57 protein-coding genes and 2 tRNA genes (2 of these 59 running past the window's edge) are annotated in these 55,460 nt (G+C 67.8%); 37 read left to right on the forward strand and 22 right to left on the reverse strand.

Annotation, left to right across the window (positions count from 1 at the left end; all coding sequences use genetic code 11):
* Positions 1-84, reverse strand: partial view of an acyl-CoA thioesterase II gene (locus DW298_RS18140; RefSeq protein WP_136043863.1) — the 5' portion only. It extends 807 nt beyond the left edge of the window; 84 of the gene's 891 nt are visible here — the first part of the coding sequence; it begins with the start codon at positions 82-84; its stop codon lies off the left edge, out of view.
* Between the two features lie 50 nt (positions 85-134).
* Here DW298_RS18140 and DW298_RS18145 point away from each other — a divergent pair, with 50 nt between their 5' ends.
* A complete protein-coding gene (locus DW298_RS18145) occupies positions 135-800 on the forward strand; it encodes a hypothetical protein (RefSeq protein ID WP_136043864.1) in 666 nt (221 codons plus the stop codon).
* Positions 801-869: 69 nt separating this feature from the next.
* Here the strand turns inward: DW298_RS18145 and DW298_RS18150 are convergent, their stop codons facing one another.
* The 4 genes from DW298_RS18150 to pepN form a co-directional block, all read right to left on the reverse strand.
* On the reverse strand, positions 870-2,534 hold the full coding sequence (locus DW298_RS18150; RefSeq protein WP_136043865.1) for an FAD-binding dehydrogenase: 1,665 nt from the start codon (positions 2,532-2,534) through the stop codon (positions 870-872).
* Positions 2,531-2,980 (reverse strand): globin, encoded by a 450-nt coding sequence (locus tag DW298_RS18155; RefSeq protein ID WP_136043866.1) that lies wholly within the window; start codon positions 2,978-2,980, stop codon positions 2,531-2,533. Before DW298_RS18155 ends, DW298_RS18150 begins: the two co-directional genes overlap by 4 nt.
* Positions 2,977-4,050 carry a mechanosensitive ion channel domain-containing protein gene (locus DW298_RS18160; RefSeq protein WP_136043867.1) on the reverse strand — a complete coding sequence of 358 codons (1,074 nt, stop codon included), beginning with the start codon at positions 4,048-4,050 and terminating at the stop codon, positions 2,977-2,979. Before DW298_RS18160 ends, DW298_RS18155 begins: the two co-directional genes overlap by 4 nt.
* Before the next feature lie 166 nt (positions 4,051-4,216).
* Complete coding sequence (pepN, locus tag DW298_RS18165; RefSeq protein WP_136043868.1) at positions 4,217-6,769, reverse strand: aminopeptidase N; 2,553 nt, start codon at positions 6,767-6,769, stop codon at positions 4,217-4,219.
* 177 nt (positions 6,770-6,946) lie between these two features.
* Between pepN and DW298_RS18170 the strand changes: the two genes are divergently transcribed.
* The 5 genes from DW298_RS18170 to DW298_RS18190 are packed head-to-tail and all read left to right on the forward strand — an operon-like array spanning position 6,947 to position 11,832.
* A complete protein-coding gene (locus tag DW298_RS18170) occupies positions 6,947-8,131 on the forward strand; it encodes a ferrochelatase (RefSeq protein ID WP_136043869.1) in 1,185 nt (394 codons plus the stop codon).
* A gap of 38 nt (positions 8,132-8,169) precedes the next feature.
* Positions 8,170-8,655 carry a ribose-5-phosphate isomerase gene (locus tag DW298_RS18175; RefSeq protein ID WP_136043870.1) on the forward strand — a complete coding sequence of 162 codons (486 nt, stop codon included), beginning with the start codon at positions 8,170-8,172 and terminating at the stop codon, positions 8,653-8,655.
* A 1-nt stretch (position 8,656) separates the two neighbouring features.
* Positions 8,657-9,655, forward strand: a complete 999-nt coding sequence (locus DW298_RS18180; RefSeq protein ID WP_136043871.1) for a DNA-formamidopyrimidine glycosylase family protein — start codon at positions 8,657-8,659, stop codon at positions 9,653-9,655.
* 39 nt (positions 9,656-9,694) lie between these two features.
* A complete protein-coding gene (locus DW298_RS18185; protein WP_136043872.1) occupies positions 9,695-10,339 on the forward strand; it encodes an FMN-binding negative transcriptional regulator in 645 nt (214 codons plus the stop codon).
* Positions 10,336-11,832 carry an amidohydrolase family protein gene (locus DW298_RS18190; RefSeq protein WP_136043873.1) on the forward strand — a complete coding sequence of 499 codons (1,497 nt, stop codon included), beginning with the start codon at positions 10,336-10,338 and terminating at the stop codon, positions 11,830-11,832. The genes DW298_RS18185 and DW298_RS18190 overlap by 4 nt, the downstream gene beginning before the upstream one ends.
* A 75-nt stretch (positions 11,833-11,907) precedes the next feature.
* On the opposite strand, the gene DW298_RS18195 is transcribed toward DW298_RS18190, so the two are convergent.
* Positions 11,908-12,393: a DNA starvation/stationary phase protection protein gene (locus DW298_RS18195; RefSeq protein WP_136043874.1), complete on the reverse strand. Its 486-nt coding sequence runs from the start codon at positions 12,391-12,393 to the stop codon at positions 11,908-11,910.
* 130 nt (positions 12,394-12,523) lie between these two features.
* Here DW298_RS18195 and DW298_RS18200 point away from each other — a divergent pair, with 130 nt between their 5' ends.
* A complete protein-coding gene (locus DW298_RS18200; RefSeq protein ID WP_136043875.1) occupies positions 12,524-13,060 on the forward strand; it encodes a gamma carbonic anhydrase family protein in 537 nt (178 codons plus the stop codon).
* Positions 13,061-13,090: 30 nt separating this feature from the next.
* Positions 13,091-13,164 (forward strand) — tRNA-Ile (locus DW298_RS18205).
* On the opposite strand, the gene DW298_RS18210 is transcribed toward DW298_RS18205, so the two are convergent.
* The gene (locus DW298_RS18210) at positions 13,162-13,794 is read right to left on the reverse strand and encodes a helix-turn-helix domain-containing protein (RefSeq protein WP_168429603.1); all 633 of its coding nucleotides are present in this window, start codon (positions 13,792-13,794) and stop codon (positions 13,162-13,164) included. The genes DW298_RS18205 and DW298_RS18210 overlap by 3 nt on opposite strands.
* A 129-nt stretch (positions 13,795-13,923) precedes the next feature.
* Here DW298_RS18210 and DW298_RS18215 point away from each other — a divergent pair, with 129 nt between their 5' ends.
* Both DW298_RS18215 and DW298_RS18220 read left to right on the forward strand, forming a co-directional pair.
* The gene (locus tag DW298_RS18215; RefSeq protein WP_136043877.1) at positions 13,924-15,144 is read left to right on the forward strand and encodes a globin domain-containing protein; all 1,221 of its coding nucleotides are present in this window, start codon (positions 13,924-13,926) and stop codon (positions 15,142-15,144) included.
* 117 nt (positions 15,145-15,261) lie between these two features.
* Positions 15,262-15,522 carry a DUF6458 family protein gene (locus tag DW298_RS18220; RefSeq protein WP_136043878.1) on the forward strand — a complete coding sequence of 87 codons (261 nt, stop codon included), beginning with the start codon at positions 15,262-15,264 and terminating at the stop codon, positions 15,520-15,522.
* Between the two features lie 42 nt (positions 15,523-15,564).
* Here DW298_RS18220 and DW298_RS18225 read toward each other — a convergent pair whose 3' ends face one another.
* From DW298_RS18225 to DW298_RS18235, 3 genes are all read right to left on the reverse strand, one after another.
* On the reverse strand, positions 15,565-15,882 hold the full coding sequence (locus DW298_RS18225) for a hypothetical protein (protein WP_136043879.1): 318 nt from the start codon (positions 15,880-15,882) through the stop codon (positions 15,565-15,567).
* Positions 15,883-16,050: 168 nt separating this feature from the next.
* The gene (locus tag DW298_RS18230) at positions 16,051-16,965 is read right to left on the reverse strand and encodes an AraC family transcriptional regulator (RefSeq protein WP_136043880.1); all 915 of its coding nucleotides are present in this window, start codon (positions 16,963-16,965) and stop codon (positions 16,051-16,053) included.
* Between the two features lie 109 nt (positions 16,966-17,074).
* The gene (locus tag DW298_RS18235) at positions 17,075-17,800 is read right to left on the reverse strand and encodes a 3'-5' exonuclease (RefSeq protein ID WP_136043881.1); all 726 of its coding nucleotides are present in this window, start codon (positions 17,798-17,800) and stop codon (positions 17,075-17,077) included.
* Positions 17,801-17,866: 66 nt separating this feature from the next.
* Here DW298_RS18235 and DW298_RS18240 point away from each other — a divergent pair, with 66 nt between their 5' ends.
* Complete coding sequence (locus DW298_RS18240) at positions 17,867-18,766, forward strand: alpha/beta hydrolase (protein ID WP_136043882.1); 900 nt, start codon at positions 17,867-17,869, stop codon at positions 18,764-18,766.
* Here DW298_RS18240 and DW298_RS18245 read toward each other — a convergent pair.
* Positions 18,738-19,211: an Lrp/AsnC family transcriptional regulator gene (locus DW298_RS18245; RefSeq protein ID WP_136043883.1), complete on the reverse strand. Its 474-nt coding sequence runs from the start codon at positions 19,209-19,211 to the stop codon at positions 18,738-18,740. The genes DW298_RS18240 and DW298_RS18245 overlap by 29 nt on opposite strands.
* A gap of 168 nt (positions 19,212-19,379) precedes the next feature.
* Between DW298_RS18245 and pdhA the strand changes: the two genes are divergently transcribed.
* Genes pdhA through DW298_RS18260 form a run of 3 tightly spaced genes read left to right on the forward strand, consistent with a single transcriptional unit; the run spans position 19,380 to position 22,866 of the window.
* The gene (gene pdhA / locus DW298_RS18250; RefSeq protein ID WP_136043884.1) at positions 19,380-20,495 is read left to right on the forward strand and encodes a pyruvate dehydrogenase (acetyl-transferring) E1 component subunit alpha; all 1,116 of its coding nucleotides are present in this window, start codon (positions 19,380-19,382) and stop codon (positions 20,493-20,495) included.
* A gap of 2 nt (positions 20,496-20,497) precedes the next feature.
* Entirely contained in the window at positions 20,498-21,508 is a 1,011-nt protein-coding gene (locus DW298_RS18255) for an alpha-ketoacid dehydrogenase subunit beta (protein ID WP_136043885.1), read from the forward strand.
* The gene (locus DW298_RS18260) at positions 21,505-22,866 is read left to right on the forward strand and encodes a dihydrolipoamide acetyltransferase family protein (RefSeq protein WP_136043886.1); all 1,362 of its coding nucleotides are present in this window, start codon (positions 21,505-21,507) and stop codon (positions 22,864-22,866) included. Before DW298_RS18255 ends, DW298_RS18260 begins: the two co-directional genes overlap by 4 nt.
* Here the strand turns inward: DW298_RS18260 and DW298_RS18265 are convergent.
* Positions 22,859-23,467 carry a TetR/AcrR family transcriptional regulator gene (locus DW298_RS18265; RefSeq protein ID WP_136043887.1) on the reverse strand — a complete coding sequence of 203 codons (609 nt, stop codon included), beginning with the start codon at positions 23,465-23,467 and terminating at the stop codon, positions 22,859-22,861. The genes DW298_RS18260 and DW298_RS18265 overlap by 8 nt on opposite strands.
* Positions 23,468-23,578: 111 nt before the next feature.
* On the opposite strand from DW298_RS18265, the gene DW298_RS18270 reads away from it, so the two are divergent.
* The 5 genes from DW298_RS18270 to DW298_RS18290 are packed head-to-tail and all read left to right on the forward strand — an operon-like array spanning position 23,579 to position 29,509.
* The gene (locus tag DW298_RS18270; RefSeq protein ID WP_136043888.1) at positions 23,579-25,132 is read left to right on the forward strand and encodes a carboxyl transferase domain-containing protein; all 1,554 of its coding nucleotides are present in this window, start codon (positions 23,579-23,581) and stop codon (positions 25,130-25,132) included.
* Positions 25,133-25,137: 5 nt separating this feature from the next.
* Positions 25,138-27,057, forward strand: a complete 1,920-nt coding sequence (locus tag DW298_RS18275) for a biotin carboxylase N-terminal domain-containing protein (protein ID WP_136043889.1) — start codon at positions 25,138-25,140, stop codon at positions 27,055-27,057.
* Between the two features lie 2 nt (positions 27,058-27,059).
* Positions 27,060-28,208, forward strand: coding sequence for an acyl-CoA dehydrogenase family protein (locus DW298_RS18280; protein ID WP_136043890.1), 1,149 nt, complete (start codon positions 27,060-27,062; stop codon positions 28,206-28,208).
* 9 nt (positions 28,209-28,217) lie between these two features.
* Positions 28,218-28,706 (forward strand): MaoC family dehydratase, encoded by a 489-nt coding sequence (locus DW298_RS18285; protein ID WP_136043891.1) that lies wholly within the window; start codon positions 28,218-28,220, stop codon positions 28,704-28,706.
* Positions 28,703-29,509, forward strand: coding sequence for a CoA ester lyase (locus DW298_RS18290; RefSeq protein ID WP_136043892.1), 807 nt, complete (start codon positions 28,703-28,705; stop codon positions 29,507-29,509). The genes DW298_RS18285 and DW298_RS18290 overlap by 4 nt, the downstream gene beginning before the upstream one ends.
* On the opposite strand, the gene DW298_RS18295 is transcribed toward DW298_RS18290, so the two are convergent.
* Both DW298_RS18295 and DW298_RS18300 read right to left on the reverse strand, forming a co-directional pair.
* Entirely contained in the window at positions 29,510-30,097 is a 588-nt protein-coding gene (locus tag DW298_RS18295; RefSeq protein ID WP_136043893.1) for a histidine phosphatase family protein, read from the reverse strand.
* On the reverse strand, positions 30,094-30,933 hold the full coding sequence (locus DW298_RS18300; RefSeq protein WP_136043894.1) for a Sir2 family NAD-dependent protein deacetylase: 840 nt from the start codon (positions 30,931-30,933) through the stop codon (positions 30,094-30,096). The genes DW298_RS18295 and DW298_RS18300 overlap by 4 nt, the downstream gene beginning before the upstream one ends.
* Before the next feature lie 110 nt (positions 30,934-31,043).
* Between DW298_RS18300 and DW298_RS18305 the strand changes: the two genes are divergently transcribed.
* Positions 31,044-31,844 (forward strand): RNA methyltransferase, encoded by an 801-nt coding sequence (locus DW298_RS18305; RefSeq protein ID WP_136043895.1) that lies wholly within the window; start codon positions 31,044-31,046, stop codon positions 31,842-31,844.
* 7 nt (positions 31,845-31,851) lie between these two features.
* On the opposite strand, the gene DW298_RS18310 is transcribed toward DW298_RS18305, so the two are convergent.
* Positions 31,852-32,679 carry an SGNH/GDSL hydrolase family protein gene (locus tag DW298_RS18310; RefSeq protein ID WP_136043896.1) on the reverse strand — a complete coding sequence of 276 codons (828 nt, stop codon included), beginning with the start codon at positions 32,677-32,679 and terminating at the stop codon, positions 31,852-31,854.
* A gap of 147 nt (positions 32,680-32,826) precedes the next feature.
* On the opposite strand from DW298_RS18310, the gene DW298_RS18315 reads away from it, so the two are divergent.
* Positions 32,827-34,569 carry a DEAD/DEAH box helicase gene (locus tag DW298_RS18315; RefSeq protein ID WP_136043897.1) on the forward strand — a complete coding sequence of 581 codons (1,743 nt, stop codon included), beginning with the start codon at positions 32,827-32,829 and terminating at the stop codon, positions 34,567-34,569.
* Positions 34,570-34,713: 144 nt separating this feature from the next.
* Positions 34,714-35,811 carry a VIT1/CCC1 family protein gene (locus DW298_RS18320; protein WP_136043898.1) on the forward strand — a complete coding sequence of 366 codons (1,098 nt, stop codon included), beginning with the start codon at positions 34,714-34,716 and terminating at the stop codon, positions 35,809-35,811.
* A gap of 106 nt (positions 35,812-35,917) precedes the next feature.
* On the opposite strand, the gene DW298_RS18325 is transcribed toward DW298_RS18320, so the two are convergent.
* Positions 35,918-36,000: transfer RNA gene (locus DW298_RS18325), tRNA-Leu, on the reverse strand.
* 112 nt (positions 36,001-36,112) lie between these two features.
* Here DW298_RS18325 and DW298_RS18330 point away from each other — a divergent pair.
* Together DW298_RS18330 and DW298_RS18335 are read left to right on the forward strand one after the other, a co-directional pair.
* Positions 36,113-37,408: a M20/M25/M40 family metallo-hydrolase gene (locus tag DW298_RS18330; RefSeq protein ID WP_136043899.1), complete on the forward strand. Its 1,296-nt coding sequence runs from the start codon at positions 36,113-36,115 to the stop codon at positions 37,406-37,408.
* 42 nt (positions 37,409-37,450) lie between these two features.
* A complete protein-coding gene (locus tag DW298_RS18335; protein ID WP_136043900.1) occupies positions 37,451-38,275 on the forward strand; it encodes an undecaprenyl-diphosphate phosphatase in 825 nt (274 codons plus the stop codon).
* A 6-nt stretch (positions 38,276-38,281) separates the two neighbouring features.
* Here the strand turns inward: DW298_RS18335 and DW298_RS18340 are convergent, their stop codons facing one another.
* Positions 38,282-39,130, reverse strand: coding sequence for a PAC2 family protein (locus DW298_RS18340; protein ID WP_136043901.1), 849 nt, complete (start codon positions 39,128-39,130; stop codon positions 38,282-38,284).
* 90 nt (positions 39,131-39,220) lie between these two features.
* On the opposite strand from DW298_RS18340, the gene DW298_RS18345 reads away from it, so the two are divergent.
* The 9 genes from DW298_RS18345 to lnt are packed head-to-tail and all read left to right on the forward strand — an operon-like array spanning position 39,221 to position 48,962.
* Positions 39,221-39,901, forward strand: a complete 681-nt coding sequence (locus tag DW298_RS18345; RefSeq protein ID WP_275087550.1) for an HAD family phosphatase — start codon at positions 39,221-39,223, stop codon at positions 39,899-39,901.
* On the forward strand, positions 39,901-40,920 hold the full coding sequence (locus tag DW298_RS18350) for a tRNA (adenine-N1)-methyltransferase (RefSeq protein WP_136043902.1): 1,020 nt from the start codon (positions 39,901-39,903) through the stop codon (positions 40,918-40,920). The genes DW298_RS18345 and DW298_RS18350 overlap by 1 nt, the downstream gene beginning before the upstream one ends.
* A 10-nt stretch (positions 40,921-40,930) precedes the next feature.
* The gene (locus tag DW298_RS18355; protein ID WP_136043903.1) at positions 40,931-41,863 is read left to right on the forward strand and encodes a hypothetical protein; all 933 of its coding nucleotides are present in this window, start codon (positions 40,931-40,933) and stop codon (positions 41,861-41,863) included.
* Positions 41,863-42,855 (forward strand): WYL domain-containing protein, encoded by a 993-nt coding sequence (locus tag DW298_RS18360; protein WP_136043904.1) that lies wholly within the window; start codon positions 41,863-41,865, stop codon positions 42,853-42,855. Before DW298_RS18355 ends, DW298_RS18360 begins: the two co-directional genes overlap by 1 nt.
* Positions 42,852-43,847, forward strand: a complete 996-nt coding sequence (locus DW298_RS18365) for a WYL domain-containing protein (RefSeq protein ID WP_136043905.1) — start codon at positions 42,852-42,854, stop codon at positions 43,845-43,847. Before DW298_RS18360 ends, DW298_RS18365 begins: the two co-directional genes overlap by 4 nt.
* 32 nt (positions 43,848-43,879) lie before the next feature.
* On the forward strand, positions 43,880-44,116 hold the full coding sequence (tatA, locus tag DW298_RS18370; protein WP_136043906.1) for a Sec-independent protein translocase subunit TatA: 237 nt from the start codon (positions 43,880-43,882) through the stop codon (positions 44,114-44,116).
* 57 nt (positions 44,117-44,173) lie between these two features.
* The gene (gene tatC / locus DW298_RS18375; protein WP_136044047.1) at positions 44,174-44,932 is read left to right on the forward strand and encodes a twin-arginine translocase subunit TatC; all 759 of its coding nucleotides are present in this window, start codon (positions 44,174-44,176) and stop codon (positions 44,930-44,932) included.
* On the forward strand, positions 44,929-47,403 hold the full coding sequence (locus DW298_RS18380; RefSeq protein ID WP_136043907.1) for a DEAD/DEAH box helicase: 2,475 nt from the start codon (positions 44,929-44,931) through the stop codon (positions 47,401-47,403). The genes tatC and DW298_RS18380 overlap by 4 nt, the downstream gene beginning before the upstream one ends.
* A gap of 47 nt (positions 47,404-47,450) precedes the next feature.
* Complete coding sequence (gene lnt / locus DW298_RS18385; protein ID WP_240745190.1) at positions 47,451-48,962, forward strand: apolipoprotein N-acyltransferase; 1,512 nt, start codon at positions 47,451-47,453, stop codon at positions 48,960-48,962.
* On the opposite strand, the gene DW298_RS18390 is transcribed toward lnt, so the two are convergent.
* From DW298_RS18390 to DW298_RS18405, 4 genes are all read right to left on the reverse strand, one after another.
* Positions 48,937-49,320, reverse strand: a complete 384-nt coding sequence (locus tag DW298_RS18390; RefSeq protein WP_029263398.1) for an RNA polymerase-binding protein RbpA — start codon at positions 49,318-49,320, stop codon at positions 48,937-48,939. The genes lnt and DW298_RS18390 overlap by 26 nt on opposite strands.
* A gap of 124 nt (positions 49,321-49,444) precedes the next feature.
* Positions 49,445-50,221, reverse strand: a complete 777-nt coding sequence (locus DW298_RS18395) for a glycerophosphodiester phosphodiesterase family protein (RefSeq protein ID WP_136043909.1) — start codon at positions 50,219-50,221, stop codon at positions 49,445-49,447.
* A complete protein-coding gene (locus DW298_RS18400) occupies positions 50,218-51,147 on the reverse strand; it encodes an SPFH domain-containing protein (protein ID WP_136043910.1) in 930 nt (309 codons plus the stop codon). The genes DW298_RS18395 and DW298_RS18400 overlap by 4 nt, the downstream gene beginning before the upstream one ends.
* Before the next feature lie 9 nt (positions 51,148-51,156).
* Positions 51,157-51,630 (reverse strand): NfeD family protein, encoded by a 474-nt coding sequence (locus DW298_RS18405; protein ID WP_136043911.1) that lies wholly within the window; start codon positions 51,628-51,630, stop codon positions 51,157-51,159.
* A 122-nt stretch (positions 51,631-51,752) separates the two neighbouring features.
* Here DW298_RS18405 and DW298_RS18410 point away from each other — a divergent pair, with 122 nt between their 5' ends.
* On the forward strand, positions 51,753-52,517 hold the full coding sequence (locus DW298_RS18410; protein WP_136043912.1) for an SDR family oxidoreductase: 765 nt from the start codon (positions 51,753-51,755) through the stop codon (positions 52,515-52,517).
* Between the two features lie 65 nt (positions 52,518-52,582).
* On the opposite strand, the gene DW298_RS18415 is transcribed toward DW298_RS18410, so the two are convergent.
* Positions 52,583-53,179 carry a DUF308 domain-containing protein gene (locus tag DW298_RS18415; protein WP_136043913.1) on the reverse strand — a complete coding sequence of 199 codons (597 nt, stop codon included), beginning with the start codon at positions 53,177-53,179 and terminating at the stop codon, positions 52,583-52,585.
* Positions 53,180-53,361: 182 nt separating this feature from the next.
* Between DW298_RS18415 and DW298_RS18420 the strand changes: the two genes are divergently transcribed.
* The 3 genes in view from DW298_RS18420 to DW298_RS18430 are tightly spaced (at most 27 nt apart) and all read left to right on the forward strand, a layout consistent with a single transcriptional unit that may run on beyond the window.
* A complete protein-coding gene (locus tag DW298_RS18420; protein WP_205820455.1) occupies positions 53,362-53,760 on the forward strand; it encodes a helix-turn-helix transcriptional regulator in 399 nt (132 codons plus the stop codon).
* 5 nt (positions 53,761-53,765) lie between these two features.
* Complete coding sequence (locus DW298_RS18425; protein WP_136043915.1) at positions 53,766-54,176, forward strand: VOC family protein; 411 nt, start codon at positions 53,766-53,768, stop codon at positions 54,174-54,176.
* Between the two features lie 27 nt (positions 54,177-54,203).
* Positions 54,204-55,460: the 5' portion of an excinuclease ABC subunit UvrA gene (locus tag DW298_RS18430; protein WP_136043916.1), read on the forward strand. Its footprint extends 1,101 nt past the window's final position; the window shows 1,257 of its 2,358 coding nt (coding positions 1-1,257); it begins with the start codon at positions 54,204-54,206; the stop codon falls past the right edge of the window.

The raw sequence follows: 55,460 nt of genomic DNA on the forward strand, positions 1-55,460 counted from the left end.
CGTCGTGCGGGCCTGAGTCGCGTCGAGATCGAGGACCTCGAGAAGTCGCTCGACGGTCTGGATGGCGTGCTGCTCCGCGCTCATGTGTTCCTCTCCGCGACCCCGCATGCCGCACCGTTGGTAGTTTAGAACGCGTGCCGCATCACCTCCTCCTCGCCGACCCCGAGACCGCGAAGGACGTTCTGACCTTCGTCGGTCGAGCGACCAGGATCACGGACGACGGTGTGCGACTACAGGCGGCGAACGGCGTGCTCGCGCTGACCACCGCCGTGCTCGCGCCGCAGACGCTGTTCGATCAGACGCCGACCATCCTCGCGATGCGCATCGTGCATGCCGACCCCGAACTCGAATGCGATGTCGTCGTCGATCAGCTTTCGAAGACGGACGAGGCCCACCGCCTGACTCTCCCCGAAACGGGTCTCGCCCCGGCATGGGCAGGTGTCGCGCCGCCTCGGAGCGCCTGGGCGCCCGAGACGACCCTGGTCGCATCCGTGATCGCGCAGCGCGCGCAATGGGGTATCTCGGCCGTCGCGCGAGGCGCGGGACCCGGCTCGGGTGAGGAAGCGGTCCGTGCACTCCGCGCCGCGATCTGGGGTGAGCCGGATGAAGAACTCGGAGGGCTGCCCCGCGGCGTGGCGTTCGCCGCGGATGCGATGGGCTTCATCTCGGGCGAGGAGCAGGTCCGCGTTGCGCGATCCGGCAGGTGGACGCGTCTGACGTTCCGCCGCGGTCACGTGCTGGTGCGCGGTCCCGTGGCCACGGGACTGACGAGCGTGCGTACGACCGGCTCTGCCCTCTAGCCTGGGGGAGAACCCGCCGCATGGGCGCCGCGCGGTTCCCGTCGCGCTGACACCTCGTCTTCTCGAGCGTCAGCCTGCGGCTGCGGCAGCGCGACCGGCGGTTCTGCCGGAGAACAGGCATCCTCCGAGGAAGGTGCCCTCGAGCGCGCGATAGCCGTGAACACCGCCGCCGCCGAAACCACTCGCCTCGCCCGCGGCGTAGAGCCCGGGGATCGGATCGCCGGTCGCATCGAGGGCGCGGCCCTCGAGGTCGGTGTTGATGCCGCCGAGCGACTTGCGTGTGAGGACGTGGAGTTTGACCGCCACCAGTGGTCCTGCGCTCGGGTCCTGCAGACGATGCGGCGCTGCCGTGCGGATCAGCTTGTCACCCCGATAGCTGCGCATCGAACGAAGCATGCCGATCTGTGCATCCTTCGTGAAGTCATTGTCCATCTCACGGTCCCTGGCAACCACCTCGCGGCGGACGGTCTCGATGTCGAGGAACTCGCCCCCGGGGTGGCGCTGCATCTGCTCGAGCAGCGACTCGAGGTCGTTCTCGACGATGAAGTCCTCGCCCTCATCGAGAAACGACTGCACGGGTCCGGTCGGACCCTTGGCGAGCCTCGACTTCAGCAGCAGCTGGACGTCTTTGCCGGTGAGGTCAGGGTTCTGCTCGCTGCCCGAGAGCGCGAACTCCTTCTCGACGATCTGCCGCGAGGTGACGAACCAGGAGTGATCGTGGCCGGTCGTCCGGAGGTGGGCGAGCGTCCCCAACGTGTCGAAACCCGGGAACAGCGGAACCGGGAGGCGCTTGCCCGTGGCGTCCAGCCAGAGCGACGACGGCCCGGGGAGGATGCGGATGCCGTGAGACGGCCAGACCGGATCCCAGTTCGTGATGCCTTCGACGTAGTGCCACATCCGGTCTCCGTTGATGAATCGCGCGCCGGCGGCCGCACTGACGCTGTACATCGATCCGTCGACATAGGCCGGCACCCCCGTGAGCATGTGCTCGGGGGGAGTGCCGAGGCGTTCCGGCCACGCTGCACGTACGAGGTTGTGGTTCCCGCCGATGCCGCCCGAGGAGACGATGGTCGCCCCGGCCGCGATCTCGAAGTCGCCGACGATCTCGCGCGAGGAGACGGCACCACGCTGCGCGCCCGACGAGGCGAGGACGTTTCCACGCGCTCCAGTGACCGCGCCATCGGTCACCGTGAGCTCGGAGACCCGGTGTCGCGGGAGGACCGTCAGGCGTCCTTCCCGCTCGCCCTGCTCGACGGCGGCGGCGAAGGGAGCGACGATGCCCGGCCCCGTGCCCCACGTGATGTGGAATCGCGGGACCGAGTTGCCCGGTCCGATGGCGCCGTAGCCACCGCGTTCCGCCCAGCCGACGACCGGGAAGAAGCCGACGCCGCGCTCGCGCAGCCAGGAGCGCTTCTCGCCGGCGGCGAACTGCAGATAGGCCTCGGCCCAGCGCTTCGGCCATTCGTCTTCCGGCCGGTCGAAACCGGCGTTGCCGAACCAGTCCTGCGTCGCGAGCTCGAGGGAGTCCTTGATGCCGAGCCGGCGCTGCTCGGGGGAGTCCACGAAGAAGAGCCCGCCGAACGACCACCAGGCCTGACCGCCGAGGTTCGTCCGCGGCTCCTGGTCGACCAGGATGACGCGTCGGCCGGCGTCGAGAGCCTCGGCAGCGGCCACCAGCCCTGCCAGCCCCCATCCGATCACCAGGACATCCGTGGACAGGGGCTTCGTCGTCATGAGTTCTCCGTTGATTCCTGACGTGATCGGGTATCGAGCGTGGGGCGACCGCCGGGAGCGGCACCGATCCCCGAAGGCTCGAATGTGTTCACCATGGCATATGCGGCCCGCTCGAGATAGTCCCAGAGCGTCGCTTCGTGCAGAGGAGACAACTGCGCCTCGTCCACGGCGGTCCGCATGTGACGAAGCCAACGATCGCGCGCGTCCGCATCGATGTGGAAGGGCATGTGCCGCATACGGAGCCGGGGGTGCCCGCGGGTGTCGCCATACGTCGTCGGGCCGCCCCAGTACTGCTCGAGGAACATCCGGAGCCGGTCCTCGGCGGGCCCGAGGTCCTCTTCGGGGTACATCGGCTTCATCACGGGATCGAGGGCGACCTCGCGGTAGAAGACCGACACGATCTTCGCGAACGTGTCGTGTCCGCCGATCTCGTCGTAGAACGTCACTTCTGGGGACTCCCGTCGTCGTTCGGCTTCTTGCGCCGCCAGATCCCGCGATCAGGGATCACCGGCACGCCGGTCACCGCATTCGGTCGTGTCCGGGGAGGATTCGCGCCACGAACCCGACGGGCGCCGTCGAGCCCCGTCGGCACGACATCGACCATGCGCGGCACGCTGATCTCCTTCTCGAGGAGCGCGGCGCGCAGACGGCGACGCAGCTCCTGCGCCACGTCGTCCTTCGCGTTGGCGCGTGCCTTGATCACGATGCGGACGACGAGAGCATCTCCGTCGATCGACTCCAGGCCCCAGAGTTCGGGCTTCTCGATGATGCGCGTGCGCCACTTGGGATCCTTCGCCAGCCCCTGTGCGGTCTCGAGCATGATGTGCTCGACCTGCTCCAGGTCGGAGTCGGCCGGGACCCCGAGGTCGATGATCGATCGCGCCCATCCCTGAGACATGTTGCCGATGCGGGTGACCTCGCCGTTGCGCACATACCAGAGGGTGCCGTTGACGTCACGGACCTGGGTGATGCGCACGCTGACGTATTCGACGACGCCGCTCGCGAGCCCGAGGTCGACGACGTCGCCGATGCCGATCTGGTCCTCGGCCACGAGGAACATGCCGTTGAGCACGTCCTTGACGATGTTCTGGGCGCCGAAACCGAGACCGGCGCCGACCGCGGCGGTGAGGAGAGTCAAAGACCCGAGCAGGCTCTGGTCGAGAGCGTTCACGATGAGCACGATCGCGATGACGACGAGCATCACGTTGACGATGTTCTGCAGGATGGTGCCGAGCGTCCTGGTGCGCTGCACGAGTCGCATGTCTGCGAGGGGGGACCGCTCCAGCGCCTGGGTGTCGTCGACCGATGCCTTGCTCTTCGCGCTGTCGACGATGCGGTGCACGACTCGTCGGATGACGAGGCGGAGGATGAGCCCGATCACGATGCAGCTCGCGATGATGATCGCGACGGTGAGTGCCTTCATACCGGCCGCGCCCAGCCAGGTCAGCAGGTTCGTCACCCAGTCGGGAAGCTCAGCAGGGGTGGGGGGAGTGGTTGTCGTGAAGGGGAGCATCATCAGTCACGATCCTAGCGAGCGGGTCTCTGTGCAGGCTGGACGGACGTGCCGTGCCAAAACGGAGACCATCCACACCCCCTCCGGCGTGTCCGAGCAGAACACACCGAAGGCGGGGTGGATGGTCTCCGTTTCGAGAGGCGGCCGGTGGTGACGCCGGCGGCCGCGCTCAGTCCTCCGCGTCGCGTGCCTGTGCGGCGAGTGCGCGCTCGACGTCGGCCAGGTTCTCCAGGACCAGGCGTCGAAGAGCCGGTGCCGCCTCCTGGTTGGCAGCCAGCCACGCGCGCGTCGCATCGCGAAGCGCCGCGTCGGCGAGAGCGGTGGGGAACAGCCCGACGATCAGGTACTGGGCGATCTGGTAGGTGCGCGACTCCCAGACGGGAAGCAGCATGTCGAAGTAGGCGGGGACGAACTCGCCCAGCACAGCGGCACCGGCAGGGTGCGTGAAACCGAGCGCGGCGGAGCGGACGATCGTGTTGGGGGCATCGTCGCGCTCGATGAGCGAGGCCCACGCGGCCTTCTTGGAAGCCGAGTCCGGCAGCGAGGCCCGGGCCTGCGCCGCGAACTCCCCGCCCTTGGCGGTGTTGTCCGCAGCCAGGGCTGCATCGATGCTCGCCGCGTCGGTGGCGCCGATGGTGGCAAGACCGACGAGCAGCTGCCAATTCAGGTCGGCGTCGATCTCCAGGCCCGGAAGCGTGTCCTCCCCGGAGCGCAGACGGCCGACGATGCCGGCGTGCTCCTGGGTCACCAGCGCATTCGCGAAGGCGGTCACGAACTGCAGCTGGCTGTCGCTGCCCGGCTCTGCCGCCTCCGCCAGGTTCCACAGCCCATCGGCGATCTTGAGACGCGCCGCCTCGCGCTCGGCCGGAGCGACGTAGAGCGTGGCGGCCGTCCGCAGCTGAGCGAGCGTGGTGCGCACGGTCGTCGACTCGGTCTCCCGGCCGATGTTCCCCAGCACGAGGTCGATGTAGGCGGACGCTGCCGTCTCCGCATCCCGGGTCTGATCCCACGCGGCGCCCCACACCAGGGAGCGGGCGAGCGGATCGTGGATGTCGGCGAGGTGGGCGATCGCGGTGGCGAGCGACTTCTCGTCGAGGCGGATCTTCGCGTAGGCGAGGTCCTCGTCGTTGAGCAGCACGAGGTCGGGGCGGGCGATGCCCTGCAGCTCCGGCACCTCGGTGCGGTCGCCGTCGACATCCACCTCGAGGTAGTGCGTGCGCGTGAGCGCACCGTCGGTCAGCGTGTAGAAGCCGATGCCCAGTCGGTGCGGTCGGATGGTCGGGTAGTCCGCGGGGGCCGTCTGGGTGATGGCGAAGCGCGAGATCGTGCCGTCATGGTCCTCGGCGATGACCGGCTCGAGCGTGTTGACGCCCGCCGTCTCCAGCCACTTCTTCGACCAGGTGCTCAGGTCACGACCGCTGGTCGCTTCCAGCTCCGAGAGCAGATCGCTCAGCTCGGTGTTGCCCCAGGAGTGCTTCTGGAAGTACTGGGACACTCCGGCGAAGAACGCTTCGATGCCCACCCAGGCGGCGAGCTGCTTCAGGACAGATCCGCCCTTGGCATAGGTGATGCCGTCGAAGTTGACCTGCACGTCTTCCAGGTCGTTGATCTCGGCGACGATCGGGTGCGTCGAGGGAAGCTGGTCCTGCCGGTAGGCCCAGGTCTTCTCCATGGCGTTGAAGGTCGTCCACGCCTCGGTCCACTCGGTGGCTTCGGCAGTGGCGATGGTGGATGCCCACTCGGCGAACGATTCGTTCAGCCAGAGATCGTTCCACCACTTCATCGTGACGAGGTCGCCGAACCACATGTGCGCGAGCTCATGCAGGATGGTGACGACGCGGCGCTCCTTGACGGCGTCGGTCACCTTGCTGCGGAAGACATAGGTCTCGGTGAAGGTGACGGCTCCCGCATTCTCCATCGCGCCGGCGTTGAACTCGGGGACGAAGAGCTGGTCGTACTTGGCGAACGGGTACGGGACGCCGAACTTCGACTCGTAGTAGGCGAAGCCCTCGCGGGTCTTGTCGAAGATGTAGTCGGCGTCGAGGTGCTGCCACAGGCTCTTGCGGCCGTACACCCCGAGGGGGATCACGCGGCCCGAGGCGCTGGTGAGTTCGGAGAACGTGGACTCGTAGGGCCCGGCCACGAGCGCCGTGATGTACGAGGAGATGCGCGGGGTCGGCTCGAAGCCCCACGTCGCCGTCGTGTCGTCGTCGTGCACGATGGGCTCGGGCGTGGGGGAGTTGGAGATGACCTTCCACGCGGCCGGTGCCGTCACGGTGAACTGGAACGTCGCCTTGAGGTCGGGCTGCTCGAACACGGCGAACACACGACGCGAGTCCGGGACCTCGAACTGCGAGTAGAGGTAGACCTCCCCGTCGACCGGGTCGACGAATCGGTGCAGACCCTCGCCGGTGTTCGTGTAGAGGCAGTCGGCGTCGACGACCAGCACGTTCTCGGCCTGCAGCCCGCTGAGCGCGATGCGAGAGTCGGCGAAGACCTCGTTCGGGTCGAGCTGTTCGCCGTTGAGGGAGATCTCGCGCACGTCGCGGGCGATCAGGTCGATGAAGGTGAAGCTCTCCGGAGTCGCGGTGAAGCGCACCACGCTCCGGGAGCCGAAGACCTCGGCACCCTTGGTCAGATCGAGGGCGACTTCATAGGACTGAGTGTCGATGACGTCGCGGCGCTCCTGCGCTTCGATGCGGGTGAGGTTCTCTCCAGGCACAGCTTTACTCCCAGGGGTGAGGGGATGTCACCGGGGTCGGCGCAGTTGGCGCCGACGGCAACCCTGACAGCCTACGCCAGTGCGGTGGGTGTCTCCTCGCATCGAAGGGGGAGGACGGAGGGATAGAAACGGAGCGGTGGGGACCTCGATGCTCCGTCGAAGTGAAAGGATGGAGGGGTGACTGCGATCGAGCCGAATGTCGTCCCCTTTGCCTCGCCTGCTGCCGCCGGCGGTGCACCCTTCGTGACCACGCCGGTGGCCTATGACGGGATCCTCCTCGCCGGGTTCGGTGGACCAGAGGGGCAGGACGACGTCATCCCCTTCCTCCGGAATGTGACCCGCGGCCGAGGAATTCCGGATGAACGGCTCGAGGAGGTCGCGCACCACTACCGGCACTTCGGCGGTGTGAGTCCCATCAACGGACAGAACCGCGTGCTGAAGGAAGCGCTCGAGAACGCCCTCGCCGAACGCGGGATCACGCTCCCCGTGTACTGGGGCAACCGGAACTGGGCCCCTTATCTCGAAGAGGTCGTCACCGAGGCCTCGAGCAAGGGCCACAACACGCTGCTGGCGTTCGCCACCAGCGCCTACAGCTCGTTCTCCAGCTGCCGTCAGTACCGTGAGGACTTCGCCCGCATCCTCGAGGAGACGGGGCTGGGCGACACGGTGACGATCGACAAGATCCGGCCTTTCTACGATCACCCCGGCTTCGTGGAGGCCTTTGAGACCGGCGTCCGCGAGGCGGTGGAGGGTTTCCTGGCTGCTGGCATCGCAGCGGCGGACATCCAGATCCTGTTCTCCACCCACAGCATCCCGACGGCCGACGCCGAGCGCTCCGGAGCGCGAGACATCGACTGGGGCGAGGGCGGCGCATATGCGGCTCAGCATCTCGCCGTGGCCGCGTGGGTCATGGACCGCGTGCGGCAGACGGTTCCCGCAGCTGCCGACGTCTCGTGGGAGCTGGTCTACCAGTCCCGCTCGGGCCCCGCCTCGCAGCCGTGGCTCGAGCCCGATGTCTGCGACGTGATCGGCGAGCTGCCCGACCGCGGTCGCAAGGCAGTCGCGGTCGTCCCCGTCGGCTTCATGAGCGACCACATGGAGGTCTTGTGGGACCTCGACACCGAGGCGGCCGAGGCAGCGGAAGAAGCCGGACTTGCCTTCACTCGCACCCCGACCCCCGGTGTCTCTCCGGCATTCGTCGACGGCATCGTCGATCTGATCCAGGAGCGTCTTCAGGGTCGCCCCAACGAGGAGCGCGCGCATGTCACGTCGCTCCCCGGCGGCTTCGATGTCTGCCGTCCCGGATGCTGCGAGAACGTCCGCGCGGGGTTCAAGCCTGCTGCCGCGGGCATCGCCCCGTGACCTCGGACTCGACCGACGCCGCTTCTAGGATGGGAGTCATGCGCATCCACATCGCCACCGACCACGCGGGACTCGACTTCTCCACGCAGCTGCAGGATCACCTGCGTGCTGCGGGGCACGACGTGGTCGACCATGGCCCGATCGAGTACGACGCGGTCGATGACTACCCCGCGTTCTGCATCCGCGCGGCGCAGGCGGTCATCGCCGACCAGCGCGCCGGTGGCGAGGCACTCGGTGTGGTCTTCGGCGGTTCGGGGAACGGTGAGCAGATCGCAGCCAACAAGGTCGAGGGTGTGCGGGCCGCGCTGGTCTGGAATCTCTCGACGGCCGAGCTCGCCCGCGAGCACAACGATGCGAACGTCATCTCCATCGGAGCGCGGCAGCACACCTTCGACGAGGTGACGTCGTTCATCGATCGGTTCATCCAGACGCCGTTCTCGGGCGATGAGCGTCACGTGCGGAGGATCGGCCAGATCGCCGACTTCGAGCGCGACGGTTCCCTGCTCCCGGACCCGCGGGCCTGACATGCCCGAGGGCCACTCCGTCCACCGGATCGCGCGGCAGTTCGATCGCAACTTCGTCGGCAAGACGCTGAGCGCGTCCAGCCCGCAGGGACGGTTCGCCGAGGGAGCCGCCGTTCTGGACGGACGTGCGGCGGTGAGTGTGCAGGCCGTCGGCAAGCAGATGTTCCTCGAGGCGGAGGGTGACCTCTGGCTGAGAGTGCACCTGGGTCTCTACGGCGCGTGGGATTTCGCCGGGGAGATCCTCGTCGATCCGACGATCGCTTCGGCCAATGGGCGGATGGGGCAGACGAACCAGCGCGGCACCGTGATCGACGAGGAGATCCTCGATGACGCCGGTGAGAACTCCCTCGCATCCATCGGGGCGCCTCGGCGCACGCGGGTGCACGTGCGCATGTCGGAGCAGACGAAGGGCCTCGTCGATGAGGGGCTCGAATGGCCGCCGCCGGTCGTCGGACAGGTTCGTCTCCGCCTCATGACAGACATCACCGCCGCCGATCTGCGTGGCCCGACCGCCTGTGTTCTGCAGACGCCGGAGGAGATGCTGGCGACGATCGCCAAGCTCGGTCCCGACCCGCTGGTCGGCGACCCGGTCGAGAACGAGGAGCGGTTCGTCCGCGCGGTCAGGAAGAAGTCGACGGTCATCGCGCTGCTCCTGATGGACCAGTCCGTCGTCAGCGGCATCGGCAACGTCTACCGCGCCGAGATGCTCTACCGGCAGCGGTTGAACCCGCACACTCCGGGCCGAGATGTCCCGGAGGAGGTCGTGCGGGCGCTCTGGCACGATTGGGTCCGGCTTCTGGCCATCGGTGTCGAGACCGGCCAGATGATGACCATGGACGGCCTCACGGGCGCGGACTACCGTGCGGCGATGGCGAACCGCGACGACCGGCACTGGGTGTACCACCGCGCCGGTCTGCCGTGTCGTGTCTGCGGCACCGAGATCGCCCTCGAGGAGATCGGCGCCCGGAAGCTCTATTGGTGCCCGCGCTGTCAGGCGTGACCGGGATCCGTGGCATCGCATCCGTTCTAGGCTGATCGCATGCGACAGAATCCGAGCTTCACTCTCGCCGACGTGGGCGAGATCCGCCGGGTGATCGAGATGAATCCGTGGGCGACGATCATGAGTGCCGGGGACGACGGTCTCGTCGCTTCACACTACGCGGTGCTTCTGGACGAGGGACGCGACGACCTCACCATCGTCGGGCATGTCGGTCGCCCGGACGACCTCATCCACGGACTGGGGGAGCGCGAACTGCTCGTCGTGTTCCAGGGCCCCCACGGTTATGTCTCGCCCGGGTGGTACGGCGATGTCCCGGCGGTGCCGACGTGGAACTACACCGCGGTGCACCTTGCCGGCGTGCCCGAGCTCTTGACCGACGAGGAGAACCTCGTCGTGCTCGACCAGCTCGTCGCGCACTTCGAAACCCGGATGCCGGAGCCGCGACGCGTGTGGGAACGCCCGAACGATCAGGCCTACGTCCAGCGCCTCGCCTCAGGAACGGTCGGCTTCCGGTTGACCCCGACCCGCGTCGTCGCCAAGCGGAAGCTCAGCCAGAACAAACCGCCGGAGACGATCGAGACGGTGATCGCGGCCCTCTCGACCGACGGCCCCTATTCGAACCCGGCTCTCGCCGCGGAGATGCGGCGCGCTCAGGATGCGCGCAGAGAAGGACGACAGCAGTGACCGAGCGCGGAACAGCCATCGACACCATCACGGCTGCGCGGATCGCGGGCCCGGGGCGCGAGTTCCTGATGGATGAGGAGCCCGTGGACATCTTCATCGCCGACGGGCGGATCGTCGATATCGCCCCGACCGGGGCTCTGCCTGCACGCGGCGAGGTCATCGAAGCAGATGGTGCCTGGGCGGTTCCCGGGCTCTGGGACAACCATGTCCACACCGTCCAATGGGCGCTGACGTCCGAACGTGCGCCGCTCGGCCGTGCGGACTCCGCTGCTTCGGCGGCCGCGGCGATGAGCGGTGTGGCCGCGCTGCCGGATGGGCGCCGCGTCGGCACCGGTTTTCGTGACGCCCTGTGGTCGGATCGTCCATCGCTGGATCTCCTGGATGCCGCGACCGGGGACGTCCCGACTTACCTCATCAACGCCGACGTCCACAGCGTCTGGTTGAACAGCGCTGCTCTTGCTCGCGAGAGCTTCCGGAGCGACGACGGTGTGCTTCGGGAGACCGAGGCGTTCGAGATCTCGCGCCGCCTGAACGCCGTCGACGCCGCTCATGGCGACCGTGCGATGATGCGGGCAGGCGAGCAAGCCGCGGCGCGCGGCATCACCGGCCTCGTCGACTTCGACATGGCGTGGAGTGCGGAGGCCTGGCCCCGGCGTGTGCACGCCGGCTTCGCCTCGCATCGCGTCGAGTTCGCGGTGTACCCCTTCGACCTCGACAGGGCCATCGGAGAGGGGCTGCGCACAGGCGAGCTGCGGGAGATGCCCGATGTCCCGGCCGCAGGCAGGGGTCTCGTGCACGTCGGACCGCTGAAGGTCATCACCGACGGGTCGCTGGGCACACGAACTGCCGCCTGCTCGCACGCCTATCCCGGAGATCCGGGCAACTTCGGGGTGCTGACCGTCCCTTCGGACGAGCTCGTCGCCCTGCTGACCCGCGCGACCGGTGCGGGTCTGGCCGCGGCCGTGCACGCGATCGGTGACAGGGCGATCACCTCGGCTCTGGACGCCTTCGCCACCACGGGCGCCGTCGGATCTATCGAACACGTGCAACTCGTGCGGCATACTGACCTCGCACGATTCGCCCGTCTCGGCGTGATCGCCAGTGTCCAGCCGCAGCACGCGGTGGACGACCGCGATCTGGTGGACCGCCACTGGGCGGAGCAGACCGCGATCGGCTACCCGCTCGCATCGCTTCGCGACGCCGGTGCGCAGCTGCGCTTCGGATCGGACGCACCGGTCGCCGAGCTCGACCCGTGGCAGGCTATCTCCGCCGCGGTGTCGCGCACCGACGACGAGCGGGCCGCGTGGCATCCGGAAGAGCGGCTCACGCTTGACCAGGCGCTCGAGGCGAGTGTCCGTTCGTCACTGCGACCCGGCGAGCCCGCGGACATCGTCCTGTGCGGCGCGGATCCTCGAACGGCGACGGGGGAGCTGCTGCGATCGATGCCTGTCCTCTCCACGCTTCTCGCGGGGTACGTCACGCACACCGCGTGATCCCCGTAACGAACGCAAGAAGGGGCGGCCCTCGGAGAACCGAGAGCCGCCCCTTCTGAGGTCAGACGGGACCGATCAGGCTGCGATGTGCGAGACGAGGAACCAGCGGTCCTTCTCGAGGCCGCGCTGAATCTCGATCGCGACATCCTGGCTCGTCAGATCGACCTCGTCGAGTCCTTCGACGGCAGCCTTGACATCGACCAGGATCGCGTCGATGTCGGCGATCACGGCGCGGATCAGTTCGTCCGACTGAGTGAAGCCCGCGGGGACGGTGGTCGCGCCGGCCTTCTCTGCCACGGCGCTCACACGCGCATCGATCGGCAGTCCGAGGGCGACGATCCGCTCCGCGGCGGTGTCGGCGAAATCGCCCGCGTGTGCGACGACCGTGTCGAGAAGCTCATGGACGCCGACGAAGTTGGCGCCTCGGACGTGCCAGTGCGCCTGCTTGCCGTTGACGGTCAGCGCCTGGAGGCCGAGCACCACAGGGGAGAGGAACTGGGCCGCCCCTGCAGCCACGGTCGGGTCGATGGCGGTGGTGGAAACGGTCTGTGCCTTGCTCATCTTGTGCTCCTCCGGATGGATTTCTCTTACCTGTTGTAGACAACGCTACTCGGGCTCAGACATTCCGCAACCAAGCTGAGGCTGGGCTCACTTCCGCGTGATTCCGCGGTGATTCGGGTAGCCTCGCCTCATGAGCATCGCCGCCGGAGCCTCTGTCCTCGCCCTGCCGAACAGCGCACCGTCCATCGACGACACGGCGTTCGTGGCGGATGGTGCCCGCATCGTCGGGGATGTGTCACTCGCGGCAGGCGTCAGCGTCTGGTGCAACGCGGTGCTTCGAGGTGACTCTGCGGGAATCAGCATCGGATCGGACTCGAACGTCCAGGACAACGTCTCGATCCACGTGGACCCCGAGCACGGGGTGACCGTCGGCGCCCAGGTCTCGATCGGCCACAACGCGGTCGTGCACGGCTGCACGATCGGAGACGGCACGCTCGTCGGCATGGGGGCCGTGATCCTCAGCGGAGCGAAGATCGGAGCCGGGTGTCTGATCGCCGGCGGCGCGGTGGTCCTCGGCGAGGCGGACATCCCTGCGGGATCGCTGGTCGCGGGTGTTCCCGCGAAGGTGCGTCGCACGCTCGACGAGGATGAGCGGTCCGGCCTGATCGCGAACGCCGCCGTCTACCTCGCCCACTCGCGTACCCATGAGGCTGCGACGTCGGCCTGAAGGCGCTGACCGATAGGCTGAGTCAGGTACGGGGCGGTGGCCAAGCTGGTTAAGGCAGTGGGCTCATAACCCAACGATCGCGGGTTCAAGTCCCGCCCGCCCTACTTTTCGTCTGCAGTTGCCCGGGAGCCGCCTCTTGTGAGGAACAGCTGACACGCGTGGCTCGTCACGAACGGTTCGAGTCGTTCGACCTCGAGCGGGCCGTCACTGTGGCGGAGGACATCACGCACCAGCTGAGCGTGAACACCGCAGACGAGTTCCTGATCCGCGTCGAGCAGATCGTGATAGTTGCACGGCGTGAGGTCGAACCGCAGGGAGGTCTCATCGACGACGGGGTTGAGGCCCGCATCGTCGAGGTGCTCGTAGAGCACGTCGACCTGACGCAGCGCATCGGCCTCGAGGCCGAGCGGCGATTCACGCGACATCGCCCGCAGCATCCGCCCCCGCGAGACTGCTCCTTCGACTCGAGCGCGCGCCACGGAGCTCGATGCGACGTCGCGGACGGGGTGGAACACGACCGGGGGCCGGCCGCGTCTGCCGAGGACGAGAGTCTCACTGCGGATCAGCCCCTCATCTTCGAGAACCCGGAGGTGATCCCGCACCGTGTTGAGGGGAATTCCGCATTGCGAGGCGAGCTCGCCTGCTGAGCATCCCGGCGTCTGCTGGATGGCGTGGAGCAACTGGAGCCGACGGGGTTGTGTCAGCCCGCGAAAATCGTGTGCGCGGCGGGGCATGTGGCGAGAGTAGACGCGGAAGAGGTCGCGTACCTCCGGTTGGACCGGAAATAAACCGGTAGAACGGAATGCGATGTGCGCGAGGGCTCGGGATGGTGGAACCACCATGACCACGAGGGGCGGGAAGCCATGAGGCTCACAGCCGAATCCGAGAACGTCGTGCGGGCGACCGCCAGCGTCGTCGCCGAGCACGCAGACGAGATAACCACGCTCTTCTATCGCGCCATGTTCGACGCGCATCCGGAGTTGCTCCGCGTATTCAACCGGGCGAATCAGGCGATCGGAGAGCAGCCGAAGGCCCTGGCCGCATCCATCGTCGCCTTCGCAGTGCAGCTCATCGACCCTGCGGCACCCGACTTCGCCCCCGTGATGCGTCGCATCGCGCACAAGCATGTATCGCTGGGCGTCAAGGCGCGCCAGTACACGATCGTGGGGCGCCACCTCCTCGACGCGGTCGGAACAGTCCTCGGGGACGCGGTCACGCCGGAGGTGAGAGCGGCGTGGGACGAGGTCTACTGGCTCTTCGGATGCTCCCTGATCGCGGAAGAGGCGAAACTGTATGCGCTCGGCGGCACCGACTCGGAGTTCCCCTGGAGGAAGCACCGGGTGGTGGAGCGGATCGAGGAGTCCTCCGACGTCGTCTCACTCGTGCTCGCTCCCGTCTCAGGAGACGTGGGGTCATACCGGGCCGGACAGTACGTGGCCATCGCCGTCGACCTGCCGGACGGTTCGCGCCAACCGCGGCAATACACGATCTCGTCCGGGCCCCGTGGTGATTCGCTGCGCGTGACGATCAAGCGTGTGCGCGCGAACGGAGACGCCCCGGAAGGCCAGGTGTCCACGTGGTTGCATGAGAACGCGCATCCGGGACAGTTGATCGACGTGTCCCAGCCGGCCGGTGACGTCACCATCGAGGATTCCGAGCGACCGCTCGTCCTCGTGTCGGCCGGCATCGGCATCACCCCGGTCGCGGCGATCGTCGAGGACCTCTCCCGTCGTGCCCCGGCGCGCACGGTCCGACTGTTCCATGCCGATCGCTCGCATTCCAGCCATGCGCTCTACGGATCGTTGCGGAGGCAAGTGCTGGCGATGGACGACGCCCGTGCCCAGAACTGGTATCGGGAGGAGGCGGAATCCGCGCCGACGCTCCACCCCGCGCGCTCAGGCCGGATGGACCTCGCCGACGTCGACCTGCCTGACGACGCGGAGGTGTTCATGTGCGGACCGCTCGACTTCATGCGCACGTCTCGATCGACGCTTCTGGCACGCGGCGTGCCGTCGGAGCGGATCTCCTACGAGGTGTTCGGCCCGGACCTCTGGGCACAGCAGCCGAAGCCCGAAGCAGCCTGAGCCCCGACCCCGACAGCGGCCGCAGAGCGATGCGGTCGCTGTCAAGCCCCTCCCCGGACCTCGCCGTAGACGCCATTCTTCCCACGTGCGGCACCGCGCCGCAGAACGGGAGGCACCATGAGCATCGGCAGCGGAATCGCGCTCTTCGTGATCGGAGCGATCCTCGTCTTCGCGGTGAACGTCGACGTCCAATGGGTCGATCTCGACATGGTCGGCTACATCCTGATGGGCGCCGGCGTCGTCATCTTCCTCATCGGGATCGTGCTGCTCGCGCGGCGGCGCAGGACGGAGACGGTCTCGCGCACATTCGTCGATCCGGCGACGGGCGAACCGACCACTCGTCGATCCGTCAGCTCCAGCGGCGACGAAGCGGTGTGAGTCATGCGGATGGCATCCGACGATCGAGTTCGTCGGATGCCATCACTCTGCGGGGCTGCTCTCGAGATGCTCCTCGACGAGTGTGATTCCTCCGCTGGAACTCGCAGAGTGCGCGAGATCCTCGATCCACTTCCGGCTCAGATCGGGAGTCTCAGGTTCCTGGAAGACGAACCGCAGCGGAATCGACGGGTGCAGCCAGAGGGTCGAGCGTCCGGGAGCGTCACCCTCCGGGTGCCGCCAGGAGAGCGTGAAGCTCTCATTGCGTCGCAGCTTGGTGGCGATGACGACTTTCAGGTGTGCGAGGGCGCGATCGTCGATCTGGATCGGGGTCTGCGCGTCGCCGTAGTAGAGGCTCCCCATCAGCGAACGATCATCGCGATGGGATGGGGGGCAGGGATCATGCGACTCCTCGACGGCGTGGCCGCGGATGGGGGTATCCGGGTACTCGAACTCTAGTCAACGACGGCAGCACGCACCGCACTGGCGTAATGACCCGCCGCGGAATGCGAACAGAATCTTCGCCCGGTGTCACATGGAGGTCAGCGACGGCGGTGTACCGAACGCGTCTCGGTACGCCGAGGCGAAACGGGTCGGGTGGGTGAAGCCCCAGCGGCGGGCGACTTCGCCGACGGAGCGTCCTTCTCCGCTCTGCAGGTCTCTGCGGGCCCCTTCGAGTCGTGCCCGACGGAGGGCCTGGGTGGGTGTGATGTCGAGAGCGCGACGGAACGCGTACTGGAGTCCCCTCGTCGAGATGTAGGCCGCCGCTGCGACGTCGTCGACGGTGATGGGCCGGTGCGCGTTCTCGTCGATGTATGCAAGCGCCCGGCGGACCGCCACGGGCGCTCCCGCACGCTGGGCCGGGCGGCGCATCGCCTCGGTGAAGGTGTTGGGGAATGCGGAGAGCGTCATCATCAGGGCATGACGTTCGAGCTCGGCGGCGATCAGCGGGTCGGACCCGGAGAGGGCGAGTGCTTGGTCCACGTAGGCGAACATCGCCTCCCAGCGCCGTGCGTCGATGGCTGTGTGCGGGGCGAGTCCCGTCGTGCGCAGCTTCAGCGTGTCATCGCCGGTCAACTGCCGTGCCCGCGCTTCGGCTGCGGGTCGATCGAACACGAAGGCCCGGACGTCAGCGGATCGGTCCCACCTCGCCTCCACTCGGGTGCCGTCGGAGATCCACGGCGCTCCTGGGGTCAAGGTGTCGCGCGCGGACCAGACACGCGCATCCGGGGCGTCGACGCGGCACACCAGAATCTGGTCCAGCGGTTCTGCTTTCGAATGCACCTTCGCCGCGAGCCGGTAGTTCACCAGCGAGGTGCTCCCCAGTTCTTCCGAACGCCAGTCGAACCGAAAGCGGCGAGGGTCCGCATCCTGGAGCGACGAGGAGGGAACGAACTGCTGCCACGTGGACTCGACCTGCTCGATGTCGGTGGACGTGAACTGCATGGGTGCTCCTTGTTCTTCGCGTCGCGATCCCACTCGACGACGCCTTCCAGGAGCGTAGCTCAGTGAACGGTACTCCAGCTCGAAAGCCGCTGCACGGCTGGCGGCATCGTCACTCCGCACCGATTCGGCTCGATCGCACCGGCCAGCCGCCGTCGAGCGTCTCCTGCGGATCGAGACGGCCGATGCTCACGAAGTACTCGGTGAGGCTGGCCGCCTGGGAGCGCGCCCAGCCGATCTGATTCGTGTGCAGCTCCGCCGGGGTCGCGGGGAGGGTGAAACGACGAGCGAGGGCTTGCGCCACGCGGCCGGCGGCGATCGCATCCGCGGACGCCTCGTGAGCGTCTTCGAGCACGACCGCGTAGTGGGCTGCGACGACTTCGAGTGTGCGTCGCCCGCGGCGGTATCGGTCGTACGCCTTGTCGATCACGAGAGGGTCGATGACGGGGGAGGGATCGGTCAGCGGGACGATTCCGTGTCTGGCCGCCTCATGCGCCAGGAGAGAGAAGTCGTACGCGGCGTTGTAGGCGACCACGGGTACGTTCTGCTCCAGCAGTGAACGCAGGGCCGCCGTGACCTCTGCGACGACTTCCCGGGACGATCGCCCGCGCCCTCGGGCATACTCCGTGGTGATGCCGTGCACCGCCGTGGCGCCCTCCGGGATCGGTACTCCCGGATCCGCGAGCCACGAGCGTGCAGCGATCTGGCGTCCAGCGGCATCGAGGACGCCGACGTACGCGGTGACCACTCGGTCCGACTCGACATCGACGCCAGTCGTCTCCAGGTCGAACACCCCGACGCGGGTGAGCCACGCAGGAAGCGGGGGACCGGATGGCATGCCTTCACGCTATGCGCGGCCGCGGACATCCAGGGGGAGGCGCACGGCGACTCGTAGACTCGGAGCATGACCGTGCCTTCCCCCTATGCGGACCGCCTCCACCGCCTTCCCGTGCAGCGCCATGAGGTCGAGGTGCGGGGAGCGACCACGGCGTATTGGGTGTACGGCCCGGAGAAGGCCGAGACGACGGTCATCGCGGTGCACGGCTTCCGCGGCGATCATCATGGCCTCGAGCCCGTGCTGGCCTACCTCCCCGAAGTGCGTGTGATCGCGCCGGATCTTCCGGGGTTCGGGGAATCAGCACCCCTGCCCGGGCGCCGGCACGACCTGGACGAGTACGCCGGCTGGCTCAGCGACTTCGCGATGGAAGTCGCTCCCGGCGCCGTCATCCTGGGCCACTCCTTCGGGTCGATCGTGACCTCGGCGGCGGTCGCTCGAGGGCTGCGGACTCCGCGACTGATCCTGCTGAACCCGATCGGCGCTCCGGCGCTGGAAGGGCCGAAGGGCGTCATGACTCGCTTGGCCGTCTTGTACTACGCCCTCGGTGCCCGTCTTCCGGTGAGACTCGGCACCGCTCTGCTGCGCAACCGCGTCATCGTCCGCGTGATGAGCGTCACGATGGCGAAGACCAGGGATCCCGAACTCCGACGCTTCATCCACGACCAGCACGACACGTACTTCTCGCGATTCTCGGACCGAGATGTGCTCCGCGACGCCTTCGTCGCGAGTGTCTCGCACGACGTCCGGGAGTTCGCTCCCGCGATCGATGTTCCGACCCTGCTCGTCGCTGCACAGCGTGACGACATCACCCCGATCGAGGCGGAACGAAAGCTCGCGACTCTGTTCCCCGACGCGAAACTCGTGGAGATCGCCGACGTGGGGCATCTCATCCATTACGAGACGCCGGCCGAGGCCGCGGGCGCTGTGCGGCAGTTCCTCAGGATTCCCGTCGCGCGAGGCCGATGAGGCCTGCGACGCGGAACGGGATGACCTCACCCATCGCCAGCGAGGTCTCGGTGCGTTCGACGCCTTCGATCGAGAGGATGCGGGCGTCGGTGTCGAAGAGGTGACGTGCGTCCCTGCACGCGACACGAGCGAGCAGGTCGATCGAGCCGCTCAGACCGTGTGCCTGCACGACTTCGGGAATCCGAGCGAGCTCGTTGATGATGCGCGGCAGTTCGGTCTGGCGGACTCCGATGCTCACGAACGCCTGCAGGGGGAAACCCAGGACGTCCGGTGAGAAGGACCGCTCGTAGGAGAGGAAGATTCCGCTCTGCTCGAGGCGCGCCATCCGCGCCTGGATCGTATTGCGGGAAAGTCCGAGATTCTCCGCCAGGGCGACGATGGTGATCCTCGGATCGTCGGCAAGGGCAGCGAGAAGCTCGAGATCGATGCGGTCCATTCCTGGCATAGTGCCAAACCTTAGCAGGGGGCCTTCGCGTCAAATTGAGCAACATGCTCAAGCACCACGAGAATGCTTGAGCGAGGTGTTCAGCAGACGTACCCTCAGAGCATGTCGGTGATGACGCCGGCATCAGCGCGCGGAGCCTCACGAGGGCCGCCGACGAGGAGGACGACGATGTCACCGCAGATCACCCCCATCGCAGACACCGCCCAGGATCTCGAGCTCTCGGAGCGGATACTGGACCCGGACGGACACCGCGTCCCGAACCCCCGTCTGGACCCTCTGGTCGCGGACGTCGATGCCGCGCAACTGCGCTCCCTGCTCCGCGACATGATCATCCTCCGTCGTATCGATGCCGAGGGTGTCGCACTTCAGCGGCAGGGCCAGCTGGGACTCTGGGCGCCATGTCAGGGTCAGGAGGCGACGCAGATCGGTACGGCACGGGCACTCGCTCCCGAGGACTACGTGTTCCCCAGCTACCGCGAGACCGGCGTCATCTACGCCCGCGGCGCTCAGCCGGGCGACTACGTGCGCATGTGGCGCGGAGAAGAGGGTGCCGCCTACGACCCCGCGGCGCTGGGGGTCGCCCCTCTGCAGATCATCATCGGCGCACAGACGCTGCATGCGGTGGGGTACGCGCTCGGCATTCAGCGCGACGGTGCCGACGAGGTCGCGGTGACGTATTTCGGTGACGGAGCGACCAGTCAGGGCGACGTCAACGAGGCGATGATCTTCGCGGCGTCGTACCAGGCGCCCGTGGTCTTCGTGTGCCAGAACAACCATTGGGCGATCTCCGAGCCGGTCGCCGTGCAGTCGCAGTACCCGATCGCGGGCCGGGCTCCGGGTTTCGGTATTCCGAGCCTCCGTGTGGACGGCAACGACGTGCTCGCCTGCATGGCCGCCATGCGATGGGCGCTGCAGCACGCACGCTCCGGCAAGGGGCCCGCGTACATCGAAGCGGTGACCTATCGCATGGGACCGCACACGACGGCCGACGATCCGACGCGGTACCGCGACGCGGAGGAGCTCGAGTCCTGGCGTCGCCGCGACCCGATCGCACGGCTGGAGACACACCTGCGGGCGAGCGGCGAGCTCACGGACGAGCACGTGGCCGAGACACAGGCCGCCGCGGACGCGGTCGCGAAGGAGATGCGGGCTGCGTGCCTCGGAATGGTCACCCGTCCGCCGCTCGCGGTCTTCGACGGCGTCTACGCCGAACCTCACACCGGTCTCGAGCGTCAGCGCGACGAGTATGCGGCGTACCTCGCCTCCTTCGAGAGCGAGGCGTGAACATGACCGAGCTCACTCTCGGAAAGGCGCTCGGTGCGGGTCTCCGGCAAGCGATGCGCGACGATGACAAGGTGGTCCTCCTCGGCGAGGACATCGGCAAGCTGGGCGGTGTCTTCCGCATCACCGACGGACTTCTCGATGAGTTCGGCGCGGCCAGGGTGATCGACACCCCGCTCGCCGAGTCCGGCATCGTCGGCACAGCTGTGGGCCTCGCCTTCCGCGGCTATCGTCCGGTCGTCGAGATCCAGTTCGACGGCTTCGTCTACCCCGCCTTCGACCAGATCGTCGCTCAGGTGGCGAAGCTCCATTACCGGACGCAGGGGCGCGTCAAGATGCCGATCACGATTCGGATTCCCTGGGCAGGCGGCATCGGCGCTGCCGAGCATCACTCGGAATCGCCCGAGGCGTACTTCGTGCACACGGCGGGCATCCGCGTGATCGCGGTGTCGAATCCCGAAGACGCCTACCGCAGCCTGCGTCAGGCGATCGCCTCCGATGATCCCGTGGTCTTCTTCGAGCCGAAGCGGCTGTACCACCACAAGGGAGAGGTCGATCTCGAGGCGCCCCTCGCGGATGCGCCGCCGATGGGCCTGGCGCGTGTGGTGCGAACAGGGACGGACGCGACGTTGATCACGTACGGCGCGATGGTCTCCACCGCATTGCAGGCCGCGGAGGCCGCCGAAGACGAGGGCGTATCCCTGGAGGTCATCGATCTGCGGTCGCTCTCGCCCGTCGACTACGACTCGGTCGCCGCATCGGTCCGCAAGACCGGACGGGTCGTCGTCGCTCACGAGGCATCTCGCGAGGCCGGCGTCGCGGCCGAGGTGATCGCGAGCATCACGGAGCGCTGCTTCGAGTATCTCGAGTCCGCGCCACTGCGGGTCACCGGCCACGATGTGCCCTATCCGCCGGCGAAGCTCGAGAAGTATCACCTTCCGGATCTCGACCGGCTGCTTGACGCCGTCGATCGGGTGCTGGATCGGCCGAACAGTCTGACGGGAGCAGAGGCATGATCGCGGAGTTCCGACTTCCCGACCTCGGAGAGGGGCTGGCGGAGGCTGAGGTCGTGCAATGGCTGGTCGCCCCGGGGGACTCGGTCGCCCTCAATCAGACCCTGGCCGAGGTGGAGACCGCCAAAGCGGTGGTCGAACTGCCGTCGCCGTACGAAGGCACCGTGGCGACTCTGCACGCGGAAGCCGGCGAGACCGTCGCCGTGGGGGCTGCGCTGATCGACTTCGAGGTCGTCGGTGATGAGGAGACCACACCCGCGCCGATCCCGGAGGCTGCTGAGAAGGCCCAGCCGAACCTCGTGGGATACGGGGCTGCCCCCACCTCGGCCGGTCGGCCCGCCCGACGCGCGCGCCGTGCCGGAGCGACTCCGGCGAAGGTCGACACAGCCGTGCTCGTGGCCGCGCCGCACGACGCCACCCCGTCGGCCGCGGTCGAGTCCGTGGTGGAGCGACCGCGCTCCACGCCTCCCGTCCGCGCGCATGCGAAGCGTCTGGGGATCGACCTCGTCCTGGTGGCGGCAGAGGTCGGCGACCGACTCACCACGCGCGCCGATGTCGACGCGTACGCCGAGAGGGTCGGCGCTCGTGGCGCGGAATCAGATGACGCGCGCGCAGTGGCCCCGGCGGCCCCACCGCGCTTCTCGACTCACGGCGACGGGGTGCGCGAGACCCGCATACCGATCCGCGGTGTGCGCAAGCACACGGCCGCGGCGATGGTGCAGAGCGCTTTCACGGCTCCTCACGTGACGGTCTTCCACACAGTGGACGTGACGGCGACCATGGATCTGCTGGCGAGCCTGCGGGACGATCGTTCGCTCAGCGAGCATCGGATCGGGCCGCTCGCGGTCGTGGCGAAGGCGGTGTGTCTCGGGCTCGGTCGCACTCCGGGACTCAACTCCCGCTGGGATGAGGCCGCCGGCGAGATCGTCCAGCATCACTACGTCGACCTCGGGATCGCGGCCGCGACGGATCGTGGGCTCATCGTCCCGATGATCCGCGACGCGGAGCAGTTGGCACTGATCGAGCTGGCGGACGCCGTGAGGAATCTCGCCGAGGTCGCGCGCTCGGGGAAGACCTCGCCGGCCGAGCTCGCCGGAGGTACCTTCTCGATCTCGAACATCGGCGTGTTCGGTGTCGATGCCGGCACCCCGATCCTGCCGCCGGGACAGTCCGGCATCCTCGCGGTCGGTGCCGTGCGTCGTCAGCCGTGGGAGTTCCGAGGAGAGATCGCCCTCCGGCAGGTCATGACGCTCAGCCTCTCGTTCGACCACCGGCTCGTCGACGGCGCAGAAGGTGCGCGCTTCCTCAAGGATGTCGCGGACATCCTCGAGGAGCCCGGTCGGGCGATGCTGCTCAGGTAGTCGCGCGCAACGCGGCTTCCGCCATCGCGGCCAGCACGGTCGCGGTGGCGGAGTGCCGTCGTGCCGCCGCGCGTGTGCTGTGCGGCGTGGAGTTGATGAGGCCGAAGCAGGCCTGGACGCGAAGGCGCAGCTCTTCCTGATCCGCCCCGCTCTCGCCCGCCGTGTGCAGGGGAGACAGGGTGTCCACCCACAGCTCGATGTAGGCACGTTGCAGGCGGCGGACGGCGGCCCGATCCGCTTCGGACAGGTGGGCGACGTCGCGGTCCTGCACCTGGATCACCTCGGCGTTCCCGAGGGCGAAGTCGACGTGGAAGTCGATCAGTCCGCGCATCCGCTCGTCCGGAGTCGGGGTGTTCTCCACCACCTGCCGCCCGCCGCTGACCAGGTGCTCGCTCACTTCGACCAGGACGGCGCCCAGCAATGCCTGCTTGCCGGCGAAGTGTCGGTAGACGGCCGGTCCGGACACGCCGACGGCGGCACCGATGTCTTCCAGGCTCACACCGCTGTATCCGCGCGCGGCGAAGAGCCGGGCGGCGGCGTGCAGGATCGCATCGGACCGTTCGGCCTTGGCGCGGTCTCGGGCGGTGACCGGGCTTGTCATCTCAGTTAATCCTCGCTAACCTGAAGCAACGGGTTAGTGCACACTAACCGAAAATGCCTGCACCGCGCCAGGGCATCGCCCGCGCGGACGTGAGTCGAGGAGGACATCACGATGCCCGCAACGCAGGAGTCCCTCGCGCACGAGCTGCGCGAGCGTCTCACGACCGCCGCGCGAGGCGGCCCCACCGCGTCGCGCGAACGCCATGTGGCCCGCGGAAAGTTGTTGCCGCGAGACCGGGTCGCACGAGTGCTCGACGAGGGCAGCCCGTTCGTCGAGATCGCTCCGTTGGCCGCCGACGGCCTGTACGGGGGAGACGCTCCGGGAGCCGGAGTCATCGCCGGCATCGGACTCGTCCACGGCCGCCACGTCATGGTGATCTGCAACGACGCGACGGTGAAGGGCGGCACGTACTTTCCGCTCACGGTCAAGAAGCACCTGCGCGCACAGGAGATCGCGCTCGAGAACCGGCTGCCGTGCCTCTACCTGGTCGATTCAGGCGGCGCCTTCCTTCCGAAACAGGACGAGGTGTTCCCCGACCGCGACCACTTCGGACGGATCTTCTTCAACCAGGCGCGGATGTCGGCCGAGAAGATCCCGCAGCTGGCCGCAGTTCTCGGCTCCTGCACCGCGGGTGGCGCGTACGTGCCGGCCATGAGCGACGAGACGGTCATCGTGCGCGGCCAGGGAACCATCTTCCTCGGCGGGCCGCCCCTGGTGAAGGCGGCGATCGGCGAGATCGTGACCGCCGAAGAGCTGGGCGGCGGAGAGCTGCATGCACGGCGGAGCGGTGTGGTCGACCATCTCGCGGAGGACGATGAGCACGCGCTCGAGATCCTGCGCGACATCGTCGCCACACTTCCGCCGCCGGCGGCCCCGGCGTGGGAGGTCGCGAGGACGCGACCGCCCTCCGAGACGACGTCGCTCTACGATGCGGTTCCGGTCGACGTGAACGCGTCATACGACGTGCACGAGGTCATCTCGCGTCTCGTCGACGGCGACACGTTCTTCGAGTTCAAACCGGAGTACGGCGCGACCCTGGTCACGGGGTTCGCCCGCCTGCACGGGCATCCCGTCGGCATCGTCGCGAACAACGGGGTCCTGTTCAGCGAATCCGCGCTCAAGGGCGCGCATTTCATCGAGCTGTGCGATCAGCGCGGCATCCCCCTGCTGTTCCTGCAGAACATCACCGGCTTCATGGTGGGGTCGGACGCCGAAGCGGGCGGGATCGCGAAGGACGGGGCCAAGATGGTCACCGCGGTCGCGACGACGAGGGTGCCCAAGCTGACGGTCATTATCGGCGGCTCCTTCGGAGCAGGAAACTACTCCATGTGCGGGCGCGCCTACTCGCCGCGGTTCCTGTGGACCTGGCCCGCGAGTCGCATCTCCGTGATGGGCGGCGCGCAAGCCGCATCCGTGCTCGCCACGGTGAAGGAGGACCAGCTGTCCGCACGCGGCGAGTCGTGGAGCGCCGAGGAGCGAGGCGAGTTCGAAGCGCCGATCCGCGAGCAGTACGAGCACCAGGGCGAGCCTTACTACGCCACAGCACGGCTGTGGGACGACGGCATCGTCGACCCCGCGCAGACCCGCGATCTGCTGGGGCTGGCGCTCGACGTCGTCGCCCGCAGTCCGCTGCCCGAACCGCGCTTCGGCGTCTTCCGGATGTGAGTGCCATGTCGTCACCGACCGTTTCCTTCCAGACCGTCCTCGTCGCGAATCGCGGCGAGATCGCGCGTCGCGTCATCCGCACGCTGCGCACCCTCGGAATCCGCAGCGTCGCCGTATACAGCGATGCGGACGTATCCGCTCCCCACGTGCGCGAGGCGGATGTCGCGGTGCGGATCGGTCCCGCTCCTGCGGTCGAGTCGTACCTGGACATCGATGCCGTGATCGCCGCCGCCCGGGCCGCGGGCGCGCAGGCGATCCACCCCGGATACGGGTTCCTGTCCGAGAGCGTCGGTCTCGCCGAGGCCTGCGCCGAGAGCGGCATCGTCTTCATCGGTCCGTCCGTCGACGCCCTGCAGATCATGGGGGACAAGGCGCGTGCTCGTGAGCATGTGCTGCGCTACGGGGTTCCCGTCGTCCCCGGCTTCGACGCCAAAGGGCTGTCCGATCTCGAGATCGCCGAGGAGGCTGATCGGGTGGGGTACCCGCTCCTCGTCAAGCCGAGCGCCGGCGGTGGCGGAAAGGGCATGGAGGTCGTCGCGGACGCCTCGGGTCTCCGGGCCGCACTCGCGTCGGCGCGTCGGGTCGCGGCATCCGCGTTCGGGGATGATTCCCTGATCCTCGAGCGGCTCATCCGCCGCCCCCGTCACATCGAGGTGCAGGTGTTCGGCGATGCGCACGGGACGGTCGTCGCCCTCGGCGAGCGCGAGTGCACCCTGCAGCGTCGTCATCAGAAGGTCATCGAGGAGGCACCGTCCGCGGGGATCCCCGCGCATACCCGCGAGCGCCTGCTGTCCGCCGCGGTGCTCGCCGCCGAGAGCGTCGAGTACGTCGGCGCCGGCACCGTGGAGTTCCTCATCGACGCCGATGCGCCCGACGAGGTCTTCTTCATCGAGATGAACACACGCCTTCAGGTGGAGCATCCCGTCACAGAGGAGGTCACCGGGCTCGATCTGGTCGCGCTGCAGCTGCGCGTGGCCGCGGGGCTCCCCGTGGACGTCACGCCGCGACTGCGGGGGCACGCGGTCGAAGCGCGCGTGTACGCCGAGTCACCCGAACGCGGCTTCCTGCCCTCGACGGGCACGATCCTCCTGTTCGATCCGCCGCCCGGCGTGCGCGTGGATTCCGCCGTCGAGACGGGGAGCGAGGTGACCGGGTTCTACGACCCGATGATCGCGAAGGTGATCGCCTTCGCTGATGATCGTGAAACCGCACTCGCCCGGCTCGACGAGGCTCTCGCCCGCACGGTGGTTCTGGGCGTCGAGACGAACATCGCCTTCCTCCGCACGCTCTGCTGCGACCCCCGGGTCGTCGCGGGCGACCTCGACACGGGCCTCATCGAAACGCTGCTGCCGCTCGCCGTCGTACGCCCCTCACCGGCACAGCTCGCGGCTGCGGCCGATGCCGTCGAGGTGCCGAGCGAGCCGAGACGCACGAGCGATCTGTGGCGCGAGCTTCCGGGCTGGCGGCTCGGGGCCGAGAACGCGGCTCCAGGAGACTTCGTCGCACTCACGGACGACGACGAGATGGTGGAGGCGCAATCGGCTCCCGGCGCGACTGCCCGGCATCCCCTGCGTGCCGCAGTGGACGCCGACGGGGCGGTGTGGGTCTCCGAGGAGGGCCGCACCGTCCGACTCCGCCCCATCGACCGGCGGCAGCGGATGCGGCGGCGGCTCGCCGCTCACGAGGCGGGGTCGGCGACGACCGAACCCGAGGGACGCGCGCCCATGCCGGGCAGCGTCGTCGCCGTGCTGGTCGCGGACGGGGATCCGGTCGCGGCCGGCGACCCGCTCGTCGCGATCGAGGCGATGAAGATGGAGCACCAGGTGCTGGCACCGTGCGATGGCGTGGTGCATCTGCTGGTTGCAGTGGGAGACCAGGTACGGCGTGACCAACCGGTCGCCCGCGTGACGACGGAGGAGAGCTGAACATGGAAGACCTGACCGAGGAGGAGCGCGAGCTCGCGTCGATGGTGCGCGAGTTCGCCGACACGGTGGTCGCGCCGCAATCGTACGAGGCCGACCGCACGCACACGCTGTCGATGGACGTCGTCTCGCAGATGGGTGATCTCGGCCTGTTCGGCCTGCCGTTCCCCGAGGAGTACGGCGGTCAGGGCGGCGACTACATGGCGCTCGGCATTGCGATCGAGGCGCTGGGGCGGGTGGACCAGTCGATCGCGATCACGCTCGAGGCCGGAGTGAGCCTCGGCGCCATGCCGATCTACCGTTTCGGTACCGAGGAGCAGCGCCAGGAGCTGCTTCCCGATCTGCTGGCGGGGCAAGCGCTGGCGGGCTTCGGCCTCACCGAGCCGGAAGCCGGCAGCGACGCGGGGGCGACCAGGACCACCGCGCGTCTGGAGGGCGATGAGTGGGTCATCGACGGCTCCAAGCAGTTCATCACCAACTCGGGAACCCCGATCACCCGCTTCGTCACGGTCACCGCGGTGACCGGGAACGAGAACGGTCGCAAGGAGATCTCCACGATCATCGTCCCGAACGGCACACCCGGGTTCACAGTCGAAGCTCCGTACGACAAGGTCGGGTGGAATGCGTCGGACACCCACCCGCTGACCTTCGACGGAGCGCGGGTTCCGGCATCGAACCTGCTGGGGGAGCGGGGGAGCGGCTTCCGCAGTTTCCTCAGCATCCTCGACGAGGGCCGTATCGCGATCGCCGCACTCTCCACCGGCGCGGCCGAGGGCTGCCTGGAGGCCGCCGTCGAGTACGCGAAGAGCCGGACGATCTTCGGCGCTGCGCTGAGCACGCGCCAGAACGCGCAGTTCACCCTGGCCCGCATGCGGGCGCGGGTGCACACCGCGCGGCTCGCCTGGCATCACGCGGCGCGGCTGCGGGATGTCGGGAAGCCGTTCGCGGAGGCGGCGGCGATCGCCAAGCTCGTCGGTGGGGAGGCCGCGATGGACAACGCCAGGGATGCCACCCAGATCTTCGGCGGAAACGGGTTCATGAACGAGTTCCCGGTCGCCCGCCACTATCGCGATTCGAAGATCCTCGAGATCGGCGAGGGCACGACCGAGGTGCAGCTGCTGGTCATCGCCCGCGGACTCGGACTCGCCGGGTAGCGTGGCGATATGACCACGCATGACATCCTCCAGAGGGGGCTGTACTACGAGGAGTTCGTCGTCGATGCCCGTTATCTGCACCGACCGGGGCGCACGGCGACAGAAGCCGACAACGTGCTCTTCACCACGCTCACGATGAACACGCAGGCGCTGCACCTCGACGCGGCATTCGCGGATGCGCAGGATCCGTTCCGCGCGCGACTCATGAACTCGATGTGGACGCTGTCGACGATGGTCGGCGCCTCGGTCGCGCAACTGACCCAGGGCACGCTCGTCGCGCAGCTCGGGTTCGGCGACATCGTCTTCCCGCACCCGCTCTTCGCCGGTGACACGCTCTATACCGAGAGCGTCATCGTCGAAAAGCGGATGTCGTCCTCACGCCCCGGCCAGGGCATCGTCAAGATCGCCCACACCGGACGCAATCAGGACGGCACCGTCGTGGCGACAGCGGTGCGGTCCGTTCTCGTCCACTGCCTCCCGGAAGGACTCGCGAAGTGACTTTCGATCTCGGGCCGGCGCTTCTGTTCTGCCCTGCGGACCGACCGGAGCGCTTCCGGAAGGCGCTGGAACGGGCGGACGCGATCATCCTCGATCTCGAAGATGCCGTCCTGCCGGAGGAGAAGGCTGCGGCACGCCGCAACGTGATCGACGCGGACATCGATGCCGCACGGGTCGTCGTGCGCGTGAACGCACCGGGAACCGAAGCGTTCACGGCCGATCTCGACGCACTCGCCGCGACGGACTTCCGCACGGTGATGGTGGCGAAGACGGAGAGTGCCGAGAGCCTCGATGCGTTCGATGAGCGGTACTCGCTGATCGCGCTGTGCGAGACCGCGCGCGGCATCCATGCCGCCGATCGGATCGCCGCGCACCCCCGGGTGACCGCGATGATGTGGGGCGCGGAGGACCTCGCGGCCTCCCTCGGCGGAACTTCGTCGAGGAATGCGGAAGGCGGCTATCGGGATATCGCCCGCTATGCCCGCGCTCGTGTCCTCCTCGAGTCCGGCGCTCAGGGCAAGGCGGCCATCGATGCCGTGCACATCGACATCGATGACGCCGAGGGGCTCCAGCGCGAGGCGATGGACGCCGTCGCATCGGGGTTCCATGCCACGGCCTGCATCCATCCGAACCAGGTGGCGCCGATCCGGGCCGCCTATCGTCCGGACGACGACACGGTGGCTTGGGCACGCGCGGTGCTCGGGGCTGCGGCGACGGAGCGCGGCGTGTTCCGTTTCGAGGGACGAATGATCGACGAACCCGTGCTCCGGCACGCGCGATCGGTCGTCTCGAGAGTCAGCTGATCAGACGACCTGTGACTCTTCGAGGAGTCGCAGGTATCCGGGTGCCGCCACGAAGCGGTGCGCGGACCCGTTGCGCAGGACCTCACCGTCGCGGGGAAGCGTACCGCCCGAGACATGATCGATCACAGCTCGGATCACGCCACCGTGCGCCACCACGAGCACCGATTCCGCCTGTGGGGCCGAGCGGCGTCGTGCTTCACGGGCGATCGCGTGGAGCGCCGTGATGGCACGTTCGCCGACCTGCTCCAGCGACTCCGCACCCGGGACCTCGGCGTGCCAGTCGCCGTATGTGGAGATGTAGTCCTCGACGAGCATGCCCTCGCCGTCACCGAACTCGCGTTCCCGGATGTCAGGGACCACGCCGACGACTTCGAGCCCGAGTCTGCCGGCGATGATCTCCGCCGTCTCCTTGGCGCGCAGCAGCGGGCTGGTGTAGACGGCGTGGTGCGTGCTCGAGGCAAGGCGCTCTGCTGCCCTTCGCGCGTCTTCTCGCCCGGTCTCGTTCAGCGGGATGTCGGTCGATCCCTGGATTCGTCGAGCGAGGTTCCAATCGGTCTGGCCGTGGCGGATGAGGGTGAGGTGGGTCACGAGAGCAGTTCCTGGAGTGCGGGGAGCACGTCGCTGGTGCCTGCGGCGATGGTGACATCGGCCCAGGGGTCCGCACGCGTCGGCTCGCGGTTGACGATGATCAGAGGGATGTTGCGGCGTCTGGCGCGCTCGACCAGGCGCACGCCGGAGTTCACGACGAGGGAGGAGCCGGCAACGATGAGGGCGGAGCTGGAGCGCAGCAGCGATTCCGCCGCACGGAATCGGTCCAGGGGGACGTACTCGCCGAAGAAGACGACGTCGGGTTTCAGCATGCCGCCGCACACGGTGCACTCGGGCACGATGAACCCTTCGGTGGATTCGGGGAGGACGTCGCCGTCCGGGGCGAGTGCCACGTTCTCCGGGATGGTGATCCAGGGGTTCCGCTCCTCGATCTGCACTGCGATGTCGCGGCGGTCGAAGACCTGCCCGCACTGCAGGCAGAACACGCGACGCATCGTGCCGTGCACTTCGATCACGTGCGAGCTCCCGGCCCGCAGATGAAGCCCGTCGACGTTCTGGGTGATGACGCCCGACACCTTTCCGGCGGCCTCGAGCTGCGCGAGCGCGAGGTGTCCCGCGTTGGGTTCGGCCCGCGCGAACGCGCGCCAGCCGAGGTGGCCGCCGACCCAGTAGCGTCGTCGTGCCGCCTCGTCGCCGAGGTAAGTCTGGATCGTCATCGGGTCGCTGCGGGTTCTGGCACCTTCGCCGCGGTAGGCGGGTATCCCCGAATCGGTGGAGATGCCGGCGCCGGTCAAGAGGGCGATGCGCCTGTCGCGCAGCAGCTCGGCGGCGTGGGCGATGGTGGCCGACAGCTCGGCGGTGTTCGAGACGCTCACAGGACCTCCTCGAGCAGTCTACGGCGTGGGGGTGGGACCGGGCCCCCGCGCAGCCCCTTGCAGGGCGTGGTCGTCGTTGAGGCAGGTGCGAGCAATGGCAGAGTGGATGCATGCGACTGGTGCCTGTGACCGAAGCCGACGATCCGCGCCTCGATGACTATCGCGGGCTCACCGACACGGCGCTGCGCACAGTCCGGGAACCGGCGGGCGGGCTGTACATCGCGGAGTCGACGAAGGTCATCGCCCGTGCGGTGGCAGCCGGGCACCGTCCGCGTTCCGTGCTGGTGCAGGAGCGCCGTGTGGACGACATCCGCGGGATCGTCGGCGAATTCGAGGTCCCGGTGTACGTCGTCCCCGATGATGTGGCCGAGGCGGTGACGGGTTTCGCCGTGCACCGCGGCACGATCGCGTCGATGCATCGGCCGGAGCTGCCGACGGTTCGACAAGTGATCGAGGGCGCCTCCGTGGTGCTGATCCTCGAGAACATCGGCGATCACACCAACGTCGGTGCCGCGTTCCGTGCGGCGGCGGGCCTCGGCGCGGATGCCGTGCTGGTGTCGCCGGGCGGCGCCGACCCGCTCTACCGGCGCAGCGTTCGAGTCAGCATGGGAACCGTGTTCCAGGTGCCATGGACCCGCATCACCGACTGGGATGAGGCCGTCGCAGACCTCCATGCCGCGCGCTTCGACATCGCGGCGCTGGCTCTGCGCGACGACGCCGTGTCACTCGATGCCTATGTGGCCGACCGCCCCGAGCGCGTCGCACTCGTCATGGGCTCGGAGGGCGACGGACTCTCCCGCACGGTGATGGACCGCGCCGACACGATCGTCACGATTCCGATGTCCGGCGGTGTCGACTCCCTCAACGTCGCCTCCGCCGCCGCCGTCGCGTTGTGGGCGGTGAAGGTCTGACCCGTGGTCAGTCGCGCTCCGGGAAGATGACAGGGGAGGGCTCGGGACGCTTCGCGGCCACGTTGTCGCCCGACGACTGGTGGCGCAGCCGACGCAGAACCCAGGGCATCAGGTGCTCGCGCGCCCACCCGAGGTCCTCGCTCCGCGCCTCGCGCCAGGTCCGCAGCGGGTAGGGCTCCGGTTGCATGGCCTCGAGGTCGTTCGGCACGTTCAGTGCACGGAGCACCATGCGCGCGACCTCGTGGTGGCCGAGCGCGTTGTAGTGCAGCCGGTCGTCGTCGAAGAACCGCATGTCCTGGACGACCTTCAGGGCCCACTGGTCCGCGACGATGCAGTCGTGGCGCTCGGCGATCGCGCGGATGTTCTCGTTGTAGATCGCGACCTTCCCGCGGAAGGCACGGAACACCGGCGTGAAACCCGTGTCGATGCCGGTGAACAGGAGGACGGCCGCTCCGGTCGATGACAGGCGCGCCACGGCATCCTCCAGCTGACTCGCGATGGCGTCGGGGTCGGTGCCCGGGCGGATCACATCGTTTCCGCCGGCGCAGATCGAGACGAGGTCGGGACGCAGTTCGACGGCCGGTTCGATCTGATCGGCGACGATCTGCGCGATGAGCTTGCCGCGGACGGCGAGGTTGGCGTAGGCGAAGTCGTCGACCTGGGCGGCGAGCACCTCCGCGACCCGATCGGCCCAGCCGCGGTGGCTGCCCGGGTGCGCCGGATCCGGGTCTCCGATGCCCTCCGTGAACGAGTCTCCGACGGCGACGAAACGTCGCCACGGGTGGGCGGTCTCGTTGGGGATGTACGGGGTCCGAGTCGAATCCTGGTCGGTCATCCAGCTCTCCTTCGCGAACGTCTGCGAGGCGGCGATGGCCGCAGCGCAGTGATCGAGCCTACCCGCAGGTGGGGTCCCGGGGGAGGGGCACGCGCGAGAAGCGCCGTACGTGCGACAGTGTCCGCAGCACCGATTATCGTGGAGTCGATGCTCTCTCCGTCCTTTCCCCAGCGTGCCCCTTGGGGAACCGCAAGCAAGCTGCGCGCCTGGCAACAGGAGGCGCTGGAACAGTACTTCGAAGCCGATCAGCGGGACTTCCTCGTCGCTGCGACACCCGGCGCAGGCAAGACCACCTTCGCCCTCACCCTCGCCGTGGAGCTCATGCGCATCGGCGAAGTGAACCGCATCATCGTGGTGGCGCCGACCGAGCACCTCAAGACGCAGTGGGCGGATGCTGCGGCGCGCGTGCACATCCGGCTCGACCCGCGATTCCGCAACAGCGACTGGGCGCCCGCACGTCACTATCACGGTGCCGTCGTCACCTACGCGCAGGTCGCCGCGAAGTCGTCGGTGCATCGGCATCTGACGGAAGACGCCAAGACACTCGTGGTTCTCGATGAGGTCCATCACGGTGGGGACGCGCTGAGCTGGGGCGACGCCATCCGCGACGCCTATGGCCCCGCGAAACGCCGACTGCTGCTCTCCGGAACGCCGTTCCGCAGCGACACGGCCCCGATCCCGTTCGTCGAGTACCACCCCGACGAATCCGGTGCTCGCGTCTCGCGCACCGACTACAACTACGGCTACGGTCGTGCCCTCGCCGACGGGGTCGTTCGCCCCGTGCTCTTCCACATGTACGCGGGCAAGATGCGCTGGCGCACCACCACCGGCGACGAACTCGAGACGCACCTGGGTCAGGACAACACGAAAGACGTGACGTCGCAGGCCTGGCGCACCGCGCTCGATCCCGAAGGCGAGTGGATGCCGGCCGTGCTGTCGGCCGCCGATCGCCGTCTGACCGAGATCCGCCACCACGTTCCGGATGCCGGCGGCCTCGTGCTCGCCACCGATCAGACCGTTGCGCGCGCGTACGCGAAGATCCTGCACAGCATCACGGGGCAGCAGCCGACGATCGTGCTCTCCGACGACGCGACCGCCTCGGAGCGCATCGAGAAGTTCAGCGCGAACGACTCCCGGTGGATGGTCGCGGTCCGCATGGTGTCCGAGGGGGTCGACGTGCCGCGTCTCGCCGTCGGCGTCTACGCGACATCGTCGTCGACCCCGCTCTTCTTCGCACAGGCGATCGGTCGATTCGTGCGGGCCCGTCGTCGGGGCGAGGCCGCCAGCGTGTTCCTGCCTCAGGTCCCCGTGCTCATGGGCCTGGCGAACGAGATGGACAAGCAGCGCGACCATGCGCTCGACCGGCAGTCGAAGGAAGAGGACGGACTCGACGACTCCCTGCTCGAGAGCGCCAACCGCGAAGAGGAGACCTCGGATGCGCTGACGCAGGAGTTCAGCTATCAGGCACTCTCCTCGGTCGCGCACTTCGACCGCGTCGTCTTCGAGGGCCAGGAGTTCGGGCAACTGGCCGAGCCCGGAACCCCCGAAGAGGAGGAGTTCATCGGTTTTCCGGGCCTCCTCGAGCCCGAGCACGTGCACGAGCTGCTCATGCAGCGCCAGTCGCGACAGTCCCGGCTGCGAGAGGCGCGCGAAGCCTCCACCGGGCCGACCGAGACGACGACGCTTCCTCCGCCCCTGCACCGCACGCTCAAGGAGCAGCGGCAGCTCCTGAACAGTCTGGTCGGCCTCTATGCCCGGCAGAAGGGTGAGCCGCATGGCGCCGTACACGCAGAGCTCCGGCGCATCTGCGGGGGACCGGCTGTGGCGCAGGCGACCGTGACGCAGCTGCAGTCGCGTATCGAGGTCCTGCGTAAGCGCGTACGCTCCTGAGCGATCGTTCGCGGTCCCGCTCGTCGGCGGTGCTTCGGATCCCCGAAATGCTGTCAATCCGCGTCTGAGCGAGGTCTCGTCGAGCCGCCGCGGCTAGCGTTGAACGGTTGCCCGCGCATCGGGCACCGTACACCTGGAGGATCCATGACAGCGCCCGCTGCTGCCGACCCGACCCCCGCCGATCGCCGGCGCTGGGCTCGCTATCTCGTGGAGGAGCGCGCCGAGGGCGCGGTCTATCAGAAGCTCGCGGCACGCCGCACGGGGGAGGAGCGGGATATCCTCCTGAGGCTCGCCGATGCCGAGCGCCGCCATGAGCAGCACTGGCTCGACCTTCTGGGCACGGAGCCTGCACGGCTGCCGCGTGCCGGCGTCCGCTCCCGGCTGCTCGGGTGGATGGCGGGCCGCTTCGGGTCCATCTTCGTGCTCGCGCTCGCGCAGAGCGCCGAGGCGCGTTCGCCCTACGACTCCGAGCAGTACGCGACCCCGGCGATGCGTGCCGACGAGAAGGTGCACTACGAGGTCGTCCGCGGACTCGCGGCGCGCGGGCGGAGACGCCTCTCCGGGTCCTTCCGCGCCGCGGTCTTCGGTGCCAACGACGGTCTCGTGAGCAACCTCGCGCTGGTGCTCGGCATCGGTGCGACCGGGGTCAGTTCCGGATTCGTCCTCTTCAGCGGGATCGCAGGGCTGTTGGCCGGCGCGCTGTCGATGGGGGCCGGGGAGTTCGTGTCGGTGCGTTCGCAGCGTGAGCTGCTGGCCGCGACGGAGGCGAATGAGGACGCTCATGCCGCAGCCGGTGACCTCGACATCGACGAGAACGAACTCGCGCTCGTGTACCGGGCGCGCGGCATGGACCAGGAGGAATCGCTGTCGCGCGCGCGACGCATCGTCTCGGCAGCGCAGGCGGGCGTCAGTCGTGCGGCGACCGGCCCTGTGAACATCCAGGCCGGAGACGATCACGAGATCGTCGGAAGCGACTGGACAGCGGCGATCTCGAGCTTTCTTCTGTTCGCCTCTGGAGCGGTCATCCCGGTCCTGCCCTGGATCTTCGGCCTCCAGGGCGCCACGGCGATCATCGTCGCCCTGGTCCTGGTCGGCATCGCACTGTTGAGCACCGGGGCGATGGTCGGCGTGCTCTCGGGCGGCCCGCCTCTGCGCCGAGCTCTCCGCCAACTCGCGATCGGTTTCGGTGCCGCAGCGATCACCTACGTCCTGGGCCTGGTCTTCGGCGTCGGCGCGGTCTGAGTCTGGAGCGCACACCACGGGGCCGGCCGACGATCCGGCCCCGTGGGGTTGCCCCATGCAGCGAAGAAGGCCCCGGATCCATGGATCCGGGGCCTTCTTCTTCTTGTGCGCGGAGGGGGACTTGAACCCCCACGCCCTTACGGGCACTACGACCTCAACGTAGCGCGTCTACCATTCCGCCACCCGCGCAGGTTTTGGATGATCGTTGCCGACCGAAGAATGACATTACCACGTTCCCCGCGGCCTCTCGAACCGAGCGGTACGCCCGGGCGTGGCTCGCCGTTTCGATAGCCTTGAGCACATGACCGATCCCTCTCTTCCCGAGGTCGTGCGCATCGCGAGCGACCTCATCCGCTTCGACACATCCAACTTCGGTGGAGGGAATGCGAAGGGCGAGCGCGAGGCCGCGGAGTACGTGGGCGCCTACCTCGAGAGGCTCGGACTGGAGGTCGAGTACTACGAGCCGATCGAGCGCCGCACCAACGTGATGGCTCGTGTTCCGGGCCGTGATCGGAGCAAACCGGCACTCGTCGTGCACGGACACCTCGACGTCGTGCCGGCGATGGCGGACGACTGGAGCGTCGACCCGTTCGCCGGTGTCGTCCAGGACGGGATGCTGTGGGGGCGCGGCGCCGTGGACATGAAGAACATGAACGCGATGATCCTCACCTCCGTCGCGGAGATCCTCCGGGCGGGCGAGCAGCCGGAGCGTGACCTGATCCTGGCGTTCTTCGCCGATGAGGAGAACGGCGGTGTCGAGGGTTCGGCGCTCGTCGTGCAGAATCGCCCGGAGTGGTTCGCGGGGGCCACAGCCGCGATCAGCGAGGTCGGAGGTTACTCGATCACCGTGGATGACCGGCGCGCTTACCTGCTGCAGGTCGGCGAGAAGGCGCTGATCTGGATCCGCCTGGTGGCGAAGGGGCGTGCGGGTCACGGCAGCCGCCTGCACGACGACAATGCCGTGACGAAGCTCTCAGAGGCCGTCGCAGCGATCGGACGCACGCGCTGGCCGATCCGTCTCACGCCGACGACCACGGCACTGTTGGAGGGCCTGAGCGCGCTCAGCGGGCGCAGCGCGGACGATCCCGATGCCCTCGCCGCCGCCGCGGGGCCCGCCGAGGCCTTCCTGCGGTCCTCGTTCCGAACGACGACGAACCCCACCGCCCTCACCGCCGGCTACAAGCACAACGTGATCCCAGAGCGTGCCGAGGCGCTCATCGACGTGCGGGTCATCCCGGGCACCGAAGACGATGTCCTGGCCGAGCTCCAGCAGATCGTGGGCGATGAGATCGTCATCGAGACGGTCGTCCGCGACATCGGGATGGAAACGCCGTTCGAGGGTGAGCTCGTGGAAGCGATGGTCGCCAGCATCGGCCGTCACGACCCCGGGGTTCCCGTGATCCCGTACCTGCTGGGCGCCGGCACAGACAACAAAGCGCTGGCCTTCCTGGGCATCACCGGCTACGGGTTCGCCCCGTTGAAGCTCCCCGCCGAACTGGACTTCACAGGAATGTTCCACGGAGTAGATGAGCGCGTCCCCGTAGAATCGCTTGTCTTCGGCCAGCGCGTGCTGGCCGATCTGCTGCGCACGTACTGAGCGCCGCCCGCTCCGTGCCCTCACAACACCGAAAGCCTCTTCATGCACCTGCTCGAAGCACTGATCCTGGGCGTCGTCCAGGGACTCACCGAGTTCCTCCCCATCTCCTCCAGCGCCCACCTGCGCATCCTCGGAACGTTCCTCCCGTCGGGAGAAGACCCCGGGGCGGCATTCACCGCGATCACGCAGATCGGCACCGAGGCGGCGGTGGTCGTCTTCTTCTGGCGTGACATCGTGCGCATCATCGGCCAGTGGTTCCGCTCGCTCGTCGGCAAAGCCCCCCGCAACGACCCCGATGCGCGGATGGGCTGGATGATCATCATCGGCAGCATCCCGATCGTGGTGCTCGGGCTGCTCTTCCAGGACCAGATCGAGACCGTGCTCCGCTCGATGTGGATCGTCGCGATCATGCTCATCGTCTTCGGCATCCTGCTCGGTGTCGCCGACTACGTGGGGGCGAAGCGCCGCAAGCTCGACGATCTGACCTATCCGCACGGCGTCGCCTTCGGTTTCGCGCAGGCGCTGGCGTTGATTCCCGGGGTCTCCCGATCCGGCGGCACGATCACGATGGGTCTGTTCCTCGGCTATGAGCGCGCCGCTGCTGCGCGCTACGCCTTCCTGCTCGCGATCCCCGCCGTGTTCGGCAGCGGCTTCTACCAGGTCTTCAAGAGCTGGGACGAGCCGTCGTTCTTCTCGTTCGGCGACACTCTCGCAGCGACCGGCATCGCGTTCGTCGTGGCGCTCGGCGTCATCGCGTTCTTCATGAACTGGATCTCGAAGCGCAGCTTCCTGCCGTTCGTCATCTACCGGATCCTGCTCGGCACGGTGCTCCTGGTCCTGCTCGGCACCGGTGTGATCGCGGCCTGACCCGGCTCAGCGTTTGCGATCTCCCGGGCCGTCGTCGCGGCGGCGGAGATACCGTTCGAACGCCTGCGCGATCGCATCGCCCGACGCCTCGGGGGAATCCCACGTGTCGCGCGTGCGCTCGAGCTGACGGATGTACTCGGCCATGTCTTCGTCTTCCGACGCGGCCGCGTCGATCGAAGCCTCCCAGGTGGCGGCCTCTGTGCGCAGCGTCTGGCGGTCCACGTCGGCGCCGGTCAGTTCCTCGAGCCGGTCGAGCAGTGCGAGAGTCACCTTCGGCGATGGCGTGGCGGACGCGACGTAGTGCGGCACGCTGGCCCACAGGCTGGCGGTGGGGATCCCTGCGTTCTCGGCGAAGTGCTCGATCACGGACAGGATGCCGACGGGCCCCTCGTAGAGCGAGCGCTCGAGGTCGTGTGCTTCCCGCACCTGCTCGTTCTGGCTGGAGGCGAAGATCGAGATCGGCCGCGTGTGCGGGACGTCCGAGAGCATCGCGCCGAGGGTGACGAGTCCGGTGATGTCATCGCGCAGAGCCACGTCGATGAACTCCGAGGCGAACGCCTGCCAGGTGCGGGCGGGTTCGGCGCCCGTGAGCAGCCAGAACTCGGGTCCTGGCCCCGGGTCGCGCGGGCGCCAGAGGCCCGCTTCCGGCCACGTCAGCTGACGGCGGCCCTCGGCATCCATCCGACTCGACGGGCGCGTGTACTGGTAGTCGAAGAAGAGTTCGGGATCGACGGAATGCACGAGGTCGTACTCCGACGACGCCCGCAGCGCCTCGATTGCGCCGCTCGCCGCTTCACCCGCATCGTTCCAGCCGTCGAAGGCGGCGATGACGATGCGCTGACCGAGAACATCCATCGAGGGCTCCCTTCGAGATCGTGGACGATATCCCTCCAGGCTAGTCCGCGACGGCGGGATGCGGGCGGCACCCCGGCTAGCATGGGTTCAGTGAGCAGAAAGCCCAGCGCGGTCCTGTGGGACATGGATGGAACACTCGTCGACACCGAACCGTATTGGATGGCGGCCGAGACGGCACTGGTCGAATCCTTCGGCGGATCGTGGAGCCACGAGGATGCGCTGCAGCTCGTCGGAAGCGGATTGCTCGACAGCGCGGTGATCCTGCAGGGCGCCGGTGTCGCGATGGAAGCGGAGGCGATCGTCGACCACCTCACCGATGCCGTTCAGGAATCGCTCCGCAGCCAGGGCGTCCCGTTCCGGCCAGGCGCCCGCGAACTCCTCCGAAACCTCCGAGAGGCCGGCATCCCGACGGGTCTCGTCACGATGTCGCTGCGGAGGATGGCGCTGAGCGTCGTCGATCTGATCGAGTTCGACGCGTTCGACATCGTCGTCGCCGGGGATGATGTCGACAACCCGAAGCCGCATCCGGAGCCCTATCTGCAGGCGGCGGCACTCCTCGACGTCGACATCGCCGACGTCATCGTCATCGAGGATTCGCCGACGGGCGTCCGCGCCGGCCTCGCGTCGGGCGCGCTGACTCTCGCCGTTCCGCACATCGTGCCGCTCGACCATCTGGGCGCCCACGAGCTGTGGCCGACCCTCGCCGGCAGGAACGCCGGTGACCTCACCGACCTCTTCGACAGCATCAACGTCGCGACGGGAGCATCCTGATGACCGATAGCCGCGTTCCGAGGCCGAGTGGTCCGTTCCGTCCGGGCGATCGCGTGCAGCTGACCGGCCCCAAGGGCCGCCTGCACACGGTGACGCTTCGCGAAGACGGAGAACTGCACACGCACCAGGGCGTGCTGCGCCATCGTGACCTGATCGGCCTTCCCGACGGCTCCGTCGTGGCCAACAGCTCCGGCCACGACTACCTGGCTCTCCGCCCGCTGCTGAGGGACTTCGCGATGTCGATGCCGCGGGGCGCGGCGATCGTGTATCCGAAGGACGCGGCGCAGATCGTGATGCAGGCCGACATCTTCCCCGGGGCGACAGTGGTCGAGGCCGGAGTCGGCTCCGGCGCGCTCTCCCTCTCCCTCCTGCGGGCCGTCGGCCCGGCGGGCAACCTGATCTCGTTCGAGCGACGCGAGGACTTCGCCGATGTGGCTCGCGGCAACGTCGAGACGTTCTTCGGCGAGCACCCCGACACCTGGCGCGTCGTCGTGGGCGACCTCGTCGAATCGCTCCCGAGCGAGGTGCAGGCGGGCACCGTCGATCGTGTGGTGCTGGACATGCTCGCTCCCTGGGAGTGCATGGACGCTGTCGCCGATGCGCTCACCCCCGGCGGCGTGGTCCTCTGCTACGTGGCCACCGCGACGCAGCTCTCCCGCGTGGCGGAGTACATCCGCGGTACCGGACTCTTCACCGATCCCGATGCCTCCGAGACGATGGTCCGGGGCTGGCATGTCGAGGGGCTCGCCGTGCGCCCCGACCACCGCATGGTCGCGCACACCGGGTTCCTGCTGACGGCGCGGCGGCTCGCGCCCGGGGCCATCGCGCCTTCGGTCAAGCGGCGTGCCTCCAAGAGCAGCTACGGCGACGAGGATGTCGAGGCGTGGACCCCCGGAGCCGTCGGCGATCGCGAGATCAGCGACAAGAACCTGCGCAAGCGCGCGAGAGAGGCCGAGAAGGCCGCCGAAGGGGCGCGCCTTGCTGCGGCCTCGCGCGATTCCGGGCACGCGACGGAATAGACTGGAGCGCGTGCGTAAAACGTCCGCCGTTCTGGCCTCCCTCAGCCTTGCCGTCCTCGCTCTGACCGGCTGCACCGCCGTGGCGCCCGAGAGCGACGCCGCCTGCGATCGCGGGGCCGGGTCGACCGATATCCGCGACGCGGTGACCGTCGAGGGCGACGTAGGGTCGACTCCGGATGTCAGCGTCTTCAGCCCGCTGCACCTCACGAAGACGGCGTTCGCCGACGCGACGGTGGGCGATGGTCGGAAGATCCTCGACAACTCGCAGGCACTCGTGGTGGAGCTCTCGATCTTCAGCGGTGAGACCGGCAAGCAGGTCTACGCGACTTCCTACGACGAGTCCAAGGGGCAGGTCTCCACGGCCGATTACTGGGCGACGCAGTCGCCCGGACTCGAGTCGGTGTTCTCGTGCGCGACCGCGGGGTCCCGGATCATCGCGGCCCTCACCCCGGAAGACTTCGGCGCCAACAACCTCCAGGGCTTCGGTCTCGAGGCCGACGACAACGCGGTGTTCGTCATCGACGTGGTCGATGTCTTCCTCTCCCGCGCCGAGGGTTCCCTCCAGTTCAACGATGCGAAGGGTATGCCGACGGTGGTGCGCGCCCCCGATGGCACGCCCGGGGTCATCATTCCCGACAGCGCTGCACCGACGGAGCAGGTGGTGCAGACCCTCATCAAGGGTGATGGTGAAGAGGTCGAAGCGGGCCAGATCCCCCTTCTGAACGTGATGGCCGTGGGCTGGGACGACAAGAAGGTCATCAACAGCACCTGGGGCCAGGGACCGACGGGCGATCTCTCGACCTCGGCTCCGACCGTTGCGGAGGCTCTCGTCGGCAAGACCGTGGGCTCGCAGATCCTCGTCGTGACTCCCGCCGGTGACGGCGGCCCTGCCGTCGCCTACGTGGTCGACATCCTGGGCGCAGTCACGGCGCCGACGCAGTGATGGCCAGCCGGATCCCCGCGGAGGAGCGCCTGACGAATCTCGTCGTGGCGCTGATGGCCACGGAGATCGGGCTGACCAAGCAGCAGATTCTCGACAACGTCTCGGGGTATCGGCAGCGGGCGGACGCGGGCACCCGATCCGACGCGCTCGAGAAGATGTTCGAGCGCGACAAGGACGAGCTGCGCACCCTCGGCGTGCCGATCGAGACGATCGGGGATGCCGCCGATCCGAATGACCTCAGAGAAGCTCGTTACCGTATTCCGCAGGCGGAATACGACTTGCCCAGCGACATCGAGTTCTCCGCCGCCGAACTCGCGGTGTTGCGGCTCGCGGGCAGCGTGTGGAGTGCGGAGTCCGTCTCGGGCGACGCGCAGTCGGGGGTTCGGAAGATCCGTGCGCTGGGGATCGATGGCGACGAGCCGATCATCGGATTCGCTCCGCGGATCACCGCCCGCGACGCCGCTTTCGCACCTCTCCAGGACGCGATCGAGAGGAGTCGCGTCGTCACCTTCGACTACTTGAAGCCGGGCGAGGACGCACCACGGCGACGAAGGATCCGCCCGTTGGCGCTGGTCGACTACGAGGCCCGATGGCATGTGTTCGGCATCGATGTGGATGTCGAGGAGGACCGCACGTTCCTGCTCAGCCGGATCGTGGGCGCCGTCGAGGTGAGCACGACGACCTTCGACTCCGCGCTCCGAGACGGAGCGGGGGAGCGGGCCCTTGCCGGTCTGGAGCGAGTCGCTGCTGCGAACTCCGCACTGCTGGAAGTGACGCCCGGCACCGAAGCTGCGCTGCGGCTCGGACGACGTGCGACAGCTGCGCCGCAGGGGATCCATGTGCCATTCGTGGACCTGCACATCTTCGCCGACGAGCTCGCCTCCTACGGACCGGAGGTCCGGGTGGTCGAACCGGCCGCGCTGCGCGACGCGGTCATCGACCGGCTCCGGGCGGTCGTCGACGCGCACACAGATCGGGCGGAGGCATCATGAGTGCGAAGTCCAAGCCGCTCCTCGCGGCCGATCGTGTCCGTCTCTACCTCACTCTCGTGCCGTACCTGCTCGAGCACGGTCAGGTTTCTCTGGCCGAGGCTGCTGAGGAGTTCGGCGTGACGCCGCAGGAGATGCGCGGGATGGTCGAGAAGCTGACCGTGATCGGGCTCCCCGGGGAGTCCGGCTACTGGCAGCAGCCGCAGGAGATGTTCGACATCAACTGGGACCTGCTCGACCTCGAAGACGTCATCGAGATCACGAACGACGTGGCCCTGCGTCGAGTCCCACGCTTCACCGCGCGAGAGGCGGCAGCGTTGCTCGCCGGACTGCAGATGGTCGCAGCAGTGCCGGCGGTCTCCGACTCGGGCCTCGTCGCCGGCCTCATCTCCAAGCTGTCCCGCGGCGCAGCCGACGCGCCCGCCGAGGTCGTCGTCGCCCCGAGCGCCGTCGACGAGGTCCGTGAAGCGGTCGCGCGAGGCCTGCACGACGGCGTCGCGATCGCCTTCACCTATCAGGCCCCGGATGCCGCGCCGACGACCAGAACGGTCGATCCGATGCAGATCCTCATCACCAACGGCCAGTGGTACCTGCAGGGCTGGTGCCACATGCGGCAGGCGATGCGGACGTTCCACCTCGACCGCGTCAGCGCGCCGACCCTCACCGAGATTCCGATCGCCCACGGCGGCGAACACGTCCCTGAGGCGTTCGCCGGTCTCGACGACGAGCGCGAAGTCACCGTGCGCGTGCCGGAGCGGCTCGCGCCCCTGTTGAGCGGCTTCGTTCCCACCGGGCAGCCCGATGTGGTCGACGGCGCGGTGACCACCACGCTGCACCTCGCCGATCCTCGTGGCGTCAAGCGGCTCGCCGGGCGATTCGGCGGCGCGATGGAGGTGCTGGAGCCGGGGATCGCCCGATCCGCGACCAAGGATTGGGCCGCGTCGGGACTCGCGCTGTATCGCCGACCCGATATATCTCAGAGATCTGTAGACTGAACCGAACGCTCATCGACGACGGGAATCCTGACATGTTCGCTGGAATGCAAGGCTGGCACCTCCTCATCGTGCTCGCCGTGATCCTCCTTCTGTTCGGTGCCGCCAAGCTGCCGGCTCTGGCGAAGAGCATGGGCCAGTCCGCCCGCGTCTTCAAGGGTGAGATGAAGGCGATGAAGGACGACGATGCGTCTCGCGCCGACTCGACCGTCGCCGAACCCACGTCGGTCAAGGACTCGGGCGCAGACCCTGAGACTCCGCCTCGCGCCTGACCGGCCGTGGCAGCCATCGAACCGACCGTGATGCCGAAGGCGGATCGGGATCGGCGGATGTCGCTCGGCGCGCATCTCGTCGAACTGCGCAAGCGTCTGATGTACGCAGCGCTCGCTCTGGTCGTGGGCATGGTCGTGGCGTTCATCGTCGCCGACCCGGTCATCCACTTCATCACGGAGCCCATCCGCATCATCACCGAGAAGCGCGGTGATGACTTCAGTGCGCTCAACTTCGGCACGGTGACCGCCGCGTTCGACATGCGGATGCGGATCGCTTTCTCCATCGGCCTGTTCATCTCGGCGCCAGTCTGGCTATGGCAGGTCTGGGCGTTCATCATGCCCGGCCTGACCCGCAAGGAGATCAGGTACACCGTCGGTTTCGTCGTCGCCGCAGTCCCTCTGTTCTTCGCCGGTTGCTATCTGGGCGTCATGATCATGCCGCACGTGATCGAGCTGATGTGGAGCTTCACGCCGGACGGCGCGACCAACTTCTACTACGCGCAGGAGTACTACGACTTCGTCTTCAAGCTGATGATCGTCATCGGTGTCTCGTTCGTGCTGCCGGTGTTCCTCGTCGCGCTGAACCTCGCCGGCGTCATGTCGGGCAGGGCGATCCTCAAGGGGTGGCGCATCGCGATCATCATCGCGACGGTGTTCGCGGCGCTCGCGACCCCGGCCGCCGACGTGGTCAGCATGCTGATGCTCGCCGGCATCCTGATCGTCCTGTTCTTCGCCGCCGCCGGCCTCTCCCTGCTGTTCGACCGACGCAAGCGCAAGCGCGACGAGGCGACCGGGCTGTTGCCGGACCCGGCATGAGCTCGCCCTCCGACCGGTACGCGCAGGCGCAGCAGGCAGCGGAGCACCCGGAGTCCTCAGCATTCGCCGCACTGCAGAAGTTTCAGCTCGATCCGTTCCAGGTCGCGGGATGCCACGCGCTGGAGAACGGCCGCAGCGTGCTGGTGGCGGCGCCGACGGGGGCAGGGAAGACCATCGTCGGCGAGTTCGCGATCCATCTCGCGATGCGGACGCCGAACGATAAGGCGTTCTACACCACGCCGATGAAGGCGCTCTCGAACCAGAAGTTCCGCGAGCTGGTCGAGGTGTACGGAGCAGATCAGGTGGGTCTGCTCACGGGCGACACCAACATCAACGGCAATGCGCGCATCGTGGTCATGACCACCGAGGTGCTGCGGAACATGATCTACGCCGACTCCGCCGCGCTCAACGATCTGCGCTACGTGATCATGGATGAGGTCCACTACCTCGCGGACCGTTTCCGGGGTGCCGTGTGGGAAGAGGTCATCATCCACCTGCCTCAGCGGGTGCGGCTGGTCTCGCTGAGCGCCACGGTCTCCAACGCCGAGGAGTTCGGCGACTGGCTCGACACGGTGCGGGGTGACACCGACGTCATCGTCTCCGAGATCCGGCCGGTGCCGCTGGAGCAGCACGTCCTCGTCCGCGATGATCTTCTCCCTCTGTTCGACGATCGCGCGGGTATCGCGACCGCGCAGGTGAACCAGGAGTTGATGCGGATCCGTTCGTCGACCGGGTCGAACTACGACAACAACCGGCAGGCGCAGTCGTATCGCAGCGATCGTCACGCCGGGCGTCAGGCGAAGCGCCCGCCGCGCGGCGGTCGACGACCCGTCCGCGCCTCCAACGCCCGCCGGATCGAGCGGATGGATCGCCCCGAGGTCGTGCATCTCCTCGAGCGGGCGAACCTCCTCCCAGCGATCTTCTTCATCTTCAGCCGCGTGGGGTGCGACGCCGCGGTGCAGCAGGTACGGCGCTCCGGCCTTCGGCTGACCTCCCCCGAGGAGCGGGCGGAGATTCGCTCCCTCGTAGAGGACCGGACGCGCACCCTCCAGGACGAGGACCTCGACGTGCTCGGCTACTGGGAGTGGCTCGACAACCTCGAGCGCGGCGTCGCCTCGCACCACGCGGGTCTGCTGCCGGCGTTCAAGGAGGTCGTCGAAGAGCTGTACCGACGCAAGCTCATCAAGGTCGTCTTCGCGACGGAGACTCTGGCCCTCGGCATCAACATGCCCGCCCGCACGGTCGTTCTCGAGAAGATGGAGAAGTTCAACGGCGAGGCCAGGGTCGCGATCACCTCGGGGGAGTACACCCAGCTCACCGGCCGCGCCGGCAGACGCGGCATCGACGTCGAGGGTCACGCGGTCGTGCAGTGGACCGAGGGGATGGACCCGCAGGCCGTCGCCGCGCTGGCGTCTCGACGCACCTATCCACTGAATTCGAGTTTCCGGCCCACCTACAACATGGCCGTGAATCTGATCGACATGTTCGGCAAGGCCAGGGCCCGACAGATCCTCGAGTCGTCCTTCGCACAGTTCCAGGCCGATCGCTCGGTCGTCGGGCTGGCGCGCCAGGTGCGTGAGGCCGAGGAGTCGCTGGCGGGCTACCTGAGTTCGATGACCTGCGAGCACGGGGATTTCGCCGAGTACGCCGCGATTCGCCGGGAACTCAGCGATCTCGAGAAGAAGAATCGCCAGGACTCCCAGGCGCCGCGGGCGTCGCGCGACAAGCGGATGAAGCGCATCCAGACCCTGCGCACGCAGATGCAGCGCCACCCGTGCCATCGCTGCCCCGATCGGGAAGCGCACGCGCGCTGGGCGGAACGCTACTGGAAGCTCAAGCGACAGACCGACCGGATCCGGCGCCAGATCGAGACTCGTACCGGGACGGTGGCGCGCGTTTTCGACCGTGTCGTCGAGGTGCTGGAGACACTCGACTATCTGACGGAGGTGGACGGCGAGACGACACTGACGGAGGCCGGCCGTACGATGCGTCGGATCTACGGAGAACGCGATCTGCTCGTCGCCGAATCGCTGCGGCAAGGACTCTGGGCGGGTCTCGATGCCCCCTCTCTCGCAGCGATGGCGTGCTGCCTCGTGTACGAGCCGCGACGTGACGAAGCGAACTCGGGGGAGCGCGGCCTCCCGCGCGGTGCATTCCGCGTGGCATATGAGAAGACGACCACGCTCTGGGCCGAACTCGACGACCTCGAGCAGGATCATCGTCTGCCGGGAAGCGAACCGCTCGCGGCCGGACTCGCGGGTGCGATGCATGCGTGGGCTCGCGGCGGCATGCTCGACCGGGTGCTGATCGACGCGGACATGGCCGCGGGAGACTTCGTGCGCTGGGCGAAGCAGACCATCGACCTCCTCGATCAGCTGTCCATCGTGGCTGAGGATGCGGCTGTCGCCCGCACCGCCCGCAGTGCGCTCGACGGCGTGCGCCGCGGCATCGTCGCCTACTCGTCGATGTGATGATGGCGCCGACATCCGCGGAAGCCGCTGCGCCCGAGCGCGCCCCCTTGCCTCTGTGGGCAGCGGTCCTCGCCGCCGCGCTCGGGGCTCTGCTGATGAACTTCTCCTACCCGGGCGCCGCGGTCTGGGCTCTCGCGTTCCCCGCGACCGCACTCCTGCTCGTCGCCCTGATCGGCCGCCGTTTCGGGGGTGCGCTTCTGGTGGGGTCGGTCTACGGCATCCTCTTCTTCGCGCTTCTGGTCTCGTGGACGTCCCGCTACCTCGGGCCGGTTCCCTGGGCAGCGCTCAGTGTCGTCGAAGGCGGCCTCACTGCCGTGGCCCTCGTGCCGATCGCGCTGGCCTACCGATGGCTGCCTCGCGCCTTTCCCGGCACTGCAGGACGCATTCTGGGGCTTCCCCTGGTCGTCGCGGCGCTGTGGGTCGGGCGGGAGCTGTTCGTCGGCTCCTGGCCGTACGGAGGGTTCCCCTGGGCGCGCGTCGGGATGAGTCAGGCCGAGAGCCCCCTGGCGCCGATCTCATCGTGGTTGGGAGTGAGTGGTCTCAGCTTCGTCATGGTGCTGCTGGTGGCGATGCTGATCGAAGTGGTCCGCCTCCGGGCGTGGCGTCGTCCGCTCGTCCTGCTGGTGCCGACGGGACTCGTGGTCATGATGCTCTTCACCCCGCTCTTTCCGACCGCGTCTTCGGGGTCTATGACGATCGCCGCGGCTCAGGGCAACGGACCGACCGGCTATTTCGACGAGCGCGAGCCGTTCTCCGTGATCCAGGCGCAGACGGAGGCGACTGCGCCGCTCTACGGTGAAGACGTCGATCTCGTGGTGTGGCCGGAGGGCTCGCTGGACGCTGACCCGTTCGAGAACGAGGCGATCGCCCGCAGGATGACTCTCGTGTCGAATCGGATCGATGCGCCGCTGCTCGCTAACGCGGCGACGGCACGGGACGGTCTCTACTTCAACACCTCGATGCTGTGGACGGCCGACGGTACGGCCACGCAGATCCACGACAAGAGGCACCCCGTCCCGTTCGGCGAGTACGTGCCGGACCGGCCGTTCTTCAACGCCCTCGCGCCCGATCTGATCGGCCTGATCCAGCGGGAGTACACGCCCGGTTCGAATCCGCCGATCGTCGAGGTCGGGGGAGTGCCGGTCGGACTCGCCATCTGCTTCGACGTCATCTACGACGATGTGATCCGAGAAGGCCTGAACGACGGCGCCGAGGTGCTGGTCTTCCAGACCAACAACGCCGACTTCCGGGGCACCGACGAGAACCTCCAGCAGCTGTCCTTCGCCAGGATGCGCGCCATCGAGACAGGGCGCAGCGTCGTCAACGTGTCGACCGTCGGCACCAGCCAGGTCATCCGGGCGAACGGGTCTACCGTCACGAGCCTGGACGCAGGAGAGGCCGGAGCACTGCTCGAGGATGTCGAGCTGCGTTCCGGCCTCACGGCGGGGGTCGTCCTGGGCCCCTGGATCCAGCAGTTCCTGCTGTGGGGCGGTCTGGGCGCGCTGCTCCTCGGGTGGTGGCGCGCCCGGGGCGTTATGCCCCGATCTTCTCTCGGGTAGGGTCTTCGCCGGCGCCTCGGCGTGCGCGGATGAAGGCGAGGCGCTCTTCGAGCAACTCCTCGAGTTCCGCGCGGGTACGGCGCTCCATGAGCATGTCCCAGTGGGTGCGAGCGGCCTTCTCGTCGCTCGCTTCGAGCGTGACGGCCTGGCCGTCGACGTTCAGGCGTGCTTCGGCGCCACAGGCGCGGCACTCCCAGGTCTGGGGCGGTTCGGCGTCCGCCGCGAACATGAGGTTCGTGACGTGGCCGCAGGTGTCACAGGTGTAGGTGGTCTCACGGCGCTCCATGAAAACGACGCCCTCTTCGCTCTGTAGGCTCTGGGCGCCGAGTCGGATGCCGCGCAGGCTGCGATCTGCCATTTTGTGGTCCTCTCGTCGCTGTCAGGTATAACGCTCCAGCCTGTGCGCTTCATCCACGCGGGCGACTTCTCGGCGCGATTCACAGCGGAATCCCAGCGCCGGAGGTTAAGGGGCGCGTCGGGTGCTACTCCGCAGCGAGGGCCCGAAGTGCGACGTCAGCACGATCCGAGACGATGCCATCGACTCCCGCAGCCACGAGGCGGCGCATGTCGCCGGCGTCGTTGACGGTCCAGACATGTATCTCGACGCCGAGGCGGTGGGCCGCGCGGACGAGCGCGGGGGTGAGCACCGTGAGAGCTCCGTGTCGCTCTGGAATCTGCAGCGCGTCGATTTCGCGGAGGACACGCGCGGGGGAGAGGCGGAGTGCGGACAGCGCACGCAGTGCCGCGATCGTCCGGCTTCCGCCGGATGTCGCAGGCCGAAGTGAGGCGCCCGCCCGCAGGACGGACGCGACCGCCGCACGGCGGTTCGCGTCCGAGAAACTCGTGACGAGCACGCGGTGGGTGTCTTCGGCGAGGATCGGCCCGAGTGGGTCGACGGCAGTCGGCGTCTTCACATCGATGTTGAAGCGGACCTCGGGAAAGGAGTCGAGCGCCTCCGCGACAGTGAGCAGCCCGCCGTGGGCGGAGAAGATCTCTCGCAGTTCTCGCGTGCGGACCTCACGTACCGCTCGGGTGTCGCCGACCAGCCGCTCGAGCGTCGAGTCGTGGAACAGCACCACGTCGCCGTCCGCCGTCACCTGACAGTCGGTTTCGATGTACTCGACGCCCGCAGCATGGGCGGCGGCGAATGCCACGGCAGAGTTCTCCCAGATGCCCGAGTCCTCGCCCTCCGCGGTGATCAGACCGCGATGAGCGAGGACTCGGGGATGCCGCGCCTTGATGAAGTACGGGTGCGTCACGCGCCGGGGAGGGTGTTCGTCGGGCCCTGGCCCGGCTTCGGGGTGAACGCGCTGCCGATGCCCTTGAGCGCCTCGGTCAGTTCGCTCGGGATGATCCACAGCTTGTTGGACTGCCCCTCGCTGATCTTCGGCAACATCTGCAGATACTGGTAAGCCAGGAGTTTGTCGTCGGGCGCACCCTGGTGGATAGCGGTGAAGACGTTCTGAATGGCCTCGGCCTCGCCCTGTGCGCGGAGCACGGCGGCCTGCTTGTCTCCTTCTGCGCGGAGGATCTCGGCCTGACGGGCGCCCTCTGCCTCGAGGATCGCCGACTGCTTGGTGCCTTCCGCGGTCAGGATCGCGGCGCGGCGATCCCGCTCCGCGCGCATCTGCTTCTCCATGGAGTCCTGGATGGAGATGGGCGGATCGATCGCCTTCAGTTCGACTCGTCCCACGCGGATGCCCCACTTGCCGGTCGCCTCATCGAGCACGACGCGGAGCTGGCCGTTGATGTTGTCACGACTGGTGAGCGCTTCCTCGAGGTTGAGGCCACCGACGACGTTTCGCAGCGTCGTCGTGGTGAGCTGCTCGACCGCGCCGAGATAGTTGGCGATCTCGTACGTCGCCGCCCGGGCATCCGTCACCTGGAAATACACCACCGTGTCGATCGAGACGACCAGGTTGTCCTCGGTGATGACCGGCTGAGGGGGGAAGGAGACGACCTGCTCGCGCATGTCGATCAGCGGCCGGAGACGGTCGATGAACGGCACGAGGATGTTGAGTCCGGGAGTGAGGGTCTTGTGATACCGGCCGAGGCGCTCGACCACGCCGGCGGTGGCCTGCGGGATGATCCGGATGGCGCGCGCGACGGTGACCACCACGAAGATGATCACGGCGATGGCGAGTATCCAGCCGATCGCTGCGGGGATGAACGATGCTTCGTCCACGGGGTTCTCCTAGTCGTTGACGGGTCGGACGATGGCGGTCGCGCCGTTGATCGCGCTCACGGCGATCGGTGCTCCCTGCGGGATGGGGACCGGGGTGGCGGTGCGCGCGGTCCAGGTGTCGCCGTTGGCGAGCTTCGCCTGGCCGGAGATCTGCGTGATCTCGACCAGCGCGATGCCGCGCAGATCGACGAGAGCATCCACATTGGACTTGGTGGGATCTTCCCCGCGCTGCAGGCGCTTGAGCAACGGAGGTCGGAGAAAGAGGATGAAGACCGCGGCCGCCGCGGCCGCGATGATCACCTGCACCCAGACCGGCACGCCGAGCAGGTCGGTCACCAGCCCGACGACGCTGCCGAAGCTGAGCATGAGGAACGTGAAGTCCAGCGAGAGCATCTCGATGACGAGGAACACGGCGATCAGGACGAGCCAGCCGATCCAAGCCCATTGGTCGATGAACGTGACGAAAGTCGTGAAGTTGTCCATGCGGCCTCCTTTGTGGTCAACGTATCACGCGGGGGACCGCCGATCCGGGTGCCACTGCGCTCCCTTGATAGTGTGAGTGGGCCGTGCGATCACGGCCTTTTCGCGCATCATGAGGAGTCACCGTGACCGACGTTCTTCCCGCAGGTTCCCTGGACGGCAAGGTGGCACTGGTCACCGGCTCATCACGCGGGATCGGCGCAGACACCGTCCGCTATCTCGCCGAGGCCGGCGCCGATGTCGTCATCAACTTCCGCAACAAGGCCCCGCGCGCCGAGAAGCTCGCCGCTCAGCTGCGCGAGCTCGGTCGTCGGGCGCTCGTGGTGGGGGCTGATCTCACCGATCCCGCATCCGTGGCGGAGATGTTCGACGCGATCTGCGCCGAGTACGGACGTCTGGACGTCCTCGTGCTCAACGCCTCCGGCGGCATGGAGTCGGGGATGGCCGAGGACTACGCGCTCACTCTCAACCGGGATGCGCAGCTCAACGTGCTGAACGCTGCGATCCCCCTGCTCGGTGACGGGGCGCGTGTCGTGTTCGTCACGAGCCACCAGGCGCACTTCATCCGCACGACGCCGACGATGCCCGAGTACGAGCCGGTCGCACTGTCGAAGCGCGCGGGCGAGGATGCTCTGCGCGAGCTCATCCCCGGGCTCGCTGAGAAGGGGATCGGCTTCACGGTCGTCTCCGGCGACATGATCGAAGGGACCATCACGGCCACCCTGCTCGAGCGCGCGAACCCCGGCGCGATCGCCGAGCGTCGCGAGTCGGCCGGCAAGCTCTACAACGTCTCCGAGTTCGCGGCCGAGGTCGCCAAGGCGGCGGTGGATCCGGTACCCGCCGACAACACGCGCCTCGTCGGAGATGTGAGCGCGTTCGTCGCCGAGTAGCCGTAGACGAGAATCGGCCCCGCTCTGCTGATGCAGAGCGGGGCCGATTCGGCGATCGGGAGTCGTCAGCTGACGGGCTCTCCCTTGACGGCTGCGACGTATTCCTTCTCGTCCTTGCCGAGCGTGATCGCACGCACGATCTGGATGATCCCGAGCACGATCAGCGAGATGCCGAGGAGCAGCCAGAAGGCGAAACCGGCGATCAGCGGCGAGAACAGCACGATGATTCCCGCGATGATGCTGAGGATCGCGTACAGAACGGTCCATACACGCGAGCCATCGCTGCCGAGGAGCGTCAGGGCGACGACACCGTCGACGATCCAGCTGACGCCGATGAAGATCACGACGACGAAGGCGAGGGTGGCTGCAGCCGCGCTCAGGTTGAAGAACGCGATGACGCCGGCGACGACGTAGAGCAGGCCGAGGACGATGTGCCCCACACGGGCCCATCCGCCCTTCGCGCCCGAGAAGATTCCGAGCCCGATGTAGACGAGACCGGCGATGACCAGGTACGACGCGAAGATCGCAGTCACGATGACAGCGGACTTCACCGGCCAGACCAGCAGGACGATTCCGGCGATGAGAGCGAGGACGCCGGCGACGGCCAATGTGACCCGGATCGACTTGAACAGCGATTTCGCCTGGGTGAGTGGTTCAGACATGGTGGGGACCCCTTTCTGAGAAGATCCTGTGAGGATGCCCCCTCAGGGTAGCGCCCTCGCGGCACACGATGGGGGAGGAGACCTCACCCGCGTTTCTCGAAGTCATCCCAGGACTCGCAACGTCATGGCAAAATCGAGTCGTGACAGCCCTGGATGATGCGCGCCTACGCGAACTCGCCGTGATGCGGAAGGTCAGGGACCGCATCGACCGGGAGTACGCGAAGCCTCTCGACGTCGAGGCGCTCGCGCGCGGAGTGCACATGTCGGCGGGTCACCTGAGCCGGCAGTTTCGGGACGCCTACGGCGAATCGCCCTACTCCTATCTGATGACCCGCCGGATCGAGCGAGCGATGGCGCTACTGAGGAGGGGCGACCTGACCGTGACCGAGGTCTGCTTCGAGGTCGGCTGCTCGTCGCTCGGCACGTTCAGCACGAGGTTCTCGGAGCTGGTGGGTGTCGCACCCAGCGTGTACCGTGAACGCGCCGCGAACGTCGAAGGGATTCCGTCCTTTCAGGCGAAACAGGTCACCCGACCGATCAGGAATCAAGAAGCACCGCGCACCCATGCGCACCTAACGTGAACACCATGAACATCAGCATCCACTACGCCTTCCTCCCGCACACCGACGCTGACGCAGCCCTCGCCTTCTACCGAGATGCTCTCGGGTTCGAGGTGCGCAACGACGTCGGGTACGACGGTCTGCGCTGGCTCACGGTCGGTCCTGAGGGACAGCCTGAGACGTCGATCGTGCTGCATCCGCCGGCAACCGACCCCGGCATCACGGATGCCGAGCGGCAGACGATCCTCGAACTCATCGCCAAGGGCAGCTACGCGGCGCTCACTTTGGCGAGCGACGACGTCGACGCCCTGTTCGAGCGCCTCGTCGAAGGCGGTGCCGACGTCGTGCAGGAGCCGATGGATCAACCGTACGGCGTGCGCGACTGCGCCTTCCGCGATCCCGCAGGCAACCTGCTGCGTATCAACCAGGCAGCCTGAACACCCACCGATCCACGAAGGACGCAGATGACCGTCGATCAGCACCCCGCCGACACCCATGACCTGATCCGCGTGCAGGGCGCGCGCGAGAACAATCTGAAGGACGTGAGCGTCGACATTCCGAAGCGACGGCTGACGGTCTTCACCGGCGTCTCCGGCTCGGGCAAGAGCTCGCTCGTCTTCGACACGATCGCTGCCGAGTCCCGGCGCATGATCGACGAGACCTACAGCGCATTCGTGCAGGGATTCATGCCGTCGGTGCCGCGCCCGGACGTCGACGTCCTGGAGGGGCTGACCACGGCGATCATCGTCGATCAGGAGCGCCTCGGCGCCAACCCGCGGTCGACGGTCGGCACGGTCACCGATGCCAACGCGATGCTCCGCATCCTGTTCAGCAAGCTCGGCCAGCCGTACATCGGCGGCCCGACGGCGTTCTCCTTCAACATCCCCACGCAGAAGGCGAGCGGGGTGATGACCGGCCCGGGCGGGGAGAAGAAGATCGTCAAGGATGCGATCTACCTCGGCGGCATGTGTCCGCGATGCGAGGGTAGGGGAGCGGTATCCGACCTCGACCTGGCGCAGATCGTCGACGAATCGAAGTCGCTCGACGAGGGCGCGATCATGGTGCCGGGATACACCGCGGACGGCTGGATGGTGAAGGGCTTCTCTCAGTCTGGGTTCTACCCGGCCGACAAGCCGATCGCACAGTTCACGGAGAAGCAGCGTCACCTCTTCCTCTACGGCGAGGTGACGAAGGTGAAGATCTCGGGGATCAACATGACCTATGAGGGTCTGATCCCGAAGATCACCAAGGCGATGCTCTCGAAGGATCTCGACGCGCTGCAACCGCACATCCGCTCCTTCGTGGAGCGTGTGGCGACCTTTGCCGTGTGCCCGGAGTGCGACGGCACGCGACTGACCGAGGGGGCCCGCTCCTCGAAGATCGATGGCATCAGCATCGCCGATGCGTGCCGCATGCAGGTCACGGATCTTGCCGATTGGGTGCGTGGACTCGACCTGCCTGGCGCCGGCCCGCTGCTGCAGGCGCTCAGTGCCAATCTCGACGCGTTCGTGACCCTCGGCCTCGGATACCTGAGCCTCGAGCGGCCGTCGGGGACGTTGTCCGGGGGAGAGGCGCAGCGGATCAAGATGCTGCGTCACCTCGGTTCGTCCCTCACCGACATCACCTACGTGTTCGACGAGCCGACCATCGGCCTGCACCCGCACGACATCCAGCGCATGAACGGACTGCTGCTCCGACTGCGGGACAAAGGCAACACCGTC

The organism is Microbacterium sp. A20 (assembly GCF_004794515.1).
In the GTDB taxonomy this organism is placed as follows: Bacteria; Actinomycetota; Actinomycetes; order Actinomycetales; family Microbacteriaceae; genus Microbacterium.

Coding starts and splice junctions, on each gene's coding strand:
- DW298_RS18420 (WP_205820455.1), top strand. CDS start 53,362: ATGCGGAAGGTCAGGGACCGCATCGACCGGGAGTACGCGAAGCCTCTC.
- DW298_RS18255 (WP_136043885.1), top strand. CDS start 20,498: ATGACCGAGCTCACTCTCGGAAAGGCGCTCGGTGCGGGTCTCCGGCAA.
- DW298_RS18350 (WP_136043902.1), top strand. CDS start 39,901: ATGACCGATAGCCGCGTTCCGAGGCCGAGTGGTCCGTTCCGTCCGGGC.
- DW298_RS18365 (WP_136043905.1), top strand. CDS start 42,852: ATGAGTGCGAAGTCCAAGCCGCTCCTCGCGGCCGATCGTGTCCGTCTC.
- DW298_RS18340 (WP_136043901.1), bottom strand. CDS start 39,130: ATGGATGTTCTCGGTCAGCGCATCGTCATCGCCGCCTTCGACGGCTGG.
- DW298_RS18425 (WP_136043915.1), top strand. CDS start 53,766: ATGAACATCAGCATCCACTACGCCTTCCTCCCGCACACCGACGCTGAC.
- DW298_RS18150 (WP_136043865.1), bottom strand. CDS start 2,534: ATGACGACGAAGCCCCTGTCCACGGATGTCCTGGTGATCGGATGGGGG.
- DW298_RS18315 (WP_136043897.1), top strand. CDS start 32,827: ATGCTCTCTCCGTCCTTTCCCCAGCGTGCCCCTTGGGGAACCGCAAGC.
- DW298_RS18390 (WP_029263398.1), bottom strand. CDS start 49,320: ATGGCAGATCGCAGCCTGCGCGGCATCCGACTCGGCGCCCAGAGCCTA.
- DW298_RS18215 (WP_136043877.1), top strand. CDS start 13,924: ATGAGGCTCACAGCCGAATCCGAGAACGTCGTGCGGGCGACCGCCAGC.
- DW298_RS18180 (WP_136043871.1), top strand. CDS start 8,657: ATGCCCGAGGGCCACTCCGTCCACCGGATCGCGCGGCAGTTCGATCGC.
- DW298_RS18185 (WP_136043872.1), top strand. CDS start 9,695: ATGCGACAGAATCCGAGCTTCACTCTCGCCGACGTGGGCGAGATCCGC.
- DW298_RS18310 (WP_136043896.1), bottom strand. CDS start 32,679: ATGACCGACCAGGATTCGACTCGGACCCCGTACATCCCCAACGAGACC.
- DW298_RS18405 (WP_136043911.1), bottom strand. CDS start 51,630: ATGGACAACTTCACGACTTTCGTCACGTTCATCGACCAATGGGCTTGG.
- DW298_RS18260 (WP_136043886.1), top strand. CDS start 21,505: ATGATCGCGGAGTTCCGACTTCCCGACCTCGGAGAGGGGCTGGCGGAG.
- DW298_RS18200 (WP_136043875.1), top strand. CDS start 12,524: ATGAGCATCGCCGCCGGAGCCTCTGTCCTCGCCCTGCCGAACAGCGCA.
- DW298_RS18265 (WP_136043887.1), bottom strand. CDS start 23,467: ATGACAAGCCCGGTCACCGCCCGAGACCGCGCCAAGGCCGAACGGTCC.
- DW298_RS18225 (WP_136043879.1), bottom strand. CDS start 15,882: ATGGGGAGCCTCTACTACGGCGACGCGCAGACCCCGATCCAGATCGAC.
- DW298_RS18275 (WP_136043889.1), top strand. CDS start 25,138: ATGTCGTCACCGACCGTTTCCTTCCAGACCGTCCTCGTCGCGAATCGC.
- DW298_RS18270 (WP_136043888.1), top strand. CDS start 23,579: ATGCCCGCAACGCAGGAGTCCCTCGCGCACGAGCTGCGCGAGCGTCTC.
- DW298_RS18320 (WP_136043898.1), top strand. CDS start 34,714: ATGACAGCGCCCGCTGCTGCCGACCCGACCCCCGCCGATCGCCGGCGC.
- DW298_RS18360 (WP_136043904.1), top strand. CDS start 41,863: ATGGCCAGCCGGATCCCCGCGGAGGAGCGCCTGACGAATCTCGTCGTG.
- DW298_RS18380 (WP_136043907.1), top strand. CDS start 44,929: ATGAGCTCGCCCTCCGACCGGTACGCGCAGGCGCAGCAGGCAGCGGAG.
- DW298_RS18220 (WP_136043878.1), top strand. CDS start 15,262: ATGAGCATCGGCAGCGGAATCGCGCTCTTCGTGATCGGAGCGATCCTC.
- DW298_RS18235 (WP_136043881.1), bottom strand. CDS start 17,800: ATGCCATCCGGTCCCCCGCTTCCTGCGTGGCTCACCCGCGTCGGGGTG.
- DW298_RS18160 (WP_136043867.1), bottom strand. CDS start 4,050: ATGATGCTCCCCTTCACGACAACCACTCCCCCCACCCCTGCTGAGCTT.
- DW298_RS18175 (WP_136043870.1), top strand. CDS start 8,170: ATGCGCATCCACATCGCCACCGACCACGCGGGACTCGACTTCTCCACG.
- DW298_RS18280 (WP_136043890.1), top strand. CDS start 27,060: ATGGAAGACCTGACCGAGGAGGAGCGCGAGCTCGCGTCGATGGTGCGC.
- DW298_RS18195 (WP_136043874.1), bottom strand. CDS start 12,393: ATGAGCAAGGCACAGACCGTTTCCACCACCGCCATCGACCCGACCGTG.
- tatA (WP_136043906.1), top strand. CDS start 43,880: ATGTTCGCTGGAATGCAAGGCTGGCACCTCCTCATCGTGCTCGCCGTG.
- DW298_RS18330 (WP_136043899.1), top strand. CDS start 36,113: ATGACCGATCCCTCTCTTCCCGAGGTCGTGCGCATCGCGAGCGACCTC.
- DW298_RS18415 (WP_136043913.1), bottom strand. CDS start 53,179: ATGTCTGAACCACTCACCCAGGCGAAATCGCTGTTCAAGTCGATCCGG.
- DW298_RS18230 (WP_136043880.1), bottom strand. CDS start 16,965: ATGCAGTTCACGTCCACCGACATCGAGCAGGTCGAGTCCACGTGGCAG.
- DW298_RS18240 (WP_136043882.1), top strand. CDS start 17,867: ATGACCGTGCCTTCCCCCTATGCGGACCGCCTCCACCGCCTTCCCGTG.
- DW298_RS18335 (WP_136043900.1), top strand. CDS start 37,451: ATGCACCTGCTCGAAGCACTGATCCTGGGCGTCGTCCAGGGACTCACC.
- DW298_RS18305 (WP_136043895.1), top strand. CDS start 31,044: ATGCGACTGGTGCCTGTGACCGAAGCCGACGATCCGCGCCTCGATGAC.
- pdhA (WP_136043884.1), top strand. CDS start 19,380: ATGTCACCGCAGATCACCCCCATCGCAGACACCGCCCAGGATCTCGAG.
- DW298_RS18210 (WP_168429603.1), bottom strand. CDS start 13,794: ATGCCCCGCCGCGCACACGATTTTCGCGGGCTGACACAACCCCGTCGG.
- tatC (WP_136044047.1), top strand. CDS start 44,174: ATGTCGCTCGGCGCGCATCTCGTCGAACTGCGCAAGCGTCTGATGTAC.
- DW298_RS18285 (WP_136043891.1), top strand. CDS start 28,218: ATGACCACGCATGACATCCTCCAGAGGGGGCTGTACTACGAGGAGTTC.
- DW298_RS18245 (WP_136043883.1), bottom strand. CDS start 19,211: ATGCCAGGAATGGACCGCATCGATCTCGAGCTTCTCGCTGCCCTTGCC.